The sequence below is a fragment of the Bradyrhizobium sp. INPA03-11B genome, from assembly GCF_040446015.1.
Taxonomy (GTDB): domain Bacteria; phylum Pseudomonadota; class Alphaproteobacteria; order Rhizobiales; family Xanthobacteraceae; genus Bradyrhizobium; species Bradyrhizobium macuxiense_A.
This window is the reverse complement of the sequence record NZ_JASGSR010000002.1, coordinates 1-57671: the sequence shown is the minus strand read 5'-3', so window position 1 is coordinate 57671 and position 57671 is coordinate 1. Positions and strand designations below refer to the sequence as shown.

Annotated in this window: 38 protein-coding genes and 1 tRNA gene (1 of these 39 running past the window's edge); 22 read left to right on the top strand and 17 right to left on the bottom strand. The window is 64.3% G+C overall.

Annotated features, from left to right (window positions below):
- A protein-coding gene (locus tag QMZ05_RS01285) for a DUF3775 domain-containing protein (protein WP_076865220.1) crosses the window boundary here: on the top strand, nt 1-34 show its end. The gene continues 380 nt to the left of window position 1, outside the view; 34 of the gene's 414 nt are visible here — the last part of the coding sequence; its start codon lies off the left edge, out of view; it ends in the stop codon at nt 32-34.
- A gap of 188 nt (nt 35-222) precedes the next feature.
- Here the strand turns inward: QMZ05_RS01285 and QMZ05_RS01280 are convergent, their stop codons facing one another.
- The 3 genes from QMZ05_RS01280 to QMZ05_RS01270 all read right to left on the bottom strand — a co-directional run bounded on the left by QMZ05_RS01280 (nt 223) and on the right by QMZ05_RS01270 (nt 2738).
- A complete protein-coding gene (locus tag QMZ05_RS01280) occupies nt 223-1170 on the bottom strand; it encodes an NADPH:quinone reductase (RefSeq protein WP_353699118.1) in 948 nt (315 codons plus the stop codon).
- Between the two features lie 38 nt (nt 1171-1208).
- Nucleotides 1209-1991 (bottom strand): SDR family oxidoreductase, encoded by a 783-nt coding sequence (locus QMZ05_RS01275; protein WP_353699117.1) that lies wholly within the window; start codon nt 1989-1991, stop codon nt 1209-1211.
- Nucleotides 1992-2222: 231 nt separating this feature from the next.
- Complete coding sequence (locus QMZ05_RS01270) at nt 2223-2738, bottom strand: CvpA family protein (protein WP_353699116.1); 516 nt, start codon at nt 2736-2738, stop codon at nt 2223-2225.
- A gap of 108 nt (nt 2739-2846) precedes the next feature.
- Between QMZ05_RS01270 and QMZ05_RS01265 the strand changes: the two genes are divergently transcribed.
- A complete protein-coding gene (locus tag QMZ05_RS01265; RefSeq protein ID WP_353699115.1) occupies nt 2847-3608 on the top strand; it encodes an SDR family NAD(P)-dependent oxidoreductase in 762 nt (253 codons plus the stop codon).
- A 111-nt stretch (nt 3609-3719) separates the two neighbouring features.
- Here the strand turns inward: QMZ05_RS01265 and QMZ05_RS01260 are convergent, their stop codons facing one another.
- A complete protein-coding gene (locus tag QMZ05_RS01260) occupies nt 3720-5327 on the bottom strand; it encodes a choline dehydrogenase (RefSeq protein WP_353699114.1) in 1608 nt (535 codons plus the stop codon).
- A gap of 123 nt (nt 5328-5450) precedes the next feature.
- Nucleotides 5451-6884: a coniferyl aldehyde dehydrogenase gene (locus tag QMZ05_RS01255; RefSeq protein ID WP_353699113.1), complete on the bottom strand. Its 1434-nt coding sequence runs from the start codon at nt 6882-6884 to the stop codon at nt 5451-5453.
- A gap of 316 nt (nt 6885-7200) precedes the next feature.
- Between QMZ05_RS01255 and QMZ05_RS01250 the strand changes: the two genes are divergently transcribed.
- Nucleotides 7201-7277, top strand: a tRNA-Met gene (locus QMZ05_RS01250).
- Nucleotides 7278-7347: 70 nt separating this feature from the next.
- Here QMZ05_RS01250 and QMZ05_RS01245 read toward each other — a convergent pair.
- Both QMZ05_RS01245 and QMZ05_RS01240 read right to left on the bottom strand, forming a co-directional pair.
- Nucleotides 7348-8241 (bottom strand): complex I NDUFA9 subunit family protein, encoded by an 894-nt coding sequence (locus tag QMZ05_RS01245; protein ID WP_353699112.1) that lies wholly within the window; start codon nt 8239-8241, stop codon nt 7348-7350.
- 157 nt (nt 8242-8398) lie between these two features.
- Nucleotides 8399-9295, bottom strand: a complete 897-nt coding sequence (locus QMZ05_RS01240) for a DUF2189 domain-containing protein (RefSeq protein WP_279709461.1) — start codon at nt 9293-9295, stop codon at nt 8399-8401.
- 553 nt (nt 9296-9848) lie between these two features.
- Between QMZ05_RS01240 and QMZ05_RS01235 the strand changes: the two genes are divergently transcribed.
- From QMZ05_RS01235 to QMZ05_RS01210, 6 genes are all read left to right on the top strand, one after another.
- On the top strand, nt 9849-10682 hold the full coding sequence (locus tag QMZ05_RS01235; protein WP_353699111.1) for a cytochrome c oxidase subunit II: 834 nt from the start codon (nt 9849-9851) through the stop codon (nt 10680-10682).
- Nucleotides 10683-10756: 74 nt separating this feature from the next.
- Nucleotides 10757-12532 carry a cytochrome c oxidase subunit I gene (gene ctaD, locus QMZ05_RS01230; RefSeq protein WP_353699110.1) on the top strand — a complete coding sequence of 592 codons (1776 nt, stop codon included), beginning with the start codon at nt 10757-10759 and terminating at the stop codon, nt 12530-12532.
- A complete protein-coding gene (locus QMZ05_RS01225; RefSeq protein ID WP_353699109.1) occupies nt 12529-13233 on the top strand; it encodes a cytochrome c oxidase subunit 3 in 705 nt (234 codons plus the stop codon). Before ctaD ends, QMZ05_RS01225 begins: the two co-directional genes overlap by 4 nt.
- Before the next feature lie 16 nt (nt 13234-13249).
- Entirely contained in the window at nt 13250-13972 is a 723-nt protein-coding gene (locus tag QMZ05_RS01220) for a heme-copper oxidase subunit III family protein (protein ID WP_050422715.1), read from the top strand.
- Between the two features lie 8 nt (nt 13973-13980).
- A complete protein-coding gene (locus tag QMZ05_RS01215; RefSeq protein ID WP_074130345.1) occupies nt 13981-14388 on the top strand; it encodes a cytochrome C oxidase subunit IV family protein in 408 nt (135 codons plus the stop codon).
- A 23-nt stretch (nt 14389-14411) separates the two neighbouring features.
- On the top strand, nt 14412-14606 hold the full coding sequence (locus tag QMZ05_RS01210; RefSeq protein ID WP_050422713.1) for a hypothetical protein: 195 nt from the start codon (nt 14412-14414) through the stop codon (nt 14604-14606).
- 320 nt (nt 14607-14926) lie between these two features.
- Here QMZ05_RS01210 and QMZ05_RS01205 read toward each other — a convergent pair whose 3' ends face one another.
- Nucleotides 14927-17899, bottom strand: coding sequence for a hypothetical protein (locus tag QMZ05_RS01205; protein WP_353699108.1), 2973 nt, complete (start codon nt 17897-17899; stop codon nt 14927-14929).
- 610 nt (nt 17900-18509) lie between these two features.
- Here QMZ05_RS01205 and QMZ05_RS01200 point away from each other — a divergent pair.
- Both QMZ05_RS01200 and QMZ05_RS01195 read left to right on the top strand, forming a co-directional pair.
- The gene (locus QMZ05_RS01200; protein WP_353699107.1) at nt 18510-20651 is read left to right on the top strand and encodes a type I secretion system permease/ATPase; all 2142 of its coding nucleotides are present in this window, start codon (nt 18510-18512) and stop codon (nt 20649-20651) included.
- On the top strand, nt 20635-22047 hold the full coding sequence (locus QMZ05_RS01195) for an HlyD family type I secretion periplasmic adaptor subunit (RefSeq protein ID WP_353699196.1): 1413 nt from the start codon (nt 20635-20637) through the stop codon (nt 22045-22047). The genes QMZ05_RS01200 and QMZ05_RS01195 overlap by 17 nt, the downstream gene beginning before the upstream one ends.
- Before the next feature lie 22 nt (nt 22048-22069).
- On the opposite strand, the gene QMZ05_RS01190 is transcribed toward QMZ05_RS01195, so the two are convergent.
- A complete protein-coding gene (locus tag QMZ05_RS01190) occupies nt 22070-22873 on the bottom strand; it encodes an FkbM family methyltransferase (RefSeq protein WP_353699106.1) in 804 nt (267 codons plus the stop codon).
- Between the two features lie 145 nt (nt 22874-23018).
- On the opposite strand from QMZ05_RS01190, the gene QMZ05_RS01185 reads away from it, so the two are divergent.
- Nucleotides 23019-24344, top strand: coding sequence for an autotransporter strand-loop-strand O-heptosyltransferase (locus tag QMZ05_RS01185; protein ID WP_353699105.1), 1326 nt, complete (start codon nt 23019-23021; stop codon nt 24342-24344).
- An 85-nt stretch (nt 24345-24429) separates the two neighbouring features.
- Nucleotides 24430-37233, top strand: a complete 12804-nt coding sequence (locus QMZ05_RS01180) for a hypothetical protein (protein WP_353699104.1) — start codon at nt 24430-24432, stop codon at nt 37231-37233.
- Nucleotides 37234-37385: 152 nt separating this feature from the next.
- Here QMZ05_RS01180 and QMZ05_RS01175 read toward each other — a convergent pair whose 3' ends face one another.
- The 5 genes from QMZ05_RS01175 to QMZ05_RS01155 all read right to left on the bottom strand — a co-directional run bounded on the left by QMZ05_RS01175 (nt 37386) and on the right by QMZ05_RS01155 (nt 43140).
- The gene (locus tag QMZ05_RS01175) at nt 37386-38897 is read right to left on the bottom strand and encodes an ATP-binding protein (protein WP_353699103.1); all 1512 of its coding nucleotides are present in this window, start codon (nt 38895-38897) and stop codon (nt 37386-37388) included.
- A gap of 165 nt (nt 38898-39062) precedes the next feature.
- The gene (locus tag QMZ05_RS01170) at nt 39063-39773 is read right to left on the bottom strand and encodes an alanyl-tRNA editing protein (RefSeq protein WP_353699102.1); all 711 of its coding nucleotides are present in this window, start codon (nt 39771-39773) and stop codon (nt 39063-39065) included.
- 42 nt (nt 39774-39815) lie between these two features.
- A complete protein-coding gene (gene opgC / locus QMZ05_RS01165) occupies nt 39816-40985 on the bottom strand; it encodes an OpgC domain-containing protein (RefSeq protein ID WP_353699101.1) in 1170 nt (389 codons plus the stop codon).
- A gap of 293 nt (nt 40986-41278) precedes the next feature.
- A complete protein-coding gene (locus QMZ05_RS01160; protein ID WP_353699100.1) occupies nt 41279-41890 on the bottom strand; it encodes a TetR/AcrR family transcriptional regulator in 612 nt (203 codons plus the stop codon).
- Between the two features lie 89 nt (nt 41891-41979).
- A complete protein-coding gene (locus tag QMZ05_RS01155) occupies nt 41980-43140 on the bottom strand; it encodes an acyl-CoA dehydrogenase family protein (RefSeq protein WP_353699099.1) in 1161 nt (386 codons plus the stop codon).
- A gap of 223 nt (nt 43141-43363) precedes the next feature.
- Here QMZ05_RS01155 and QMZ05_RS01150 point away from each other — a divergent pair, with 223 nt between their 5' ends.
- Nucleotides 43364-44464, top strand: coding sequence for an asparaginase (locus tag QMZ05_RS01150; RefSeq protein WP_353699098.1), 1101 nt, complete (start codon nt 43364-43366; stop codon nt 44462-44464).
- Nucleotides 44465-44681: 217 nt separating this feature from the next.
- Nucleotides 44682-46127, top strand: coding sequence for a xylulokinase (gene xylB, locus QMZ05_RS01145; RefSeq protein ID WP_353699097.1), 1446 nt, complete (start codon nt 44682-44684; stop codon nt 46125-46127).
- A 38-nt stretch (nt 46128-46165) separates the two neighbouring features.
- Here the strand turns inward: xylB and QMZ05_RS01140 are convergent, their stop codons facing one another.
- Entirely contained in the window at nt 46166-47086 is a 921-nt protein-coding gene (locus tag QMZ05_RS01140) for a glutathione binding-like protein (RefSeq protein WP_353699096.1), read from the bottom strand.
- Between QMZ05_RS01140 and QMZ05_RS01135 the strand changes: the two genes are divergently transcribed.
- From QMZ05_RS01135 to QMZ05_RS01125, 3 genes are all read left to right on the top strand, one after another.
- A complete protein-coding gene (locus tag QMZ05_RS01135; protein ID WP_353699095.1) occupies nt 47034-48569 on the top strand; it encodes a sugar ABC transporter ATP-binding protein in 1536 nt (511 codons plus the stop codon). The genes QMZ05_RS01140 and QMZ05_RS01135 overlap by 53 nt on opposite strands.
- Nucleotides 48562-49599: a ribose ABC transporter permease gene (locus QMZ05_RS01130; RefSeq protein WP_353699094.1), complete on the top strand. Its 1038-nt coding sequence runs from the start codon at nt 48562-48564 to the stop codon at nt 49597-49599. Before QMZ05_RS01135 ends, QMZ05_RS01130 begins: the two co-directional genes overlap by 8 nt.
- A 70-nt stretch (nt 49600-49669) precedes the next feature.
- On the top strand, nt 49670-50617 hold the full coding sequence (locus QMZ05_RS01125) for an ABC transporter substrate-binding protein (RefSeq protein ID WP_353699093.1): 948 nt from the start codon (nt 49670-49672) through the stop codon (nt 50615-50617).
- Between the two features lie 27 nt (nt 50618-50644).
- Here QMZ05_RS01125 and QMZ05_RS01120 read toward each other — a convergent pair whose 3' ends face one another.
- Nucleotides 50645-51322: a sigma factor-like helix-turn-helix DNA-binding protein gene (locus QMZ05_RS01120; protein ID WP_353699092.1), complete on the bottom strand. Its 678-nt coding sequence runs from the start codon at nt 51320-51322 to the stop codon at nt 50645-50647.
- 69 nt (nt 51323-51391) lie between these two features.
- Here QMZ05_RS01120 and QMZ05_RS01115 point away from each other — a divergent pair, with 69 nt between their 5' ends.
- The 3 genes from QMZ05_RS01115 to htpG all read left to right on the top strand — a co-directional run bounded on the left by QMZ05_RS01115 (nt 51392) and on the right by htpG (nt 55197).
- A complete protein-coding gene (locus QMZ05_RS01115) occupies nt 51392-52372 on the top strand; it encodes a helix-turn-helix domain-containing protein (RefSeq protein ID WP_353699091.1) in 981 nt (326 codons plus the stop codon).
- A gap of 60 nt (nt 52373-52432) precedes the next feature.
- Nucleotides 52433-53239 carry an MBL fold metallo-hydrolase gene (locus QMZ05_RS01110; protein WP_353699090.1) on the top strand — a complete coding sequence of 269 codons (807 nt, stop codon included), beginning with the start codon at nt 52433-52435 and terminating at the stop codon, nt 53237-53239.
- Nucleotides 53240-53325: 86 nt separating this feature from the next.
- Complete coding sequence (gene htpG / locus QMZ05_RS01105; RefSeq protein WP_353699089.1) at nt 53326-55197, top strand: molecular chaperone HtpG; 1872 nt, start codon at nt 53326-53328, stop codon at nt 55195-55197.
- A 231-nt stretch (nt 55198-55428) separates the two neighbouring features.
- Here the strand turns inward: htpG and QMZ05_RS01100 are convergent, their stop codons facing one another.
- Complete coding sequence (locus tag QMZ05_RS01100; RefSeq protein WP_353699088.1) at nt 55429-56094, bottom strand: DUF2278 family protein; 666 nt, start codon at nt 56092-56094, stop codon at nt 55429-55431.
- 259 nt (nt 56095-56353) lie between these two features.
- Here QMZ05_RS01100 and zigA point away from each other — a divergent pair, with 259 nt between their 5' ends.
- Nucleotides 56354-57559 (top strand): zinc metallochaperone GTPase ZigA, encoded by a 1206-nt coding sequence (gene zigA / locus QMZ05_RS01095; protein WP_353699087.1) that lies wholly within the window; start codon nt 56354-56356, stop codon nt 57557-57559.
- Nucleotides 57560-57671 lie beyond the last annotated feature (112 nt).

Here is a 57671-nt window from a genome sequence, read left to right as displayed (position 1 = left end):
GCCCGGCGACGAGCGCATCACGCCGATCCAGTAGGAGCAGAAGCGTGCTGTTCTCCTTAACCTCGCCCCGCTTGCGGGGAGAGGTCGGATCGCATCGACAGATGCGATCCGGGTGAGGGGGAGTTGCGGCATGCTCCGCTATCACCTTCTTCGCGGTGACGGCCCCTCACTCCAACCCTCTCCCCGTGAAGAACGGGGAGAGGGAGTAGGAAACTTCGCGCACTATCGCGCGCAGTCGACGATCACGGTGCCGATCTTGTCGCCCTTCTCGACGGCGAGATGGGCGTCGGCGGTCTCGGCGAGTGCGAATTGACCTGCGATGTTGTGCACGCGGGTGCCCGACGTCAGCCATTTGGTGATGTCGGCCTGCGCGGCCGCGAGCAGCGGCGGCGGCAGCGCGAACAGCACCAGCGAGCGCACCGTGATGCACTTCTCCATCAGTTCGCGCACCGGCAGCGACGGCGTGCGGTTGCCGTTGGTGGCGTAGACCGCGATCGTCGAGTTCATCGCCATAAGCTTCAGCGTGGTCGCGAGATTGCCGCCGAAATCGACATCGATCACGCGGTCGACGCCGCGGTTCTCGGTGAAGGCCATCACCTTGGAGACGACGTCCTCGGTCCGGTAGTTGACCACCATGTCGGCGCCGCCAAGCCGCGCCTCGACATCCTTGACTTGCGAGCTGACCGTCGCAATCACCTGCGCGCCGCCCCACTTTGCCAGTTGCACGGCATAGTGGCCGACTGCGCCGGCGCCGCCGGTGACCAGCACCGTCTGTCCGACGATCGGGCCGTCGGCAAACAATGCGCACCACGCCGTCATGCAGGGGATGCCGAGCGTTGCGCCAGCCGCGAACGAGACGTGCTGCGGCAGCGGCGTCACCAGGTAATCGGCGAGTGTGATGTATTCGGCCGCGGTGCCGAAGGCTCGGCCGTTGCGCTGGCCGTTGAACAACCAGACGCGGTCGCCGACTGCAAAGCGCGTGACGCCTTCACCGACCTGGTCGATGATCCCGGCGCCGTCGCTGTTCGGGATCACGCGCGGAAATTCCATCGCGCGATAGTTACCGCTGCGGCGGCCGACATCGGCCGGATTGACGCCGGAGGCCTCGAGGCGAACCCGGACTTCGCCGGGGCCGGCGTCGGGCGTCGGCATCTCGCCGACGGTAAGCACCGTCGGCGCCGCGCCGGTTCTTTCGTACCAAACAGCTCTCATAACGTGCCCGGGAAGGCGCCGCCATCGAGCAGGATGTTCTGCCCGGTGATGAAGCCGGCCTTGTCGCCGCACAGGAACGCGCAGGCGTAGCCGAATTCGTCGGGACGGCCGAAGCGGCCGGCGGGATTCAGCTTGGCGCGCTCGCTCAGGACCTGGTCGGCCGAGATGCCGCGCTTTTCAGCCTCGGGCTTGGCGGTGCCGCGCAGACGGTCGGTGTCGAACGGGCCCGGCAGCAGGCCGTTGATGGTGACGTTGTTGATCACGGTCTTGCGCGACAGGCCGGCGACGAAGCCGGTGAGGCCGGCGCGCGCGCCGTTGGACAGGCCGAGGATCTCGATCGGGGCTTTCACCGCGGCCGAGGTGATGTTGACGATGCGGCCGAACTTGCGCGCCATCATGCCGTCGACGGTCGCCTTGATCAGTTCGATCGGCGTCAGCATGTTGGCGTCGATCGCCTTGATCCAGTCGTCGCGGGTCCAGTTGCGGAAATCGCCGGGCGGCGGGCCGCCGGCATTGTTGATCAGGATGTCCGGCTCGGGGCACGCCTTGAGCACGGCTTCGCGTCCGGCCGCCGTCGTGATGTCGCCGACGATCTCGGTGACGGTGACGGACGGATGCGCCTTACGGATCTCGTCGGCGGTCTGCTTCAGTGCTTCGGCGCCGCGCGCCGTCAGCGTGACGTGCACACCCTCATTGGCGAGCGCGATCGCGCAGGCGCGGCCCAGTCCCTTGCTCGATGCGCAGACGATGGCGCGGCGGCCTTTGATTCCAAGATCCACGAGTTCACTCCCTGTGATGTCGGGTAGGTTTGTAAAGGTTTGATGGCGCCATTCTAGCCAAGCTCGGTCGCGCCGATAAGGGACGTGCAATGCATAAGTGCATGCCGGGCAGGAGCGGGCGGGTGAGCACGATCGGAGAGGCCTCTTTCGTTCCGATTGAATCCGAACGGTGCTCTGACTTTTGACGCGTTTTCTTCACGCGAACCGGTATCCACTTCGCTCGAAAACGCCTTATATGCGCTGCTCCCGCCGCAGCCGCTCGATCGCCATGGTGGCCTCGGGCGGCAGCGAGCGGAATCCGGCCTGTCCGGCCGCGGAGAACAGCGGCCGCAATTGCGATCCGTTGAGGAATTGCGGCTGCCTGGCCAGCGGCACCAGCTGATCGAACACCAGCACCAGCGTGGTCACGACGAGCCCGACCCTGATCGCGCCGAGCAGGGCGCCGCCGAGGCGGTCGCCGATCCCGATCTCCGAGCCGATGGTGTCGTCGAGCATCGTGCGTGCCATCTTTCCGAGAATGACGCCGATCAGGAGGAACAGGCCGAACAGCAGCACCCCATTGGGCGGAAACGGCGAGGATGGCAGCGTCGCGATGTGGGGCCCGATCATCGCCAGCGCGGCGACCGCGAGCGGCATCGCAACGAGATAGGCGAGGATGGTGACCGCGCTGCGCAGCAGGCCGGTCGTGAAGCCGGTCACGACCGCGAACAACAAGCCGAGGATCACGGCGGCATCGAAGAGGTTCATGGAGGAAATTCCTGCCCCAATCTCCTGCGGCGCCCTGGTTGATCAAACGTGCTTACATCAGGGACAATTGTCGCTATCAATCGTCCGCTTCAATCCGGGAACCTGTCGATGTCCGACCTATTCGATGTCAGTAAAGAAATCATCCTCATCACCGGCGCTTCGCAGGGCCTCGGGCGGCAATTCGCCCGCGTGCTGGCGGCGCACGGCGCTGCCGTGGTGCTGGCGGCGCGCCAGACCGCGAAGCTGAAAGACCTCGCTGAGGAGATCAAGGCCAAGGGCGGTCGTGCCGCCGCGGTGCAGATGGACGTCGCGGATATTGCCGGCATCGCGAAAGCGCTCGACGCGGCGGAAGCCACACTCGGTCCGATTACGGTCCTGATCAACAATGCCGGCATCGCGATCGAGAAGCTGTCGACCGAGCAGACCGAGGCCGATTGGGACGCGGTGATCAGCGCCAATCTGAAGGGCGCCTATTTCCTGTCGACCGAACTTTCGCGGCGCATGATCCTGCGCAAGCAGCCGGGCAACATCGTCAATGTCGCCTCGGTGCTCGGGCAGGGCGTGCTGAAAGCGGTGTCGCCCTATGCGATCTCCAAGGCCGGCATGATCCAGGGCACCAAGGCGATGGCGCTGGAGCTCGCCGGCAATAACATCCGCGTCAACGCGCTGGCGCCGGGCTATATCGACACCGAGATGAACCATGATTTCTGGTCGACGCCGGCAGGCGAGCGGTTGGCAAAACGGATTCCGCAGCGCCGGGTCGGCGCCGAGTCCGATCTCGACGGCGCGATCATGCTGCTCGCCTCCAACGCCTCGCGCTACATGACCGGCACCGTGGTGACGGTCGATGGCGGGTTCTTGCTGAATTGACGCGTTTGTAGCCCGGATGGAGCGCAGCGAAATCCGGGGAGTACGCGCGAAGGCCCCCGGATTACGCTTCGCTCCATCCGGGCTACGAGGCACTCGCGTTGTTCGCGACTCTCACCCCGCCCGCGCCTCCGCCCTGATCATGTCGGCGGCCTTCTCGCCGATCATGATGGTCGGCGCATTGGTGTTGCCGCCGATCAGCGTCGGCATGATCGAGGCGTCGACCACGCGCAAACCGTCGAGCCCGTGCACGCGTAGCTTCGGATCGACCACCGCGAGCGGATCATTGGTGCCCATCTTGCAGGTGCCGACCGGGTGATAGACGGTGTCGGAGCGCGCCCGCAGGATGCTGCGGATGTCGTCGTCGGTGCGGACATCTGCGGTGAACATGTCCTTCTGCTGCAGCGCGCGCAGCGCCGGCGTGTCGAGCAGCCGCTTGGTCATCTTGAAGCCCGCGACCATGGTCTCGACGTCGCTGTCCTCGCCGAAGAAATTCGGATCGATCGCGGGGGCTGCCAGGGGATCTGCGCTGTTCAGCCACACGCTGCCACGGCTTGCCGGGCGCAGCAGGCAGACATGGCAGGAGAAGCCGGTGCCCCAGCGCGGCTTGCGGCCGTGGTCTTCCACTATGGCCATGCAGAAATGCAGCTGGATGTCGGGGACGTCGAGCTCGGGTCGCGTCTTCAGGAAGCCGCCGCATTCGGCGACGTTCGAGGTCATCGGGCCGCGCCGCTCGCGCCGATACTGCCCGATGCCCTTGATGATCCGCCCGATGCCGCTCCACGACAGTCCCGAGAAATAAGGTGCGTCGGAGGCGAAGCCGAACACGAAATCCGGATGATCCTGCAGGTTCTGTCCGACACCCGGCAGATGATGCACGCTGGCGATCCCGTGCTTGCCGAGCGCCGCAGCGTCGCCGATGCCCGACAGCATCATCAATTGCGGCGACTGGAACGCGCCGGCCGAGAGGATGACCTCGCGCTTTGCGCGCAGCACCTTCTTCTCCTTGCCCTGCATGTATTCGACGCCGACGGCACGCTTGCCCTCGAAGATGATGCGGGTCGCCTGCGCCTGCGTCTCGACGCGCAGGTTGGAGCGGCGGCCCATGTGAGGATGGATATAGCCGCGCGCTGCGCTCCAGCGCTCGCCATTCCTCTGGGTCACCTGGTAGATGCCGAGGCCTTCCTGTTCGGCGCCGTTGAAATCGTCGCGGATCCGGAACTGCGCCTCGCGCGCGCCTTGCAGGAACATCTCCTTGACGGGATTGTCGGACTGCAGGCCGGTGACGTTGAGCGGCCCGCCCTTGCCGTGATATTCGCCGTCGAGCTCGGTGTTGTGCTCCGAACGCTTGAAGTAGGGCAGGACGTCGGCATAGCTCCAGCCGGTATTGCCGAGCGAAGCCCAGTGGTCGTAGTCGGCGCGATGGCCGCGGATATAGACCATGGCATTGATGGCTGAGGAGCCGCCGAGGCCCTTGCCGCGCGGCTGATAGCCGATGCGGCCGTTCAAGCCCTTCTGCGGCACCGTGTCGAACGCCCAGTTGTTGAGCTTGCTCGAGAGCATCAGAATGATGGCGCCGGGTGTGGTCACCACCCAATTATCGTTCTTGCCGCCGGCATCGAGCACCGCCACCGAGGTCGCCGGATCCTCCGACAACCGCCCCGCCACCGCGCAGCCGCCGGAGCCTGCGCCCACCACCACGAAATCGAATGTGTCAGTCACGTATGGTTCCCCCGTCTCTCATTGCCATCCGTCATTGCGAGCGAAGCGAAGCAATCCATCTATCCGTTATGCGGGGCTATGGATTGCTTCGTCGCTTCGCTCCTCGCAATGTCGGCTTCGATACTACGACAACAGCCGCATCAGCTTCTCCAGCCGCGCGACCTTCGCGCCATAGGGCGGATAGAGATCGGCCAGGCGGTTGAAGCGCGAGCGGTAGAACACTGGCTTCAGCTTGGTCAGCGTCTTGAACCCCCATACGCCGTGATAGGCGCCGGTGCCGGACGCGCCGACGCCGCCCATCGGCTGATAGGCCTGCGCGAAATGGAACAGGCAGTCGTTGACGGTGACGCCGCCGGACACCGTGCGGGCCAGCACCGTATCGCGGGCGGCATTGTCGGTGCCGAACCAGTACAGCGCCAGCGGGCGGTCGCGCTTGTTGATGATGGCGATCGCCTCCGTTGCGTCGCGCGTGGCCACGACCGGCAGTAGCGGCCCGAAGATCTCCTCCTGCATCACGGTCATCTCGGGCGTCGCGTCGACGATGACGGTCGGCGGGAATTTGCGCCGCTCCTTCCACTCGGGATCGTTCGGCGCCGCCGGCTGCATGATGGTCGCGCCCTTCGCGGCGGCGTCGGCGACGAGGCCCTCGAGCCGTGCGTAGTGCCGATCCGAGACGATCGAGGTGTAGTCGGGATTTTTCGGATCGGTGCCGAACATGTGCTGCATGTGGCCCTGCAGCCGCATCGCAAGCGGCTGCACCGAGGCTTGCGGCACCAGCACGTAATCGGGCGCGATGCAGGTCTGGCCGGCATTGAGCAGCTTGCCGTAGGCGATGCGCTGCGCGGCCTCATCGATGTCGGCCGAGCCGTCGACGATGACGGGCGATTTGCCGCCGAGCTCGAGCGTCACCGGCGTCAGATTGCGGCCGGCGGCCTCTGCGACCAGCCGACCGATGCGGGTCGAGCCGGTGAAGATCAGATGATCGAACGGCAGCGCGGCGAAGGCTTTCGCGATCTCGTCGTCGATGTCGGTGACCGCGAGCTCGGCGGTGTCGAACTTCTTCCCGATCGCCTCCATCAGCAATTCGGAGAACCGCGGCACCAGCTCGCTCGGCTTGATGATGGCGCTGTTGCCGGCCGCGATCGCCGCGACCGCGGGCGCCAGCGTCAGCTGCAGCGGATAATTCCACGGCGCGATGATCCCGACCACGCCGAGCGGCTGCGGGATCAGCCGGTTTCTGGCCGGCGCGAACTGGACCGTGGTCGGGATCCTCTCGGGCGCCATCCAGCCCTTGAGGTGCTTGGCGGCATGCTTGATCTCGCCGAGCACCAGCATGGTTTCGGCGATCGCGGTCTCGACGGTGGAGCGGTGGCCGAAATCGGCCGAGATCGCCACCTCGAATCGCGCCTCGTTCTCGGTCAGCGCGGCGCGCAAGCGCCGCAGCCGGTCCAGCCGCGCCTGCAAGGTCGGCGCCGGTTCGCTGCGCGACAGCTCGAATTGGCGGTGAAAGACCTCCTCAAGCGCGTACAGCCTCGGGCTCTTCAATGGCCGGTCCATTGGCGTTTCCCCTCGGATGACGTTTCCTTGACGGATTTTATTGGCGCCAAGCTCCGCTTTTACGCGCGGTCTGGCAAGGTCCGGTTCCCGACGGTAATTTTGTCAGGAAAACCGGTGATTTGGACGTCACAAAATCCTCAAAAACCCGCATCCGGGGCTTTCCAAACCGACCTCACGTTGATACATACGCCCCGCACCCGACGGCTTCGGCCCGGGTCGCCTTCTCAGGAAGCTCTCCGGACGGATCGCTCGGCGCCGTTACAAGCGTTGGCCGGCCGGTTCGGGCACCCTTTCTGCAAGGCACGCAACGGTTTAACGCGGGGTGGAGCAGCCCGGTAGCTCGTCAGGCTCATAACCTGAAGGTCATAGGTTCAAATCCTATCCCCGCAACCAAATTGGTACGAAGCCCCGGCAATCTTGATTGGTTGCCGGGGTTTTTTGCTGCCCGGTCGACCAGGCGGCATCACCGCGGACTCGACAACATTCTCTGGAAGATTTCCTCGATCGAATGTGGCGCAATGCCAAGCTCGGCGAATCCTGCCATCCGCGGCGATGACACGGTGTCGATCTGCATAAGCTCCACCTGACTGCGCGTAAGGGGGAGGCCAGGAAGGATTTCGGAGGCCCATGCCAGCGCGTCCCAAACGGCAAAAGGGACTGGGATCAGGAGAGGCGCGAGGCCCGCCTGATGCGCGATCGCTCTCAGCAATTGCTCGTAAGAGTAGATGGTTGGGCCACCGAGCTCAAAGACCGCTGGCTGGCGCTCTGCTCGCTCCATGATCCGGGCAACCGCTTCCGCAACGTCTTCCACATAGACCGGTTGCAATCTGGTCCGGCCGCGGCCGAACATTGGATAGATTGGAAGCTGACGCAGTAGCTTGAGGATGGTGCTGAGAAACGCGTCGTCCGGTCCGAACATCACGGCCGGACGGACGAGGCATGCACCGGCGAATTCCGCACGGACCGCCTGCTCGCCTTCGCCGCGCATTCGGATGTAGCTGGATGGCGAGGCGACATCGGCACCGATCCCCGACACCTGAACAAGCCGTTCGACTCCCGCCCGGTGGGCCTGGGCTGCCAACCGCCGAGCCGACTCGACGTGAACGGAGTAGAAAGTCTCCGCTCCGCGCTCGCGATAGAGGCTGACCGCATTGACGACTCCGTAGATGCCGACCAGCGCTTTCGCGACGGATCGCTCGTCGTGAATGTCGGCCTCTACCGATTGAAGTCGTGGATTCCCCAGGTCAGGCTGGCCCCGCCCCCCGTCCGGATGCCGGGACGCGATCCGGACGGAAAATTCGTGATCGAGCAGATGGCGGACGATCCGGCTGCCGAGAAAGCCGGTTCCACCGAACACGGTGATGCTGCGACCGTTCGTGGCTGCTCCTTTAAAGCGCGATGAGATTGGGTTGAATCATCATCGCGCTTTGGCCTGTTGTTTGAGCATGATCTCCGCGCAAACGCGAAGCGTTTGTCGCGAGGGAAAACCGCTTCGCACTTTTCCGGATCATGCTCTAGCGCTCGCGGCTCCACGGGAAGAGAGAGGCCGGGAAATCTGCCGCGTAGCGGTGACCGATCGGCGGGCGAGGCTCCTCCTGCGGAGGATTCCGGTCGGGCTCCACCACCTTCCGGTAAAGATGCCAGCTGGCATGACCGAGCACCGGCAGAACGACGCAGAGACCGATGAAGAACGGCAGTGAGCCCACTGCCAGCAAGACCGCAACGACCAATCCCCACACGGCCATCTCAACCGGATTCGTCTTCACCGCGCGTATCGAGGTGCGGATGGCATCGATCGCTGTCGCATGCTGGTCCAGCATCAGCGGGAACGAGACAACGCTGATGCACAAGGCTAACACCGCGAACAGGAAACCGACGCCGCATCCGACGATGATGAGGGTCCAGCCCTCGGACGTCGTCAGCACACGCTCCGCGAAATCGGGAATGCTCGCAGCCGGCGCATAGCCGAAGGTTGCGGTGTAGATCGCGTCCGCGGCGGCAATCCAGACTCCGAACAGAACGAACAGGAGGACGCCAAGTTCGAGCATCGCACCGAACGACGGCGCGCGCAGCACCTGCATTGCATCCCAGGCGCCTGGCTCCTCTCCGCGCTCGCGGCGGCGGCTCAATTCGTAGAGGCCGAGTGCGGCGAAGGGACCGATCAGGGTAAAGCCGGCCGCGAGCGGAAACAGCAGCGGCAGCACCGAGTAGCCAATGACAAGTCGGAACAGGAACAGTCCGAGGACGGGATACATCACGCACAGGACGATGGCGTGGGTCGGAATGGCCTTGAAGTCTTCCCAGCCCAGGCGCAGCGCGTTGCCCAAGTCGGAAAGGTTGATCTTGCGAACGACATAGACGGTGGAGACACCGAACAATTGCAGTTTGGGTCTTGCGAAGACGGTGGTCATGGCTCCGGTCTCCTTGCTCGTGGCCGCAGGTGAACGGAGCGCTTCAAAACACACGCATCCGCCTCATGCGCGAAAATCGCGACCGAGTCCGGCAAATCAGATTCGACGAGAAGGAGCTTGCCGGACGACATCCGTCGCAACCGGTACGGTCAAGTTAGTCCGATGCGCGGGAGAAGCAAGCGAACGATGCGGTCCGCGAAATCGTGCCTTCGCATCGCCCGGTTTTTGGCATCGCCCGGTTTTTGCGACGCACCATCGCCTGGCCGTGCCGAAAGGCGTCGCCGACGCGCGGACCCCTTCGCCCCAACACGCGCCGGACAAGGGATGCAATCCACTCCTCTATTGACGCCGGGCCCGACGGGGACCATTTTAAATCCGTGAACGCCCCCAGCTCCGATGCGATTGCGGTCGTGACGCTGAATCTTTGTCATGTCCGACCGGCAAAATGGGCGAGGCAAGAGGCGCGGTGATGGTGGACGTGACACCATCCCTTTGACGTGAGCTCCGCCCTTTCGTTCGTCTCCGTAGCCTTCAACGGCTGGGAGGATGAGGGATGGCTGTAGCGCTCATACTGCTTCTGGTTGCGATCGCCTCGGTGCTGTTCCATGTCTACAGCCCGTGGTGGTGGACGCCGATCGCCTCGAACTGGCGTTACATCGACGACACGATCAACCTGACGTTCTGGATCACCGGGGCGGTGTTCTGCGCGGTCATCGCGTTCATGGCTTACTGCGTCCTCCGCTTTCATCACAAGGAGGGACGGCGGGCGGCCTATAATCCCGAGAACAAGAAGCTCGAATGGTGGCTCAGCATCGGCACCGCGATCGGCGTCGTCGCCATGCTGGCGCCGGGCCTCGTCGTCTGGCACCAGTTCGTCACTGTTCCTGCCGATGCGACCGACGTCGAGGTCGTCGGACAGCAATGGATGTGGAGCTACCGGCTTCCCGGGAAGGACGGCCGGCTCGGCACCTCCGATGCGCGCCTCATCAGTTCCGAGAATCCTCTGGGATTGAATCCCAACGATCCAAACGGACAGGACGACGTCGTCGTTCAAAACGACGATCTGCATCTGCTGGTCGGCAAACCGGTGAAGGTGCTGCTGCGCTCGATCGACGTGCTGCATGATTTCTACGTTCCCGAGTTCCGGGCGAAGATGGACATGATACCGGGCTCGGTGACGTATTACTGGCTCACACCCACCCGCACGGGAACGTTCGACGTTCTCTGCGCTGAACTCTGCGGCGCGGCGCACGCGCAAATGCGCAGCAGGGTCATCGTCGAGGAAGAGAAGGAATATCACGCCTGGCTGGAGAAGCAGCGGACGTTCGCCGCGTTGTCGGGCCAGCGCGACGTCGCGAAGGCGGCGTACAAGACAGGAAGCGAATGAACAGGTTGACGAGGATGTGCCGGAGATTGTGAAGCGAACTCGTCGCCGAACAGAAGACCAAGGAGGGAATTCCGATGGTCGATATCCCGCTTGATCAGGTCGCAGGCATCCCGCCCGCCGAAGTCGGTGAGGTGGAGCTTTATCATCCGAGAAGCTGGTGGACGAGGTACGTCTTTTCGCAGGACGCCAAGGTGATCGCCGTCCAGTACTCGATCACTGCGATGTCGATCGGAATGGTGGCGCTGGTGCTGTCGTGGATGATGCGCCTGCAACTGGGATTCCCGGGAACATTCTCCTTCATCGATGCCAACCAGTATCTCCAGTTCATCACCATGCACGGCATGATCATGGTGATCTACCTGCTCACGGCATTGTTCCTTGGCGGCTTCGGCAACTATCTCATCCCGCTGATGGTCGGCGCCCGGGACATGGTCTTCCCCTATGTGAACATGCTGAGCTACTGGGTCTATCTGCTCGCCGTGCTGGTGCTGGCCGCAACATTCTTCGTGCCCGGCGGGCCAACCGGCGCCGGCTGGACGCTCTATCCGCCCCAGGCGATCCTCTCCGGCACCCCAGGGCAGGACTGGGGCATCGTTTTCATGCTGGCTTCGCTGATCCTGTTCATCATCGGCTTCACGATGGGCGGGCTCAATTACGTGGTGACGGTGCTGCAGGCCCGCACGCGCGGCATGACGTTGATGCGCTTGCCGTTGACGGTGTGGGGCATCTTCACGGCCACGGTGATGGCACTATTGGCCTTCCCGGCGCTGTTCGTCGCGTCGGTGATGCTGCTCCTCGACCGCCTGCTGGGAACCAGCTTCTTCATGCCGACGCTTGTCGAGATGGGGCAGCTGTCGAAGTATGGCGGCGGCAGCCCGATCCTGTTCCAGCATCTGTTCTGGTTCTTCGGCCACCCCGAAGTCTATATCGTCGCCTTGCCGGCCTTCGGCATCATCTCCGATCTGATCAGCACCCACGCGCGAAAGAACATCTTCGGCTACCGCATGATGGTCTGGGCCATCGTCGCGATCGGCGCTCTCAGCTTCGTGGTGTGGGCGCACCACATGTATGTCAGCGGCATGCATCCCTATTTCGGGTTCTTCTTCGCCACCACGACACTCATCATCGCCATTCCGACCGCCATCAAGGTCTACAACTGGGTGCTGACCCTGTGGCGCGGCGACATTCATCTCACGGTGCCGATGCTGTTCGCTCTCGGGTTCATCGTCACTTTTGTCAACGGCGGCCTGACCGGGCTGTTTCTCGGCAACGTGGTCGTGGACGTTCCGTTGTCCGACACGATGTTCGTTGTCGCCCACTTCCACATGGTCATGGGCATCGCGCCGATCATGGCCGTGTTCGGCGGGATCTATCACTGGTATCCGAAAGTAACTGGACGAATGCTCAATGATGTGCTCGGCAAGTTCCACTTCTGGGTGACGTTCATCGGGGCTTATGCGGTCTTCTTCCCCATGCACTATCTCGGCCTGCTCGGGATGCCCCGCCGCTATCACGACATTGGCGAGACGTCGTTCGTCCCGGCATCCGCCCACGAACTCAATGCGTTCATGAGCGTGGCGGCCCTGATTGTCGGCTTCGCCCAACTCGTCTTCCTGTTCAATCTCGTCTGGAGCTTGTTCAAGGGAAAGGAGGCCGGCGGCAATCCCTGGGGCGCCACCTCGCTGGAATGGCAGACGCCGGAGACCCCGCCGGGGCATGGCAACTGGGGCAAGGAACTGCCCATCGTCTATCGCTGGGCCTACGATTACAGCGTTCCCGGTGTCGCCAAGGATTTCGTGCCGCAAAATGAGCCACCGTCCGGAGTGGTGGCGCAGGGAGCCCATCCGTGAGTGCCATCATCCTGTTCATGGCGACCATTGCGGCCATCGCGGGATGGTGGCTCTCGCAGCAGCGGCTTGCGGCCAAACCCTGGCTGGAGGAGGGGGTGGCCGTCGATTTTCGCGGCGAGAGGGGTTCGTCCGTGCCGCCGGCGAAAATCGGGCTGGGCGTGTTTCTCGCGGTTGTCGGTTCGCTGTTCGCGCTCCTGATCAGCGCCTACTCGATGCGCAACACCATGGTGGACTGGCGCGAGCTGCCGTTGCCGAAGCTGTTGTGGATCAATACCGGCGTCCTGATCATCAGCAGCGCGGCGCTGCAATGGTCGCTGCTGGCCGCGCGCCGCAGCGACGATGAGGCCATGCTCGTCGGCTTGTTGGTGGGTGGAGCATCCGCCGTGACGTTCCTGGCCGGACAGCTGGTGGTATGGCAGCAACTGAACGTCGCCGGCTATGTCGTGGCGTCCAATCCGGCCAATTCCTTCTTCTACCTGATCACCGCGCTACACGGGCTACATCTGATCGGCGGTCTGGTGGCGCTCGGCAGGACGAGCGCCAAGGTGTGGCGCGGCGCGCCGATGGTGCAGGTGCGCCTGAGCGTCGAGCTCTGCGCCATCTATTGGCATTTCCTTTTACTGGTCTGGCTGGTTTTGCTCGGCTTGCTGACCGGCTGGACCGAAAATTTCGTGAACATCTGTCGCCAGTTGCTCACTTAAGCGAGGGCAAGGAACGATGGCAGAAACGACACTGATGCAGCCGAAGGCCGCGCCCGGGACGATCCCCGGATTGCGAGGCATCGCCGCCGACTGGGCCTCAGACCAGCGCGCATTCAAGAACGTGTCCTGGGGGAAGGCCATGATGTGGATCTTCCTGCTGAGCGACACCTTCATCTTCAGTTGCTTCCTGTTGTCGTACATGACGGCGCGCATGTCGACGACCGTGCCGTGGCCCAATCCGAGCGAAGTCTTCGCGCTCAACATCGGGAGCAAGCATATCCCGCTCATCCTGATCGCCATCATGACCTTCGTTCTGATCAGCAGCAGCGGAACGATGGCGATGGCCGTCAATTTCGGCTACCGCCACGACCGCGTCCGAACGGCGGCCCTGATGCTGGCCACCGCGGCATTCGGCGCGACCTTCGTCGGAATGCAGGCCTTCGAATGGACCAAGCTGATCATGGAGGGCGTGAGGCCCTGGGGTAACCCTTGGGGTGCGCCGCAGTTTGGCGCATGCTTTTTCATGATCACCGGTTTCCACGGCACCCACGTGACGATCGGCGTGATCTTCCTGATCGCGATTGCGCGCAAGGTATTGCGAGGGGATTTCGATCGCGAACGACGCGGCTTCTTCACAAGCCGGAAGGGATATTACGAGATCGTCGAGATCACCGGCCTGTACTGGCACTTCGTTGATCTGGTGTGGGTGTTCATCTTTGCTTTCTTCTATCTCTGGTGAGGTGGCGCATGACAAACGCAGCGGTACATGTGGAAGGGCAGGCAGCACAGCATGCGCTACACGCTTATGCGCACGAGGCAGTCGCATCGGGGGCGACGCACGCGGCAGGCCAGCAGCATCCGATCAAGCTTTACCTCGTGGTCTGGGGATGGTTGTTCGTGCTCAGCACCTGCTCCTATCTCGTCGACTACTTTGGCATCCATGGCCATCTCCGATGGTCGCTGATCCTGCTGTTCATGGTGCTCAAGGCCGGTCTGATCGTCGCTGTCTTCATGCATATGGCCTGGGAGCGGCTGGCCCTGGCCTACGCGATCCTGCTTCCGCCGGTGCTGGTGTTGGTATTTGTGGCGATCATGGTGTTCGAATCCGGCTACACCCATCTGCTCCGGAGCATATTCTTCGCCGCAACGGCGTAGTGGCAAGGCGTGGAGGTTTTTGGATGCAGTTTACCGTCGGATTCAAACTGAACGGAAAGGCCGACCACGTGGTCCTGGACGGACAAGACGCGCTCGCCGCTGCGCTGAAGGTGAAGGCAGAGCTTCCGGAAGCCCTCATTATGTACGTGCGCCCACAAAACCGGCGTGGCGATACCCGTCATCCGACACATGCGCTCGCCGACGACGCGGGCCGATGAGAGGCCGGTGAATCCGGGATAGCGGCATAAGGATCGGCGAAATGAATGTTGAGCCGGAAGTCGCCATCGGCCGACAGTGGATCGGACCAAGATCGGAGCCTCTTTGCCCGGTTAGCCGCGCCTAATCTCGCTAAATTGGAACCGTCCGCGAATGTCGGTATCCGTGGTTGCGCCCCCCGCAACCAAGTTCGGACCTACCGGTTCCCATAAAATGCCCCGCATTGCGCGGGCCATTTTTGTTTTGGGAGAAGGCTTGCGCCTCAGGCCGTCGGTGCCGGGGGACGGACGGATCACCGCCACCCAGCGAACCTTTCCGCTCGTTAGACGATGAAATGAAATTCCTGCCAGGCGCTCCACATCATGCCGTCGCTGGCGCGGACCCAGAGGTCGTCAGTGACGGTGCCGCCCTGGAAGGTGGTGCTGGCGAGCTGGCCTGCGCTGACGTTGATGGCGGTGTTGGCGGGCTGCGCATTGCCGCCAATGCTCCAGTGGCCGCTGCCGGCCGACGATGTCGAATCCCAGACTTGATATTGGGCGATGCTGTCCCCGTCGGGATCGGAGACCGAGAACAGGTTCGTTGCGGCCACGCTCTGGTTGGCGGTGGCGTGGAAGTCGGACGCGGAGACGATCGGAGCGTGGTCAATCGGTGCGGTGACGTGAAATTCCTTCCACGGCCCCCAGGCAATGCCGTCGTAAGCCCGCGCCCACAGATCGTCCGAACCGGAGCCGCTCTGAAAGCTTGTGCTCGAGAGCTGGGCAGCAGTGACATCGATCGCGACGTTGCTGCCCTGAGCTGCTCCGCCGACCACCCAGTGTCCGCTGCTGGGATCGGACGTCGAATCCCACAGCTGATAATTCGTGATGGTGTCTCCATCCGCATCGGTGGCGGAGAACAGCGCGGAGGCCGCGATATCCTGGCCGTGGCTCGCCGCAGCGTCGGCGGCCATCACGATCGGAAGATTGTCGATCGGCGCGTTGACGTGGAATTCCTTCCAGTTGCTCCAGACCATGCCATCGAAGGCTCGCACCCAGAGATCGTCGGAGCCTGAGCCGCTCTGGAACGATGTATTGGCGAGCTGTGCCGCGCTCACATCGATGGCCTGGCCCGCCGGCTGTACGGCTCCGGCCACGACAAAATGCCCGCTGGCGGGATCGGTCGTCGAGTCCCAGAACTGATAGTTGGTGATCGTATCGTTGTCGGGATCGCTGGCCGTGAACAGGTTTGACGCGGCGATGTCCTGACCATGCGTGGCGGTCATGTCCGACGCGCTGACCACCGGAGCATGGTCGACCGGCGCGTTCACGTGGAATTCTTTCCAGGCTCCCCATGTGATGCCGTCATTGGCTCGCGCCCACAGGTCATCCGAACCGGAGCCCGACTGGAACGAGGTGTTCGTCAACTGAGAGGGTGAAACATCGATCGCGATGTTGGCCGCCTGCGCCACTCCGCCGAGCACCCAGTGACCGCTGGCGGGATCGCTCGTTGAATCCCAAACCTGATAGGCGGTGATCGTGTCGCCGTCGCTGTCGGTCGCGCTGAAGAGGCTGGATGCGGCGATATCCTGGCCGTGGGTCGCGGAAAAGTCGGTCGCGCTGACCACCGGCGCATGATCCGGACCCGGTGTGACCGTGAACGGGACCCATGCGCCCCACAGCGTTCCATCGTAAGCCCTGGCCCAAAGCTGGTCCGAAGCCGAGCCAAACCGGTAGCTGGTCTGGGCAAGCTGCGCCGCAGTGATGTCGATTTCCGCATTGGTGGCCTGAACGGCGCCGTTCACCACCCATGCGCCGTTGCCGTTGCTGTCCCAGAGTGCGTACTGGGTGATCGGATCGCTATCCGGGTCGGAGGCGCTGAACAGGCTCGAAGCCGCAATCGAAGTCTGCCCGTGTGCTGCCGTGAAGCTGGAAGCCGAAACAACGGGAGGATGATCCACGCTTGGCGTCGCCGTGAACGGGACCCAGGCTCCCCAGAGGTATCCATCATAGGCCCGGACCCAGAGCGTGTCCGGGGCTGTTCCGAACACATAGCTCACTTGCGAGAGGTTGGCGGCCGGGACGTCAATCTCGGCGTTGGTGGCTTGCGCGACACCGCCGATCGCCCAGTGGCCGTGGCCCTCCGTGTCCCAGAATGCGTATTGAGTGATCGTGTCGCCGTCCGCGTCGCTGGCCGTGAACAGGGCCGATTCACTTGCCGACAGCTGCGCATGCCCGGCGGTCACGTTTGCTGCCGTGACCACGGGTGCGTGATCGGACGGCGAGACCACGAAGGATTTCCAGTCGCTCCACAAATAGCCGTCGAAGGCTCTCACCCACAATGTATCCGAGCCGGGTCCGGCCTGGTAACTCGCCTGAGCCAGCTGCGACGCGGTGATGTCGATCTCGGTGTTGGTGCCCTGGGCTACGCCTCCCACCGTCCAGAAACCGTGGCCGTTGGTGTCCCAGAAGGAATATTCGGTGATGGAATCGCCGGTGGCCATGTTCACCGAGAACAGCGACGAGGCCGCGAAAACCTGATTTCGGCCCGCGGTCTGATCGCTGACAGTGACGACGGGCGTGGTCCGGATGCTGTATCCGAGATCCTTCAGAACTCCGATGTCCAGGTTGGAGATCGCGTACTGGTAATTGGGGTAGAAAACGATCCCGTTCATCAAGTCCAGCGTGAGCGGGTCCTTGACGGTCGACGGGGTGGCGTAGAGGTCGGATTGCTGGTTCCCGAAATGATAGTAGTTCTGGGTGGTGCTGTTTGTGGTCAGCGGCACCGGGCCGCCATAGGCGGCCTCGGCATTCGCGCCGACAAAGTACGCGCCCATGGCGGTCTTTTGAATCAGGTTGTCGAACGTCGATTCGTAGGCGCCGGCAAGCTGGCCGCTCTGGTTGTACCAGCCCGTCATGCCGAAGCCGTGCACGAGCTCATGCAGGAAAACGTCGATCGGATTGATCACGTTTCCAGGCACCTGACTGGCGTAGGTCAGGCCATAATCCATGTCGATGTACTGGAAGTAGCCGGGATCGACGTTGATGGTGATGTCGCTTGTCGTGCCGGCGACATGCTGCCCGGTGGTCAGCTCGTACTGGCTTGACGGCTCGTACACCGCGAGCCCGCCGTTTGATCCGACATAGTAGCTCGAGGTCGGCCCGCCATCGGCACGGCCGACGCTGGTGGGCAGGATGTTGAGTTGCACCACCAGGGTGCCAATGCCCAGGACATAGCGCTGCCAGACATTGAGGGCCTGCTCGACATCGTAAACAAGAGAGGCGTCGGCAGACGCGCCGGCGTTCGATGAATCATTCAATGTTACGGAATAATTCCAAGGCATCTTGGTCGGGCTTTCAATCTATGGTAGCGTACCAATAATAAGCGCTATTCATGCTGACCAGTCACGGGCTAGTCAACCGAGCCCAAGGCGCCGGCCCCGGACAAGGCGCTACGTGAGACTGTTCATTGATGTCCAGCGCCTCCGGTGGGATTGGCTTGGGGCATGGGATGGAGCCCGGCGCCGGACTCGCATGCTGCAAGATCAGAATGGCATTTATGTGCCGTGAGGCCGATGCGATCGCCCTTGTGAGCTCGCTGGCAGCCATGCCAAGGCCACACCAAGCGCGCCGCGGTCCGTAAGACTACGGAGCTTAGGTCGGCTGCGAGCGGTTCCGACGAGGGACTCCGGGATCGGCATGATGTTGTTCGTGAATTCGGCTCGTTCGCTTACAAGGCCAATTGCATCCCGCAGGAGAGACATAGTACTCTGGGCGTCATATTCATCTGCTGCTCTATCGGTTCGTTGCGAATAGTCGGTTTGCGCTGACGACGAGGTCGAAGGAGCGGGGACGGGGGCGCGCTCACGACAGTGTCGGTTCGCGTTCGACGGCAGTCATTTTTAGCTACTGAGCAGATTAAATCGCGAGATGATTGAAACGCGGAGCGGTACGGCAGCAGATAGCGGGATAGTTGCGCTCGCGATGCTGCTGCGTTTTCACGGCATCCCGGCCGATGTCGACCAGATTCGTCACCAGTTCGGCCATGGACCCTTCGGAACGTCGGAGATGCTGCGCTACGCGCGCTCGACCGGCGTCAAGGCCCGGGAGGTGACGACCAACTGGTTAAGGCTCGAGAAGGCCCCGCTTCCTGCCATCGCGCTGTTGCGCGACGGGGGTCATTTGATCCTTGCCAAGGTGGGCGCCGACAAGATCCTCGTTCAATCGCCGCTGTCAGAGCGCCCGGAGTTGATCACGCGCGCCGATCTGGAAGCGATGTGGTCAGGCCGGATGATCCTGGTCAGTCGCCGGGCGGGACTGGTCAATCTTGCACGCCGCTTCGACCTGTCATGGTTTCTGGGCGCGATCCACAAGTATCGCTACCATTTCGTGGAGGTGTTGATCGCCTCCTTTTTCCTGCAGCTGTTCGCGCTGGTGTCGCCGCTGTTCTTTCAGGTGGTGATCGACAAGGTCCTGGTCAATCACACGCTCAGCACGCTCGATGTGCTCGTCGTCGGATTGATCGGCATCGCGGTGTTCGAGACGGCCCTTGCGATATTGAGGACCTATCTGTTCTCCCACGTGACGAACAGGATCGATGTCGAACTGGGAGCCCGGTTGTTTCGGCACCTCATCGGGCTGCCCATTGCCTACTTCCAGGCTCGCCGGGTCGGCGACTCGGTTGCGCGGGTCCGAGAGCTCGAGAACATCCGCAACTTCCTGACCGGCTCCGCCCTGACGGTCGTGATCGACCTGTTTTTTACGGTCGTTTTCATCGCGGTGATGTTCGTCTACTCGCCGATCCTGACCTGGATCGTGCTCGGATCCTTCCCGCTCTATGTCGGCATCTCGGCTGGCGCGACGCCGATGTTCCGTCAGCGGCTCGACACCAAATTCGAGCGCGGGGCCGAGAACCAGGCGTTTCTCGTCGAGAGCGTGACCGGGGTCGAGACCATCAAGGCGATGGCGCTCGAACCGCAGATGCAGCGCCGCTGGGAGGAGCAGCTTGCCGAATACGTTGCGGCCAGCTTCCGCGTGCTCAGCCTCGCCAATGTTGCGAGTCAATCGGTCCAGTTCGTGAGCAAGCTCGTCACCGCGGTGATCCTTTACGCCGGCGCCAAGCTGGTGATCGACGGCAGCCTCACGGTCGGCGAGCTGATCGCCTTCAACATGTTCTCGTCACGCGTCAGCGCGCCGGTGCTGAGGCTGGCCCAGCTCTGGCAGGACTTCCATCAGGCCAGGCTCTCGGTCGCGCGGCTCGGCGACATCCTGAATACGCCGGCGGAACAGACCTTCAACCCCGGCCGCGCCGTGCCGCCGCCCATCAAGGGGCAGGTCACGCTTGAACACGTGTCCTTCCGATACCGGGTCGATGGACCCGAAGTGCTGCACGAGATCAACATCAACATTCCCGCCGGCCAGGTCGTCGGCATCGTCGGCCCGTCGGGGTCGGGCAAGAGCACCTTCACGAAGCTGGTTCAGCGCCTTTACGTCCCGGAGAAGGGCAGGGTCCTTGTCGACGGCGTCGACCTTGCAATGGTCGATCCGGCGTGGCTGCGCCGCCAGGTCGGCGTCGTGCTGCAGGAAAACGTGCTGTTCAATCGCAGCGTACGCGAAAACATCGCGCTCGCCGATCCGGCCGCTCCGATGCAGCAGGTGATCGCCGCGGCTCAGCTTGCGGGAGCCCATGAATTCATTCTCGAGCTGCCGGAAGGTTACGACACCGTCGTGGGCGAGCGCGGCTCAAGTCTGTCGGGAGGCCAGCGGCAGCGCATCGCGATCGCGCGGGCCCTGATCACCGATCCGCGCATCCTGATCTTCGATGAAGCGACCAGTTCGCTGGACTATGAAAGCGAAAGGGTCATTCAGGACAATATGAGCCGGATCGTGAAGGGACGAACGGTCTTTGTCATTGCGCATCGGCTATCCGCCGTCCGGCGTACCGATCGAATCATCACCATCGATCGCGGCCGGCTGGTTGAGCAGGGGTCCCACGAGGAGCTGCTCAGCTCGGGCGGAAGATACGCGTCGTTGTACCGGTTGCAGGCGGGGATCCATGAAGTCGGCTCGTGAAGCGCTTGCGACCGGGCGCAAAACGCGGGACGAACTGGCCTTCCTGCCGGCCGCCCTCGAAATCGTCGAGACGCCGCCATCTCCGACCGCCAGGCTGACGGCCGTCTTGCTTGCCGCCCTGTTCTGTTGCGCCGTGGCCTGGGCCGGCCTCGGCAAGATCGATATCGTTGCCTCCGCCCCCGGAAAGATCGTGCCGGGTGACCGCGTGAAGCTGGTCCAGCCGCTCGAGATCGGGGTGGTGCGGGCCATTCACGTCCGCGACGGCCAGACCGTCAAGGCCGGCGAGATTCTGATCGAGCTGGATCCGACCAGCAATCAGGCGGAGCTTCTGCACCTGAAGAACGATTTGCTCGCGTCATTGCTGGACATTGCCCGCACGCGCTCTGCGCTCGACGGCAACACCAGCGCGCTCGACGGTGCGCCGGAGGACACGCCACCTGCCTTGGTTCAGATGCATCTGGAGTATCTGCGCAGTCAGGATTCCGAGCAGCGCGCCAAATTGTCCGAGCTGGATCGGCAGCGGGTGCAGAAGGTGGCGGAGACCAAGACGATCGACGCCAGCATCGCCAAGATTGAAGCCTTGCTGCCGGTGCTGCAGGAGCGCGTCAACGTTCGCAAGTACCTGGCGGACCGGGAGTACGGTTCAAAGCTGCAATATTTGCAGGAGCTTCAGGAGCTCGTCGGGATGCAGCAGGACATCCTGGTGCAGCGGAGCAAGCTCGAGGAGGCCAATGCGGCCGTCGCCGCACTCGGTGAGACGCGCGCCAAGCTGATCTCGGAATACCGGCACCGCCTGTATGACGATCTGGCCAAGGCGACCCAGAAGGCCGGCAGCCTCAAGGACGAGGTGTCCAAAGCCGAGCACAAGACCAACCTCCAAAAACTTGCGGCACCGATCGACGGCGTGGTGCAGCAATTGGCCGTGCACACCGTCGGCGGTGTCGTCACGCCCGCCCAGACGCTCGCGGTCGTCGTACCTAGCGACAGCCTGTTTGAAATCGAAGCGATGGTTTCCAATCGCGATATCGGCTTCGTGCACCCGGGGCAGGATGCCGAAATCAAGGTCGATACCTTCAACTTCACGCGCTACGGCCTGCTGCACGGCAAGATCGTCAGCGTCTCGCCCGACTCAGTCTCGCGCGACAAGACGCGGGATTCCGCGCGCGAGCCCAATGGCGGCGCGCCGGAGGAGAGCAGCGAGCCGAAGGGGCAGGGGCCGGTGTATATCGCGCACGTCTCGATCGACCGGACCAAGATGGTCGTCGACGACAAGGAGATCAGTCTTTCGCCGGGAATGACCGTCACCGTCGAAATCAGGACGGGCGCCCGCAGCATCATGAGCTATTTGCTGTCGCCGATCGTGCGCTACCGGCAGGATGCTCTCCGCGAGCGGTGACGAAGCCCGACGGTTCAGGCCGTCACGACGTGGTCCGGGATTCCACGTGGCTCAGGCTTGGATCGGATTCATGGATCGCAAGGCAGTTTTGCCCGGCGTCGTATGTCCGGTATCCATGATCGTTCAGCTTGCGAACCAGCGCGGCCTTGTCGGTCTTGATGAATTCCGCATGGATGATCGGGTGATGCTGCCGGATCGTGGCGCTGGCGCCCTCCAGCACCTTCAACTCCATCCCCTCGACGTCGATCTTGATCAGGTCGCAGCGGCCCAGATTCAGCGAGTCCAGCGTGACCATTGTCGTTTCGGAGCCGTTGGCCTCTGAATAGTCGATCTTCTGGCCGATCTGCTCGGTGGCCGAGCGTTGCGTCACCTCCAGGCTGCCGAAGCTGGCGGGCTCCTGATGACTGAGGGTCGGCACCCAGGTTTTCCCGGTTTCCGACGAAATGACCGCGTGCATCGCCCTCGCGTTGAAGCAGTTGTTGATGGCGATGTTGCCGGCAAGCGCGTAGTAGACCCGTTCCTGCGCCTCGATCGCAATGACGGAACCCCAGCCGTCCATGTGCTTGGACCATTCGATGGTGTGAACGCCGATGTTCGCCCCGCAGTCAATCGCGACCACGCCATCGCCGCGGTAGGTCCTTCGCAGCACAAGAAGCCCCTTCGTCAGCTCGATTTCAGTGGCGTCGAACGTGCCGTGCTCGAGAATCTGAATCCCGACTCCAAAAATGTGGCCGCCCGCCGTGTGGTAGTCCAGCCGGTTGACGATCAGCGGACCATGCGTCGACGCTGCGATCACAAACGGGATCTTGCTGGGATTACGGCTCATCGTTGTATGTTTCTTTGTGTCTGCCGTTCGGGAACGGCTGCGTGGGGTGCTCGCTAAGGTTTTCGTCCATTGACGCGGTTGTCAATCTCGCTTACCTTCCGTGCACTTTTTAAGAGGCTGTTTATTTCAGGGCAGGGGATATTTCGTGAATGCCATTGCCGTTGTTGCGCCGGCGATCGGGCTGAAGCGTTCGATTGACGATGTCACCGATCAACCCAAGATAATCGTTGATCGTTCCGATGTCACACCACCAGTCAAGTCGGAGGTTGTAGCGTCGAATGCCGACGCTCCGAAGCCGGCATATCCTGCGGCCGCCGAACTGCCGACAGAACTGGGTCCGAAGGGACTGCGATTCGACTTCAACGACGGTGCGCGAATTGTTTGCCCGCATGGCGAGCAAACCTGGAAGGTAAGGATTCGCGATCTCGACACCGGCAACGTGCTGTTCGAAACGGAATTCGCCGGCGGCTATGTCAACAGCAGCAAGCGCTATTATGTTCGTTTCGGAATCGAGGTTTCCCAGCAGGGCGAAACCATCCTCGACCATGAATACTCGGCGAAAGATCGCGAGGTACTGATCCAGTTTCCGGTCGGGACGCTCGGCGATACGATGGGATGGTTTCCCTATGCCGTGAAGTTCAAGGACAAGCACGGCTGCAAGCTGAGCTGCGCCATGGGGGCGCCGCTGATCGAGCTGTTCCGCGACGCGTATCCGGACATCGAGTTCATCACCCACGAAGAGGTGAAGCCCAACCGATATTACGCGACCTACAGAATTGGCCTGTTTTTCGACGACAAGGATTGCGTCTATCAGCCGACCGATTTCCGTCATGTCGGGCTGCATCGGACCGCGGGCTATATTCTGGGTGTCGATCCGGCCGAGCAGCCCCCGCGCATCGTCATCAAGGACGATCAAAGGCCGATTGCCGAACCTTATGTCTGCATCGCGGTTCAGAGCACCACGCAAAGCAAATATTGGAACAACCCGCATGGCTGGCGCGAGATCGTCAATTTCCTGAAGGCGGCCGGCTACCGGGTGGTCTGCATCGATCAGAAGGCCACTCACGGCACCCAGTTGATCTGGAATCACATTCCGAATGGTGCCGAAGATCAGACCGGCGATAAGCCGCTCGCCGAGCGATTTCGTTACCTGAAACACGCGGACTTTTTCATCGGTCTGTCGAGCGGCCTGTCGTGGCTTGCGTGGGCCTCGGGGACGCCGGTCGTCATGATCAGCGGGTTCACCCATCCGACCAACGAGTTCGAAACGCCATACCGCATCGTCAATTTTCACGCGTGCAACAGTTGCTGGAACGATCCGCGGGTGCGTTTCGACCACAAGGATTTTCTGTGGTGCCCGCGGCATGCCAATTCGCCCCGGCAATTCGAATGCACGCGGCTGATCACGGCCGATCACGTCAAGCAGATTATTCAGCGCATACCGGGATTTCCGGTCGGCGCCAAGGTGTAGCGCGTAGACGACGTCGATGCCCGACTACGCGGCATCGACGACCGAACCCGACAAATGAATTTTATTCTGGCCCAGGGGCAGAGCCATGCAGACGATTTCCGGCGGCGTGACCGTTACCGTATCTTCTGGCACCGAAACCGGCGACACCGTCCTGAATGGCGGCACGCTGATCGTCGATCCCGGCGCCAGCGCCGTTGGCACGCAATTGAGCGGCGGCTTCTTATTCGACTCCGGGACCACGACCGGCACGACGGTCTACACTGGTGGCCAGGAGCAGGTGGACTCCGGCGGCGTTGCTTCCGGCACGACGATTTCCGCAGGCGGTGCCGAGACCGTCCTGAGCGGTGGTACGCTCGTCAGCGGCGTGGTCGACGCCGGCGGCTTCCTGGCGCTGGGAATTAACCCCGGCAACGGCTCGGCCAGTCTCGCCGGCGGGACCGCAAGCGGCACGATCGTGTCGGGTGGCGGTGTCAGCATCCAGTCGGGGGGGCTGGCGGTCTCGACGACCGTCACCGGCGGCGCAGGCTCCTTCGGCAACGTCTCGATTTCCGCGGGTGGCTCGGCGACGAACACGACGATCGGGATTTCCGGCGGCCTGAACATTTCGAGTGGCGGCAGCGCCACCGGAACGACGTTGTCCGGCGGCTACGAGGTGATTTCGAACGGTGGTGTCGACAGCGGCGCCACGATTCTGTCCGGCGGCAGCCAGAACATCTCGAGCGGCGGTCTCAGCGTTTCAGCCACAATCTCTGGCGCCAACAGTTCCGGGTTCTTGGCCGCCCAATTCGTGTCGAACGGCGGCATCGCGAGCGGCACGACCGTCGGCAGCAATGGCTTGCTGGACATCGCGGGCGGCGGCACGGTGATCGGCGAGACCGTGCTGAGCGGCGGTCGCGTCACGCTCGAAAGCGGCGCGTTGTTCACTGTTTCAGCGGGCCAGACGCTGCACGATGTCTTCGTCAAGTCGGGTGCTCTCGAAACCATCGCCTCCGGCGGTATCGAGACCGCGCTCGGTAGCAGCAGCAACAACGTCGACAACGGGCAAGTCAACGTGCTGTCGGGCGGCACGCTCGACCATATGGCCGTCAACAACGGCGCCATCCTCGGCGTCGCCGGCACCGTCACGAGCAATCTCTTCGTTGCCAGTGGTGGCGTGGTCAACGTCTTGTCGGGGGGCCTTATCACCGGCAGCGGCGGCGGCAGCGGCGGCCTTTTCACCGGCGACAGCGGCACCATCAACGTGATGTCCGGCGGCCAGGCCGACCATGTCGTCGTCAAGTCCGGCGGAGTGCTGAACGTCTACGGCACGACGCTGAGCAATGTCGGCATTTCGGCCGGTGCGGTCGAGACCGTCTACTCGGGCGGCCTGATCAGCGGCACGTCCGGTTCCGGCACGGGCGTATCGGCCGGCGCCACCTTGAACATCCTTGCCGGCGGCTCGGCCGCCTTCTTCGCCGTTTCGAGCGGCGGCACCGCGAATATCGCCGGCACCGTGCTCCGCAATCAGGCGGTCTATACCGGCGGCGTCGAGAATGTCTTTTCGGGTGGCGTCGTCACCGGCTCCAGCGGCAGCGGCACCAACATTGCTGGCGGCACCATCAACGTGGCGTCGGGCGCAGAGCTCGATCACGCTGCGCTGGTCTCCGGTGGCGTACTCAACATCAATTCCGGAGCGACGGCACACAATCTGACGTTCTCCGGATTGGGCACGCTCAATGTGGCGGGCACCATCACGTCCAGCGCCACCGTCGTTTCGGGCGGCATCGAGAATGTGCTGTCAGGCGGCATCGACATCGGCACCACGGTATCCAGCGGCGGCCAGCAGAACGTCTACGCCCATGGCATGACGTCGAACACGCAGATCCTGTCCGGCGGCGTCGTCACGATTTCCGGCGCGGGCACGGTCGACTTGAGCGGTGGAGCGACCGAGTCGGGGTCGGTGATTTTTGCCGGCGCAGGGGGCAAGCTCGAAATCGACGGCACGGCCATGCCCGGCACCGTCATCTCCGGATTCGGCATCGGGGATACGATCAATCTCACCGGTGAGAGTGCCGCAAACATCACCGGCATCACCCTGAGTGCCGGCAATGTTCTGGCGGTCGCGACCAGCGACCATGGAACGCTCAACCTGCAGCTTTCGCCCGGCGACACGTTCAGCGGCACGTTCAGCAGCGCCACCGACGGCGCGGGGACGGACATCACCTTCATCGATAGCTCGGCCATCAAGGTCAGCGCCGGCCAGACCTCCAGCGGCCTCGTGATCAGTGCGGGGCAGACGCTCGACGTTCTCTCGGGCGGCGCGGCGATCGGCACCGTGCTGAGCGGCGGCACGGAGAACGTGTTCGGTACCGAGCAGGGCACGACCGTCAGCAGTGGCGGCCAGCTCAACATCGACATCGGCGGCGTCGCGCATGACTTGACCGTGTCGAGCGGCGGCACGCTCAACGTTGCGGGATCGATCACCAGCAACACGTTCCTGTTCTCCGGCGCCACCGAGAACGTCCTTGCCGGCGGCAACGCCAACGGCGTCACCGGTTCGGGCACCAGGGTTTCCGGCGGCACGCTCAACGTTCTGGTCGGCGCTACGCTCGGGCATTCCACGGTCTACGCGGGCGGCACGCTCAACGTGTCCTCGGGCGGTGCGGCGTCCTTCCTCGCCGTGTCTTCGGGCGGCACAATGAACGTCGCCGGAACGGTGACAAGCCAGGTTGCGGTCTATTCGAGCGGTCTCGTCGTGATCTCTTCGGGCGGCGTCGAGACGGGCGCACCCGGCAGCGGGACGGGTATCTCGGGCGGTACAGTCAGCGTGACCGCGGGCGGCCAGTTCTCCTTCTTTACGATCAACAGTGGCGGTCTCGTCGCGGTCGACAATGGCGCGACGATCCACGACCTCAGCGTCAGCAGCGGCGGCATCCTCAACCTCGCAGGTTCTCAGACCAGCAACGCGTCGATCTACTCTGGGGGCACGGAGAACATATCCTCAGGCGGCAACGCGCAGAGCTTCGCTGTGTCGGGAGGCACGCTGAACGTGCTTTCTGGCGGCAATGCGCAGTCCTTTACGCTGTCGGGAGGGACGCTCAACGTTTCCTCCGGAGGCCTGTCCGAGTTCTTTGCCTTGTCGTCCGGAGCCTCGGCCGCGATCGCAGCCGGCGCCACGGTTCACGATGTGACCGTATCGAGCGGCGCAACGCTCGGCCTTCTCGGTACGGCCACGAGCAACGTGTTCGTTACGGGCGGCGGCGCGCTGAACGTCTCTGCCGGCGGCGCCATCAGCGGATCGATCAATCCGTCCGGTTTCTTCACGGTCAACGTCAACGGCACCGTGAATGCCTCCTCAGGCGCCGCTGTCGGCGATGTTACCGTCAATAGCGGTGGCAACCTGAACCTGCAGGCCGGCGCATCGGCGCATGACGTTAACGTGAACAACGGTGGCCGGCTCAATCTCGCGGGAAGCACGACCAGTAACATCAACGTCTTCTACAGCGGCCTGGAAACCGTTTCGTCCGGAGGCGTGGCGAGCGGCACCAATGTCAACGGCGGTGAGCTCGACGTTCTCTCCGGTGGTGTGGCAAACGCCACGACCGTCAATGGCGGTCTGCTGAAATTGTACTCAGGCGGGTCGCTAAGTGGCGTCTCGGTCAACAATTTCGGCGCCGTTGAACTCGTCAGCGGAGCGTCCGTTTCGCAGCTTACCAACACGACGTTCGGTGGCGGCACCAACCTCGAGGTGGGCCCTGGCGCTGTCGTGAGCGGCTATCCGGTGAGTACTGGCCTGATCCTCGACGTGCTGTCGGGCGGCCTGACCTCCGCCATCACCCTTACGGCCAATGGGATGGAGAGCGTGCTGTCGGGCGGCACGGCCTTGGGCACCGTTGTTGGCAATGCCGGCTTCATGCAACTCGGCGTTCCGCCGTACCAGGGGCAGGGTGGTGCGGCCGGCGGAACGGCGAGCAACACGACGGTGTCGGGCGGTCAGCTCAGCGTGAACTCCGGTGGCCTCGCGGTGTCCACCACGATTGCCGGCGGCGGCGCGCAAGTTACCTCGGGCGGTGTAGCGTCCGCAACGACGATCTCCAACTCCGGTGGCATGACCGTGCTGAGCGGCGGCACGGCGGCCAACACGACGGTGCTGAGCGGCGGCTTCTTCCAGATCGGCCAGGGACCGTTCAACGGCATTCTCGGATCGGCCGGTGGCAGCGCGACGGGCACGATCTTGTCCGGCGGATTCGAGGCTGTCTCCAGAGGTGGCGTCGATTCCGGCGCCACGATTCTGTCTGGCGGCAACCAGAATGTCTCGGCGGGCGGCCTCAGTATTGGAGCCAAGGTCTCCAGCGGCGGTTTCCTGACAGCCGCGAATCTCGGCGCGACGTCGAACACGCAAATATCGTCGGGCGGCGTGGTCACGATCTCGGCCGGTGGCATCGTCGATCTGAACGGCGGATCGACCGAAAGCGGGACGGTGATCTTCTCCGGCGCCGGCGGCAAGCTCGAGATCGACGGGATATCGATGCCGACCACGGTCGTCAACGGCCTTGCCATCGGAGACACCATCGATCTGACCGGCGTCAGCATGTCGGAGATCACCAGTGTCGGCCTCGGCGCCGGCAACGTGCTGACGATCGCGACCAACGATCACGGCACGCTCAGCATTCAACTCGATCCGGGCCAGAGCTTTGCCAACCAGTTTGGCAGCAGCGCGGACGGCAGCGGCACCGACATCTACCTTGTCAGCAACGGTGCCGGCAATATCACCGTGAGCAACGGCCAGACCAGCTCGGGTCTGGTGATCAGCAACGGTCAGACGCTGATGGTGCAGACCGGCGGCACGGTGAACAACACCGTCATTCACGGCGGCCTCGAGATCGACAGTGGCACGGCGATCAGCACCATCGTCTCGGCCGGCTCCGAGGTGGTCTATTCCGGCGGCGTGACGTCGAACGCGACCGTGGAGACGGGCGGCGGCATACATATTTCCGGCGGCAGTGCCGTCAGCGTAACCGTCGCCGCCGCCGGCTACATGGAAATGGACGGCGGAAGTGCAACCGGCACCACGATTCTGTCCGGCGGCTATGAAGCCGTAAAGAGCGGCGGCGTCGAATCCGGCGCCGTGATCCTGGCTGGCAACGAATCCATTTCAGCGGGCGGCGTCAGCATTTCCGCGCAGATCGCGGGATCCAACAACAGCAGCTATGGCGTATTGACGGTTTCCTCCGGCGGAGCGGCTTCGCAAACTCAGGTTGGCAGCTTCGGCGGCCTTACCGTGCTCAGCGGCGGCACGGCAACGGGTACCGTCGTGTCCAGCCAGGGATTCCTCGACCTCGGTCTGACGCCCTTTGGCAGCAATGCCGGCTCGGCCGGTGGCAGCGCCACGGGAACGATTCTGTCCGGCGGCTACGAGTCCATCATAAGCGGCGGCGTGGACACCGGCGCCCAGATTCTAGCCGGCGCCAACCAGAACGTCCTTGCCGGAGGCGAAAGCATCTCAGCGACTGTGTCCGGCATGAACGCTCCCGGACTGTTGGCGATATTGACGGTCTCGGGCGGCGTTGCCCTCGATCCGACGATCGGAAGCGGCGGCCAATTGGCGATTTTCGCCGGTGGTACCGTTTCGGGCGAAAACATTCTCAGCGGCGGGGCCATCTTCGTCGGCAGCGGCGGCACCTACACCGTGTCCTCCAGCGCCCTTCCGGGGCACGACATATCTGTTTCAAGCGGCGGTTTGCTGATCGTGGACGGCACGACGCTCAGCCATGTCTTCATCGGTTCCGGCGGGACCGAGACCGTTTCCTCTGGCGGCTATGCAACAGGCAACGCCAGCAATTTCACCGGCGATACCGGCACGATCAATATTCTGTCCGGTGGCAAGGCCGACCATATCCTGGTCAGCGGCGGCGGTGTCCTGAACGTCATGTCGGGCGCGCTGATCAGCGGCGGCACCGGTAACGGGACAGGTGTGTCCGCCGGCGGCGTGGTGAATATCTCGGCCGGCGGCTCGGCTGCCAATATCGGCGTGTCGAGCGGAGCGATCGTCAACATTGCCGGCACGATGCTCCACAATATGGGCGTCTATGGCGGCGGTACCGCGAACGTCTTGTCCGGCGGCGTCGTCACCGGCTTCACTGGCAGCGGTACGGGCATTTCGGGCGGCACGGTCAACGTCAGTTCGGGTGGCGAGTTCGACCATGCCGCGCTGCTTTCCGGTGGCGTGCTCAACATTTCTGCCGGGGCTTCGGCACACAACCTGACCTTCTCCGGATCCGGTACGCTCAATGTGGCTGGTACGACCACATCCAACGTCACGGTTGTATCTGGCGGCATTGAGAATGTGCTGTCCGGCGGTGTTGACATCGGTACGACCGTCTCCAGCGGCGGCACCGAGATCGTGTTTTCCCACGGCACCACGTCGAACACGCAAATCATGGCGGGTGGTGTACTCACGATTTCCGGCGGCACGGCCGATCTCGGCGGCGGCGCCGCGGAGGCCGGATCGGTGGTGTTTGTCGGCTCCAACGGCAAGCTCCAAATCGATGGCACGGCGATGCCGACCACGGTCATCTCCGGATTTGCCGTCACGGATACGATCGACCTGACGGGCGTGAGTATGTCGGAGATCACGAGCGTCGGTCTCGGCGCCGGCAATGTCCTGGATATCGTGACCAACGACCACGGCACGCTGACCATCCAGCTCAATCCAAGCCAGACCTTCAGCACGCAATTCGGCAGCGCCGCTGACGGCGTCGGCACCGATATCTACCTGGTCGCCAGCAGTGGCGGGACCAGCGGCAACATCGTTGTCAGCAATGGCCAGGTCAGCGCCGGTCTGGTGATCAGCGGTGGCCAGACCTTGACCGTGCAGTCGGGCGGCACCGCTCTGAACACTGTGCTTCAAGGCGGTATCGAGCTCGACAGCGGAGTGACGGTCAGCACGGTCGTGTCGAGTGGTGGTCAGTTGCAGGTCTCGTCCGGCGGCGATGCGACCAGCACGACGGTGTCGAATGGCGGCACAGCGACAGTGCTTTCGGGCGGCCTGGCCGACAACATGTTCATCTCCAGCGGCGGCACGCTCAATGTGCTTGGCACTGTCCAAAGCCAGACGACGGTGTTCGCTGGCGGCACCGAAAACGTCTCGTCAGGTGGTCTGATCTCCGGCGCAACGGGCTCCGGGACCGGCGTTTCCGCAGGCGGCGTGCTGAACGTTCTCGCTGGTGGTTCGGCCGCCCATGTCGGCGTGTCGAGCGGCGGCACGTTCAACGTTTTCGGCAACGTACTGAGCAACACCGCCATCTACGGCGGCGGCGTCGAAAACGTCCTGTCGGGCGGGTCGATCTCCGGAGCGAGCGGATCCGGTACCGGCGTTTCGGGCGGCACGCTGAACCTGTCGGCTGGCGGCTCGGCGTCCTATGTCGGCGTATCGAGCGGCGGTGTCTTCAACGTCGCCGGTACGGTGCTCAGCTCTGTCGCCGTGTACAGCGGCGGCGTCGAGAACGTGTTGTCGGGCGGCGTGGTCCAGGGGGTGTCCGGAGGCTTCGGCACCGCGATCTCCGGCGGCACGGTCAACGTGCGATCGGGCGCTACGGCGACTGCAATGTTCGTCTATGCCAGCGGTGCTCTGAACGACAGCGGCATCGTGACCAACCAGTTCGTGCTTAGCGGCGGCGTTGAAACTGTTTCGTCCGGTGGTGTCGCGTCGCAAGTGGCGGTTTCGGCCGGCGGTCTGCTCGACATTCTCGCCGGGGGCTCGGCGACTGGTATCGGCGATGCCGGGAGGGTCGTCGTCGAAGCCGGCGGCACCGCCGACCACATCATCGTTTCGTCCGGCGGCGTGCTCAGCGTCGGCGGCACCATCACCAGCAATACCGGCGTGTTGGCCGGCGGCATCGAGACTGTGCTGTCCGGCGGGCTCATCTCTGGTGCGGCCGGATCCGGAACGGGAATTTCGGGCGGCACGATCAACCTGCAGGCCGGCGGATCGGCCTTCTACGTCGGCGTTTCGAGCGGCGGCACGTTCAACGTATCCGGTTATGTGGGCGCCGGGTCGGTGTACAGCGGAGGCGTGGAGACCGTTTATTCGGGTGGACTGATCTCGGGTGGCGCTGGAATCGGAACGGGGGTCTCGGGCGGCGGCACACTGACGGTACTCGCGGGCGGCTCGGCCGCATGGGTGGGCGTTTCGAGTGGCGGCGTTTTCAACGTGTCCGGCACCTTCCTCAACAATGGGGGCGTCTATGCCGGCGGCGTGGAGAATGTTTTCTCGGGTGGTGTTGTCACCGGCGTGACAAGCTCGGGGACGGGCATATCCGGCGGCACGGTCAACGTATTTGGCGGCGGTGCGCTGGATCACGCGACGGTTTCCAGCGGTGGCTTTCTGAACATCTCCGCTGGCGGTACGGCGCATCACCTTACGGTGTCGAGCGGCGGCACCATGAACGTTGCAGGCACGACCACCAGCAACGTGGTGGTCACGGACAGCGGTGTCGAGACCGTGCTGTCCGGTGGGCTGATCTCCGGAACCTCCGGCTCGGGGACCGTCATTTCCTCCGGCGGCATCGTGAACCTTCAGGCCGGTGGCGCAGCGGCTTATCTGACCGTTTCGAGCGGCGGCACGTTCAATGTGTCGGGTACCGTGCTCCGAAACGTGGGCGTCTATGCCGGCGGTGTCGAGAATGTTTTCTCGGGTGGCGTCGTCACCGGCGCGCCTGGCTCCGGGACGGCCATATCGGGTGGTACCGTCAACGTATTTTCGGGCGGCGCGCTGGATCACTCGACGGTTTCGAGCGGCGGCGTGTTGAACATTTCTGCGGGCGCAACGGCGAACAGCATCGCGGTGTCGAGCGGCGGCATGTTCAACGTGGCCGGCGCGGTGACGAGCAATGTCGCGGTATTTGCCGGAGGTACTGAGGTTGTATCTTCCGGCGGCTCCACGGGGCCTGTCACGATCTCCGGCGGTACGGTCGAACTGCAGGCCGGTAGCGTCGCGAGCGGCGGCATCACCTTCAGCGGCTCCGGCGGCCAGCTCAAGATCGATGGCACCTCGTTGGCCGGCACGACCATCAGCAGCCTGGTGCTGGGCGACAGCATCGATCTGGCTGGCCTCAATTTCGTATCCGGCGGATCGGCGACCTTGCTGGCTGGCAACGTCCTGCATGTCACCGAGGGGGCTTCCTCCTTCGATCTGCAGCTTGATGCGACACCTGGCGTCCGGTTCGGCGTCAGCGCGGATTCCGGCACCGGCACGCTGGTCACGACGCGCGCCGATAACCCGCCGGTCACGACGGCGGCCAACGTGACCGCAGTCCTCGGTGAGAGCTCGGTGCTGGCCTCCGCTCTCTTCAACTTTACGGACGCCGATGGCGATGCCATCACCCAATTTGCGTTCTGGGACACGCAGGGCAACGGACACTGGGCTATCAACGGCGTCGCCCAGCCCACCAACGCGGAGATCGATGTTACCGCGGCGAACCTGTCGCAGGTGAGCTACGTGTTCGGTCCAAGCGGTTCGACCGATACGCTGTTCGTACGGGCCAATGACGGCACGGCCTGGGGCGGCTGGACTCAATTCACCGCAAAGGCGTTTGTCGATACGGCGCCGACCGTGATCGCCAGCAACGTCACTGCGTTGCATGGCCAAACGTCGATTGCGGCAACAGGCCTGTTCTCGGTGTCCGATCCGGATGTTGGGCAATCGATGACCCAGTTCGCGTTCTGGGACACCGGCGGCAACGGCCACTGGGTGGTGAATGGCATTACCCAGCTCCCCAACACCGAGATCGATGTGTCGGCGGCGAACCTGTCGCAGGTGAGCTATGTGTTCGGCCCGACAGGGTCGACGCCCGATACGCTTTACGTCAGAGCGAACGACGGAATGCTGTGGGGCGCCTGGACGCCGTTCACCGCAACACCGGGGCCTGACCAGGCTCCGGTCGTGACGGCGCAGAACGTGACGGCAACCCATGGAGAGGCATCGGCGCTCGCAACGACCCTGTTCTCGGTGACGGACGCCGACCACGACACCATGACCCAGTACGCGTTCTGGGACACCGGCGGCAACGGGCACTGGGTCGTCAACGGCGTGCCGCAGCAGGCCGGCGTCGAGATCGACGTGGCGGCGGCCAACCTGTCGCAGGTCAGCTACGTGTTCGGACCAACGGGGTCGACACCCGATACGCTGTATGTCAGGGCCAACGACGGCTACGTGTGGGGCGCCTGGACGGCGTTCACGGCCACACCGGGACCTGACCAGGCTCCGGTGGTGACGGCGCAGAACGTGACAGCAACCCATGGAGAGACGTCAGCGCTCGCAACGACCCTGTTCTCGGTGACGGACGGCGACCACGACACCATGACCCAGTATGCGTTCTGGGACACCGGCGGCAACGGGCACTGGGTCGTCAACGGCGTGCCGCAGCAGGCCGGCGTCGAGATCGATGTGGCGGCGGCGAACCTGTCCCAGGTGAGCTATGTGTTCGGACCAACGGGGTCGGCACCCGATACGCTGTATGTCAGGGCCAACGACGGCTACGTGTGGGGCGCCTGGACGGCGTTCACGGCCACACCGGGGCCTGACCGCGCGCCGATTGTCACGGCGCCGAACGTGACAGTCGTCGCAGGAGAGACGTCAGCGCCCGCCACGACCCTGTTCTCGGCCACGGACCCCGATGGCGACGCCATCACCCAGTACGCGTTCTGGGACACCGGTGGCAGCGGCCACTGGGTGGTGAATGGTGTCGCGCAGGCGGCCAACACCGAGATCGACGTGTCGGCGGCGAACCTGTCGCAGGTGAGCTACGTGTTCGGGCCGCCCGGCTCGGCGCCCGATACGCTGTACATCAGGGCCAACGATGGCTTCCTGTGGGGCGGCTGGACGGCGTTCACGGCCCCGCCGGGAACCGACCAAGCGCCGGTTGTGACGGCGCAGAACGTGACCGCGACCCATGGCGAGACGTCGGCGCTCGCCTCGAGCCTGTTCTCGGCCACGGATGCCGACAACAACCCCATCACCCAGTACGCGTTCTGGGACACCGGCGGCAGCGGCCACTGGGTGGTCAACGGCGTGGTGCAGCAGGCCGGCGTCGAGATCGATGTGTCGGCGGCGAACCTGTCGCAGGTGAGCTACGTGTTCGGGCCCGGCGGTACGCCGGCGGATACGCTGTACGTGCGAGCCAATGACGGCATGTTGTGGGGCGCCTGGACGGCGTTCACGGCAACACCGGGGCCTGACCACGCGCCGGTTGTGATCGCGCCGAACGTGACAGTCACCCCAGGAGAGACGACAACACTCGCCTCGAGCCTGTTCACGACCTCGGACGCCGACAACGACAGCATGACCCAGTTCGCGTTCTGGGACACCGGCGGCAGCGGCCACTGGGTGGTGAATGGTGTCGCGCAGGCGGCCAGCACCGAGATCGACGTCTCGGCGGCGAACCTGTCGCAGGTGAGCTACGTGTTCGGGCCGAGCGGGGCGCCGTCCGATACGCTGTACATCAGGGCCAACGATGGCTTCATGTGGGGCGGCTGGACGGCGTTCACGGCTCCATCGGGGTCCGACCATACGCCGGTTGTGACCGCGCAGAACGTCGCAGCGACCCATGGCGAGACATCGGCGCTCGCCTCGAGCCTGTTCTCGGCCACGGATGCCGACGGCAATGCCATCACCCAGTACGCGTTCTGGGACACCGGCGGCAACGGACACTGGGTCGTCAACGGCGTGGTGCAGCAGGCCGGCGTCGAGATCGATGTGTCGGCGGCGAACCTGTCGCAGGTCAGCTACGTGTTCGGGCCCACCGGCACCCCGCCCGACACGCTCTACGTCAGGGCCAACGATGGCCTGTTGTGGGGCAGCTGGACGGCGTTCACGGCAACGCCGGGGCCTGACCACGCTCCGGTCGTGACGGCGGCGAGCGCGAGCGGGATTCACGACCATTCGGTCGCGGCCTCGAGCCTGTTCACGGCGGCGGACGCCGACAACGACGCGATCACCCAGTATGCGTTCTGGGACACCGGCGGCAACGGCCACTTTGTTGTCAATGGTGTCACCCAGCAGGCCGGCGTCGAGATCGACGTGTCGGCGGCGAACCTGTCGCAGGTGAGCTACGTGTTCGGCCCCGGCGGTTCGCCGGCGGATCTGCTCTACGTGCGGGCCAATGACGGCATGATGTGGGGGAGTTGGACGGCGTTCTCGGCGACCGCAACCAACCAGGCGCCGACGGTGTCGGCCGCGAACGTGGTGACGGTCTCCGGGCAGACCTTCGCCGCATCGAGCCTGTTCAGCGCGACGGACGCGGATGGCGATACCATAACGAAATATGCGTTGTGGGATTCCAACACGAACGGGGCCTGGATCGTCAACAACGCAACGCAGAAGGCAAATACCGAGATCGACGTCACCGCGGCACAGCTTGCCACGACGACCTATCAGGCCGGCTCGGGCACCGATCAGCTCTGGATCCGGGCGTTTGACGGCACTGCGTGGGGGGCCTGGCAGTCCTTCAACGCGACTGGCGAGAGCTCCAGCAATGCCACCATCGCAGCGGGCGCTACCCTGGAATTGCCGGGGGCTTCGGGCGCCGCCGTGTCGTTCCAGGGCTCGACGGGAACGCTGAAGCTCGACAATTCCGCGAGCTTTAGCGGCACCGTCGCCGGCATGACGGGGTCGGATGCGATCGATTTCGCGAACATCAGCTTCACGAACGTTCACACCCCGACCTTCAGCGGAACCAGCACGAGCGGAACGCTCACGGTGACGGACGGCACCGTCACGGCGAGTATTGCGCTGCTGGGCAACTACATGGCCTCGACTTTCACGACCTCGAGCGATGGCCATGGCGGTACCCTGGTTGTCGATCCGCCGGCGACGCAGGTCAGCCAGCTGGCGCAACCGCAGCACGCGTGAGGACGCGAAGGATAGGCATGCGGGGCCGCCACTAGGTAGGTGGCTCCGCGTGTCGGCAGAGCCGAAAAGGCCCGCCTTCGGCGGGCCTTTTCCGTGTCATACCGTGCTTCCGGAGTTCGCACCGTGCCCCGCGGTTGCGGCACACTGTTCGATCATAGCGGCGAGCTGGCCGCCTCCGTCGCCACGTCGTCGGCATTCGGGTCGGCTGCGGCTGTCGCCCAGGCGAGCTCGACCAGGGTCACGATGCGCCGGCCGGCGCCGTCGAGCTGGCAGACGATCAGGCCCTGCTCCTCGATATAGGTCAGAAGATGCCGCGCGCGGCGCAGCGAGTGCGTGCCATAGGCGCGGGCGATCGCGGCATCGCTCGGGCAGGGCCAGCCTTCCTTCGCGGCGCGGGCGATCATCATGAAGACGCCTTGCATATCCTCGGGCAGGATCGCAGCGCGCAGCTGCACATCCTGCCAGGCATCGTCTTCCGCGATCTCGGTGCCGAGCCCGGCGCGGGCGCGCGTCAGCATGCGGCGGAAGTCGGTCAGCTCCGGTACCACGGCGCCGAGTCCCTCGATCCGGCAGCGCACCACGAACTCCTGATAGAGCACGCCGATGGCGCGGAAGCCGGCGTCGGGCTCGGCGAGAATGGCGCGCAGGATGCGATCCAGCCGCTCACGCCGCTCGGCCAGTTGCTCGGCGCTCGGCGGCGGTTCCGCAGTCTCGGGATCGATCTCAGGTGCCGTCGGCTTGGCGGCCATCAGCTGGCTGAGCAAGTCGGGTGCCGGCGCCCGGCGCGGCGGCCTGGCCGCCGTCTCGGGCGGCGGGGCTGCGAGGATGATGGCGCGTGCGTCTTCGAGTGCAGCTTCCGGCAGCGGCATCAAGCGCGGCGCCGCGTTGCGCGGCTGCGTGTCGGTTGGACCGATGCGCAGGCCCAGCGGACGGCGCGAGAGCGCAGGGCCCAGCGCCATGAACTGTCCGCGTTCGAGGTCGCGGAAGGCCTCCGCCTGCCGCCGCTCCATGCCGAGCAGGTCGGCGGCGCGCGCCATGTCGATATCGAGGAAGGTGCGGCCCATCAGGAAGTTGGACGCCTCGGCGGCCACGTTCTTGGCGAGCTTCGCCAGCCGCTGGGTCGCGATGATCCCGGCGAGCCCGCGCTTGCGGCCGCGACACATCAAATTGGTCATCGCGCCGAGCGACAGCTTGCGCGCCTCGTCGGACACTTCGCCTGCGACCGCCGGTGCAAATAGTTGCGCCTCGTCCACCACCACCAGCATCGGATACCAGTGGTCGCGGGGGACCTCGAACATTCCGCCGAGGAAGGCCGCAGCGCGCCGCATCTGGTTCTCGGCGTCGAGCCCCTCGAGATTGAGCACGGTGGAGACGCGATGAATGCGCACGCGTTCGCCGGCGACCTGCAAACTGCGCTCGGTGTGGTCCTCGGCGTCGATGACGAGGTGGCCGAACCGCTCGGCCAGGGTCACGAAGTCACCTTCGGGGTCGATGATGGTCTGCTGCACCCAGGGCGCGCTCTGCTCCAAAAGGCGCCGCAGCAGATGCGATTTGCCGGAACCCGAATTGCCCTGCACCAGCAGGCGCGTGGCCAATAGCTCCTCGAGGTCGATGGCCGCCGAAGCGCCGGCCGTCGTTTGTCCCATCTCGATCGCTACGGTCATGTCCCCGACTCAAATCGTCCTTGCGGAGACGCGGCTTAACAAGCCGATCGCGCCCCGTCGAGCGAGCCGCTTAACATCATCCCCAGGCACGGCCGGGACGTGGATGGCGTAAAGATTGCTCGGCGCAATGCACCGTGATTTCTGTGGTCGGCTTGCCGGAGCCGTTCAGACCGCGACCTTGATTCTGCGGTTCTGGCGGCCCTTGTTGTCGATCTTGACGATACGCGCGGGGCGGGACTGCCCGGTCGAGGCCAGATGGGTGCCGCCGCAGGCCTGCCGGTCGAGGCCGAGGATCTCGATGATCCGGACCAGGCCGTCGTCCCCGACCGGCGGCGCGACGGCCTTGCTGCGGAACAATCCGGGGATGGCTTGCGCCTCGGTATGCGCCATGAAGGCGGCGCTCACCGGAAGATCCTGCCGGATGATGTCGTTCAGCGGCGCCTCGAGCGCCCGCAGCGCTTCGTTGTCGGCGCCGGGCAGATCGAAGTCGACGCGGAAGCTGCCGTCGGCATTGAGTTGCGCCCCGGTCAGAAGCGCGCCGCCGAACCGCGTATAGACCAGTGCGTTGACGACATGGGCGAGCGTGTGCAGCTCGCACATCAACGCGCGAAAGGCCGGCTCGACCTCGAGCATGACCTTGCCGGAGATCAGGCTGTCGCCCGGGACCAAATGCCAGAGGCCGCGCTCATCGCGCGCGAGCCCGGTCACCGGCAGCTCGCCGCCGGACCATCTCAGAATCCCGCGGTCGGCGAGCTGTCCGCCGCCGCCTGGAAAGAACGGCGTGTGGTCGACCAGGATGGCGCCGGGCCGCGCGTCGCGCACGTCGGCTTCGAGTTGCAGGATGTCGGGATGGTCATGAGTAAAGGCGCGGGACATCGCGTCACCCTAGAGCGTTTTCGAAAGAAGTGGAGACCGGTTCTATTCGGCCGGCTTCGCGGCCATTGGCGCCTGCGCAGCCATCGGCGGCTTGGGCGCCTTGTCGACCTTCTTCGACCAGGAGCGGTAATAGGCGAGCAGCGTCATCAGCACGATGCCGACAAAGCTCACCACGATCTGCATCCAGAGGCTGCCGGAGACCTCGACCAGCACCACGTGCGCGATGACCGCGAGGAAGACGCCGGTGCAGAACACCTCGAGCGACTGCTGGCCGCATTTGATGATCGGCTGGAACACCGGCCATTCATATCCGGGCCATTCGCGCGGCAGGAAGCGCGTGACGAAGAAGGCGAGCACGACGAAGTGCAGCACGCGATACGGCGCGAGGTTGGTCTTGTCGTTCGGATTGAACGCGTCATAGAGCCAGGCCGGCATCGCCTGGCCCAGCTCCGGGAAGCGGCCTGCCAGTGTCATGACCAGCGCGAACAGCAGATAGGCGCCGCCGAGCCACAGGAAGGCGCGCGAGCGGATGAAATTGATCGATTCGCTGGCGCCGCCGAGCGCGAACCAGCCGCCGAATACGAACAGGAACTGCCAGCAGAACGGATTGAAATACCATGAGCCGCCCGGATAGGCCGGCAGGTTCCAGCCGAACTGGCGTGCGGCGAGATAGAGCAGGAACGAGGCCAGCAGCGTCAGATTGAGCTTCCGCAGCATCGCCCACAGCACCAGCGGATAGACCAGCATCAGCGCGATGTAGAGCGGCAGCACGTCCATGTTGACCGGCTTGAACGCCAGGATCAGGCCCTGATAGAGCGTCTCCGCCGGGTTGTGCATGAAGCCGGCGACGTTGAATTCGTTCTGCAGGTTAGGATCGTGATAGCGCTGGGAGAGATAGCCGATCTCGGCGATATAGATCACGAACAGCAGGACGTGCGCGACATAGATCTGCCAGGCTCGCTTGATCAGGCGGGTGGCGCCGATCACGGTGCCGCGCTCGAGCATCATCCGCGCATAGACAAAGGACGCCGTGTAGCCGGAGATGAAGACGAACAGATCGGCGGCGTCGCTGAAGCCGAAATTCTTCTGCGTGATCCAGTTCACCGCATTGTTCGGGATGTGATCGAGATAGATCGCCCAGTTGGCGAAGCCGCGCAGCAGATCGAGCCGATAGTCGCGGCCACGCGGCGGCAGAACAGCCTTGACGTCCATCGGTTCGCTCCCGTCCCAAGTGCCCGCGCGTCCGGTCGCGGGTCGCCCACCGCGTGATACTAGAACATGATTTCGACGGCTGTGTATTGGTTTTCCGGAAGGGAATGCCTCGACAGAAGGCCAACGCGATACATTTGGATCAAATCGTTCCGGCCGCCGAAGTTAAGACGTGGATGTCCCCGGGCGCAGGGCGGACGTTACGAGCCGGTGCGTAGGATGGGTGGAGCGCAGCGATACCCATCATTTCGCCCCGTCAACTCGATGGGTATCGCTTCGCTCCACCCATCCTACAGCTAATGCTGCACGAACCCGTTGTGCAGCGTGGTGAACAACGTCCTGCCTTTCTTCACCAGATCGTATTTGCGGCCGTAGAGCAGCCAGACCGCGGTGAGGTGGCACATTCCGCCCATCATCAGCGACATCGCGGTGTAGGGATCGAGATTGCGGCGATAGGTGCCGGCGCGGATCGCCTGCTTGATCAGCTGCACGTAGCGCAGCGCGTATTTGTCGACCGCCTTCTTGACCCGCGGTTCGGCGGCCAGCACGCTCGGCCATATCTCCAGGAAGAACACGCGGCCCCAGCTAGGGTTGTCCTTGATGTACTGGAAGTTGGTCAGGAAGATGATGCGAAGCTGCTCGACCGGGTCGCCGCCCTTCACCAGCAGCGGCTCGGTCTTCTGATACAGCGCTTCGAAATTGCCCGCGGGCACGTCGAGCACCAGCGCGCGCTTGTCCTCGAAATAGTCGTAGATGCTGGAGAGCGGTATTTTCGCCACCGCAGCGACGTCGGTGAGCGAGGTGCCGTCGATGCCCCGCTGGCCGAACAGCTTGGTCGCTGCCGAGAGGATCTGCTCGCGCCGGTCGCGGCTGCGTTGTTGCTTGAGCTTGAGCGTCCCCGAAGCCACGGTCGTCTCCTCGCGTATCGCAAAAACAGTAAGGCAGCGGGATCGGAACACAAGCGCTATTGCGACGGGATACAGCGTAAGATTGCCGCTCAGATCGGCGTGTTCCGCCGTTCATGGCTGCGGAACGCGTTGCGGGCGATGATCTGTCGCATGATCTCCGATGTGCCATCGAGAATGCGAACCACGCGGGTTTCCCGCCAGATGCGCTCGATCGGCAGGTCCCTGGAATAACCGGCACCACCGAACAACTGCATGGTCATGTCGGCCACGCGCTGCACCATGTCGGCGCCGGTATATTTGGAGAGCGCGGCCGCCGCAGTGCGCGCGGCGGCGTCGCCCTGATCGTAGCGCCAGGCCGCCTCATAGGCGACATGCAGCGCGCTCGCCATGTCGGCGATCTGCCATTCGATACCCTGATGGTCGCGCAGCCTGCGTCCGAACGTCTCGCGCACCGAGACGTGATCCAGCGCGTAGTCCAAAAGCTGGCTCGCCGCACCGACGCAATACGCGCCCCAATGCGTGCGTCCGGCATCCAGGCACCGCATCGCGATCGCGAATCCGTCGCCTTCCTGGCCGAGCAGGTTCTCGCGCGGAACGCGGCAGCCCTCGAACATCACCTCGGCATGTTCGGAACCGCGCCCGGCAGCCATCTCGACCACGCGGCCGATCGAGAGGCCCGGCGTTGTCGCATCGACGACAAAGGCCGCAATGCCCTTCGCGCCCTTGGACGGGTCGAGCGTGGCGAACGCCGTGAAGACGCCGGCGACCGGTGCGTTGGTGATGTAGGTCTTGCGGCCGTCGAGCACGTAATGATCGCCATCCCGCCGTGCCCGGGTCTGGATGCGGGCGGCATCCGATCCCGCGTCCGGCTCGGTCAGCGCGAAGGCGGCGATCACACGTCCGCTGGCGAGCTCCGGCAGCCATCGGTCGCGCACCGCCGATTGCGCGAAGAACTCGATCGCCTTCGATCCGATATGAACGTTCACCCCGCTCAGATAATAGAAGGCGGTATGCGCCTTCGCGAGCTCCTCGGTCGCGATGCAGCTGCCGAGCATCGAGAGGCCGAGCCCGCCGAACTGTGTCGGCGTGTTGGTGCCGAACAATCCCATCCGGCGCAGGCCAGCCATCGCGCTGTCCGGCACGATGCCGGTCGCCTCGATCGCGGCATCGTGGGGCTGCAGCTCGCTGCGCACGAATTCGCGCATCCGGCCTTGCAGAACGCGGAGATCGTCGGGAAGCTCGAAGTGCATGGGTGCACCAGAATTCGAAGAATATTCGAAAAATGTGCGCCGCCATTCCGGCGATGTCAAGAATTTGGGCACGCGCCGAAGGACAAGGCGGCGGGTCGGATGACGCGACGCACGCGAGACCGGCAGGGAGACCTTGCCAGCGGCGTTTCCGCCGCAAGTTTGTCCATTTCTTGCGCGACAAAACCACCAGTTGTGAGTAGATGGTTTGTCACTGGGGGAAGAAATGACGCTGCACTCGTTTCGATCGACCCGTTCAGCACGCCTGATCCTCGGGCTCGCCGCAGCCCTTATGATCGGGCTCGCCTCGCCGGTATCAGCCCAACAGGCATCCGGCACCACGCTGGCCAAGGTGCTGGTGCTCGGCACCGGCGGCACGATCGCAGGGCAAGCCAATGCACGCGCCGGCAATGCCTATGATTCCGGCAAGGTCAGTGCCGCAAATCTGATCGCGGCCATTCCGGGCATCGACAAGCTCGCCGAGATCTCGGCCGAGCAGATTTCGTCGATCGGCTCGCAGGACATGAACGACAAGGTCTGGTTCGACCTCGTCAAGCGCATCCGCGCCGCCATCGACAACAAGGAGGTCGACGGCGTCGTCATCACCCATGGCACCGACACGATGGAGGAGACCGCGTTCTTCCTGCAAAGCGTGCTGGATACCGATGTGCCAATCGTGCTGGTCGGATCGATGCGGCCGTCGACCGCGATCGGCGCCGACGGCCCGGCCAATCTCTACGAGGCGATGCGGGTCGCCTCGGCGCCTGAATCCCGCGGCCGCGGTGTGCTGGTTGTGCTCAACGACACCATCCATGGCGCGCGTTGGGTGCAGAAGACCAATACCACCAGCGTCCAGACATTCCGCTCGCCCGATGCCGGGCCGGTCGGCTATGTCGACACCGGCTCGCTGCGCTTCGTGCAACCGGCCGTCGCGATCAAGACGGCGAAACTGAAGCTGCCGGATGCGCCGCCCCTGCCGCGGGTCGACATCATCTATTCGCACGCCAACATGGATGCCGCTGAAGTCGAGGATGCGGTCAAGCGCGGCGCGAAGGGCATCGTGCTGGCCGGCGTCGGCGACGGCAACTCATCGAAAGGCGCGATCGATGCGCTGGCGGCGGCGGCGAAGCAGGGTGTCGTGGTGGTGCGCTCGAGCCGGGTCGGCTCGGGCTATGTCAACCGGAACGTCGAGGTCGAGGACGACAAGCTCGGCTTTGCGGTCGCGCTCGACCTCAATCCGCAGAAGGCGCGCGTCCTGCTTGAACTCCTGATCGCCAATGGCATCACCGACCCCAGCGCGGTGCAGCAGGCGTTTGCGCGGCCTTGATCGGCGATGTGAAGTGAGCACATTTATTGGGCTCCCTCTCCCGCAACCGGGGGAGGGTTGGGGTGGGGGCTCTCTCCGCGAGTCACAACGTGGAGAGAGCCCCCACCCGGATTGCATCTGCGATGCAATCCGACCTCTCCCGCAAGCGGGAGAGGTGCAGCGAGTTCGCTGCGGGATCGCTTCAATCTGACCTCATATCGCATAGACGCGAGGCATCATGTATCTCGGGATCGATCTCGGCACCTCGGCGGTCAAGACCGTTCTCGTCGACGAAGCCCAGCGCGTGGTGGCGAGTCGCAGCCAGCCGCTGACGGTGGCCTCGCCACGTCCGGGCCATAGCGAGCAGGACCCGGCGCAATGGATCGACGCCACCTTCGCGACGTTGGACGCGCTGAAGGCGGATCATCCGGCCGAATTGGCTGCTGTCGAGGGCATCGGCCTGTCCGGCCAGATGCACGGCGCAACGCTGCTCGATGCCGATTGGAAGCCGCTGCGGCCTTGCATTCTCTGGAACGACGGGCGCTCGTCTGTGGAATGCGGCGAGCTGGAGCAGCGCTGGCCGGCCTTGCGGGCGACGACGGGCAACAAGGCGATGCCGGGCTTCACGGCGCCCAAGCTGCTGTGGGTCGCCAGGCACGAGCCAGAGATTTTCGCGGCCACCAGGCTTGTCTTGTTGCCGAAAGCCTATCTGCGCCTGGTGCTGACGGGCGAAGCGATCGAGGACATCTCGGACGCCTCGGGAACGTTGTGGCTTGATGCGGCGCGGCGGGACTGGTCCGACGCCGCGCTCGACGCGACCGGCCTGTCGCGCCGCCAGATGCCGCGACTCGTCGAGGGCTGCGCACCTGCGGCGCTGCTATCGAGCGCACTCGCGCAGCGCTGGGGCATGCGCAAGCGGCCGATGATCGCAGGCGGCGCCGGCGACAATCCGGCGGGCGCGGTCGGCATCGGCGCGATCGGGAGCGACGCTGCCTTCGTCTCGCTCGGAACTTCCGGCGCGTTGCTGGTGCCGACCCGTGCGATCGCCGCCAACCCGGCGCGCGCCGTGCACACCTTCTGTCATGCCGTTCCGGGGATGTGGATCCAGGCCGGCGCGATCCTCTCGGCGGCGTCCTGCCTTGCCTGGCTCGCGCGGCTGTTGCGGACTCCCGAGGCCGAATTGCTGGCGCCGCTCGGGATGCACCCGAAGGCGCCGTCGCCTGTCAGCTTTCTGCCCTATCTGTCCGGTGAACGGACGCCGCACGACGATCCCGATGTGCGCGGCATACTCGATGGTCTCAGCCACGGCACCGATCGCGACGCGATCGTGCAGGCCGTGCTCGAAGGCGTCGCGTTCGCGCTGGCGGATTGCCGCGACGTGCTCGCCGATAGCGGAATGGCGATCGCCGCGGTGGATGCGATCGGCGGCGGCTCGCGTTCGCGGTTCTGGCTTTCAGTGCTGGCCAATGTGCTCGACATCCCGGTGCATCGCTTTGCCGATGGCGAAACCGGGGCCGCGTTCGGCGCCGCGCGGCTCGGGCGCCTCGCGGTGAGCGGCGAGCCGGTCGAGGCCGTCTGCACGGCGCCGCAGAGGGTCGAGACGTTCGAACCCGACCGCGGGCTCGCGGAAGCCTATGCCGAGCGGCTGCCGAAATGGCGCAGCTTGTACCGGCCACGGCGCTGACGAAGGTCAGCGCGTCCTTGAAATCCACCGCCCGGAGGCTATGCCGGAACAGGTCCCTCGATCCGGTGACCTTCACGCACGGCGTCGCGATTGGCGATCCGGGCGTAATGCGCCGCGAGGTTCGGGTAGGCGCCGATATCGAAGCCGACGCGTGGCGTCCAGCCCGTCATCGCATAGAGGCCGACGTCGGCAATGGAGTAGCTCTCGCCCAACAGATAGGCGCGCGTAGCGAGGTGCTGGTCGAGAAAGGCGAAGCGCGCCCTCAGCCGCTGGCGGAAAACGTCCTTCGCCCGTTCGTCCAGCGCGGTGTAAAACAACGGGCCGAGACCTCCCTTGTGCAACTCACTGGAGAGGAAGTTCAGCCAGGCCTGCAACCTCGCCCGCTCGACGGTTCCGTGCGATGGCGCGAGCCTTCCGGTTGGGTCGCGGTCCGCGATATATTGGACGATCGCGGCTGCCTCGAGCAGGACGCTGCCATCATCGAGCGCCAAAGCCGGTATGTATCCCAGCGGGTTTATGGTTCGATAATCTCCGCCATCCGCCATCACCTTGCTTGCTTCATCGACTTTGACGCCGACAAAGAACAGACCGCTCTCGAGCAGAGCGACATGGGCCATCAGCGAGATCGTGCCCGGCGCGTAGTACAGCTTCATGCCACCATCTCTCCTGCCTCCGGCGCCGGCGCGTCGGGGGAGCTGCGCGCCGGCAAGGAGAATGGGCGAACGTTCGGCCGGGACGCAATCACGAAAATTCGCTTTGCCTTGCCGCTCCGGTTCCCGGAACGCATATCGCCTGAACCTATTGCCCTGCGCTGCGGCCTTTTGTTTAATGCACCGACGCGCGCGAGGAACCGAAAGCAACTTGCGGGTGCGACGCAACGCGGTCGGCGCGGTGGGGGGAGGCAAGATGATCGACCCGATCCTCGAGATGCGCCGGGTCTCCAAGTCCTTCTTCAGCATCAAGGCATTGCGCGGCGTCGACCTCACGGTCTATCCCGGCGAAATCCACGCGCTGATGGGCGAGAACGGCGCTGGCAAATCGACGCTGATGAAGATCCTGTCCGGCGCCTACCGGCCGGATCCGGGCGGCGAGATCCGCATCGAAGGCAAGCCCGTGCATTTCAACGGCCCGCACGCCGGCCGCGCGGCGGGTATCTCGATCATCTATCAGGAGCTGTCGCTCGCCCCCAATCTCAGCGTCGCACAGAACATCTATCTCGGCCGCGAAGTCTCGCGCTTCGGGATGCTGGCGAGGGAGGCGATGGAGGCCGGTGTCGGCCCGATCCTCGAACGGCTCGGCGCCGACTTCACGCCGTCGACGTTGGTCGCAAGTCTGTCGATGGGCCAGCGCCAGCTGGTCGAGATCGCCCGTGCGCTGCACGCCCGCTCGAAGATCCTGATCATGGACGAGCCGACCACCGCGCTGTCGGCGGGCGAGAGCGAGCGGCTGTTCGGCCTGATCCGCCGGCTCCGCGCCGAAGGCCTTGCCATCATCTACATCTCGCATCGCATGGACGAGGTCTACGCGCTCGGCGACCGCGTCACGGTGCTGCGTGACGGCACGCTGGTCGGCTCGCTCGACAAGCCCGAGATCCGCGCCGACACCATCGTCCGTCTGATGGTGGGACGCGACGTCTCGTCCTTCTACAAGAAGGAGCACGATCCCAGCAATGATGCCGACGCGCTGCGTGGTGCGCCCAGGCTCGCAGCCGTCGACATCGCCGACGGACGGCGCGTCAAGGGTTGCTCGCTGGCCGTGCATGCCGGCGAGGTCGTCGGCCTCGCCGGGCTGGTCGGCGCCGGCCGCACCGAGCTGGCGCATCTGATCATCGGTGCTGCGGCAAAAACCGCCGGCCATGTCGAGATCGAAGGACACTCCGTCGACATAAGCACGCCGGGTGAAGCGCTGGAGGCGGGCATCGCTTACCTCACCGAGGACAGGAAGGCGCTCGGCCTGTTCCTCGACATGTCCTGCCTCGACAACATCAATCTCGCGGTGCTGGGCCGCGACGCGCGGCCTGGCGGCATCCTCGACCGCGACAAGGCGCGCGACCGGGCACGGAAGGCATTCGCGGCATTGGGCATCCGTGCCGCCGACATTCGCGTTGCGGCAGGTAGCCTCTCCGGCGGCAACCAGCAAAAGGTGCTGCTGTCGCGCCTGCTTGCGACCACGCCCAAGGTGCTGATCCTCGACGAGCCGACGCGCGGCGTCGATGTCGGCGCCAAGTCCGAGATCTATTCGATCATCGACAATCTCGCGAAGGCGGGCACGGCGGTGCTGGTGATCTCGTCCGACCTGCCCGAGATCATCGGCATCTGCGACCGCGTCATCGTGATGCGCGCCGGATCGATCGTCGGCGAGATCAAGCGAACGGCGGCGGCGCCGCTCGACCAGGAGCAGATCATGGCGCTCGCAACCGGAATGGAGCAGCTCGATGCCTGATGACGGTGCTTCCGCCAAGGTCGCCGCCGCGCCCGGCCTCGTCGCCGCACAAGAGACGAGGCGCCAGCGCACGCGGCTCTTGATCCGCTCGGCCGGCATGCTGCCGGTGCTGCTGCTGCTGTGCATCGGCTTTCATCTGCTGTCGGACGGCCGCTTCTTCACTGCGCAGAATCTCGGCATCGTGGTGCAGCAGGCCGCCGTCAACACCGTGCTGGCGGCGGGCATGACCTTCGTCATCCTCACCGGCGGCATCGATCTTTCGGTCGGCTCCATCCTGGCGGCCTCGGCGATGGCGGGGCTGATCATCTCCAAATTTCCCGACCTCGGCGCGTTGTGGTTGCCGGCCGCGGTGCTCACGGGTGCCGGCTTCGGCATCCTCAATGGCGGCTTCATTGCATTGCTGCGTCTGCCGCCCTTCATCGTGACGCTGGGGTCGCTCACCGCCGTGCGCGGCGTGGCGCGGCTGCTGGGTGCCGACACCACGGTGTTCAATTCGGAGATTCCCTATGCCTTCATCGGCAACGGGTCACTGACGCTCATTCCCGGGGTGCTGTCGATCCCCTGGCTCTGGGTGATCGCGCTGCTCGTGATCGTTGCCGCCTGGCTGGTGCTGCGGCGGACCGTGCTCGGCGTGCATATCTACGCGGTCGGCGGCAATGAGAGCGCGGCGCGGCTCGCCGGCATCAAGGTCTGGGCCGTGCTGATCTTCGTCTATGCCGTGTCGGGCTTACTCGCCGGTCTCGGCGGCGCGATGCAGGCGGCGCGGCTCTACGCGGCCAATGGCCTTCAGCTCGGCCAGTCCTACGAGCTCGATGCGATCACCGCCGTGATCCTCGGTGGCACCTCCTTTGTCGGCGGCATCGGCTCGATCTGGGGTACGCTGGTCGGCGCCCTGATCATCGCCGTGCTGTCGAACGGCCTGATCCTCACCGGCGTGTCGGACGTCTGGCAATATGTGATCAAGGGCCTCGTGATCATCGGGGCGGTGGCGCTCGACCGCTACCGGCTGCAGGGCTCGGCGCGCACCTGAGCCACAACGACAGTCCGTCGCGATCACTGGTCGACGTGGCGGAGCTTCAAGCAGACCAGGGAGGAAGCCAATGTTGAAGTCGATCTCGCTTGCCGGTGCCGCTATCGCGCTCGTTCTGAGTTCCGCCCCGTCCTCGGCCAAGGAACTGAAGGCGATCGGCATCTCGCTGGGCTCACTCGGCAACCCGTTCTTCGTTGCCCTGTCGAAGGGAGCCGAGTTCGAGGCGAAGAAATCCAACCCCAACGTCAAGATCACGACTGTCGGCTTTGAATACGACCTCGGCAAGCAGGTCACCCAGATTGACAATTTCATCGCCGCCGGCGTCGATCTGATCCTGCTCAACCCGGGCGATCCCAAGGCCGTCGGGCCGGCGATCAAGAAGGCGCAGGCCGCCGGCATCATCGTCGTCGCCGTCGATACGGCGGCCGAAGGCGCCGATGCCACGGTGACCACCAACAACGTCCAGGCCGGTGAGATTTCCTGCCAATACATCGTCGACAAGCTCGGCGGCAAAGGCGACGTGATCATCGAGAACGGACCGCAGGTCTCCGCGGTGATCGACCGCGTGACCGGCTGCAAGAACGTGCTCGGCAAGAATCCAGGGATCAAGGTGCTGTCCAGCGACCAGGACGGCAAGGGTTCGCGCGAAGGCGGCCTCACCGTGGCGCAGGGCTATCTGACCCGCTTCGCCAAGATCGATGCCATCTTCGCCATCAACGACCCGCAGGCGATCGGCACCGATCTCGCTGCGCGCCAGCAGAACCGCAGCGGCATTGTCATCACCGCGGTCGACGGCGCGCCCGATATCGAGGCCGCACTCAAGGATCCCGGTTCGCCGCAAATCCAGGCGTCATCCTCGCAGGACCCATTCTTCATGGCGCGTCGCGCGGTGCAGATCGGGGTCGGCCTGCTCAACGGCCAGAAGCCTGCCTCGACCGTCGAGCTGTTGCCGTCAAAACTCGTGACGCGCGACAACATCGCCGACTACAAGGGCTGGACGTCGAACCGTTCGCAATAGCGCACACGGCGCGGGCGCAGCGGCGGCTCAACAGGCATTGGCGCGATATATCGTCAGTTTTGACGCACCGCCCGCGGGCCTCGCCGCCGCTGGTTCAGGGGACGCTTGCGCTGCTCGCCGCGCCGCGAGCAGCAGGCCGCGGGCCTCCGCGATCCGTGACATCACGGTGGTGACGGGAACGCCGGTGACCTCCGCGATCTCCTTGTAGGTGAGATCGATCACTTCGCGCAGGGCGATGACCTCGCCGAGCGGCGCGGGCAGGTTATCGACGAGTTGCCGCATTGTCGGCATGGCACGCCGGCCGAACTTCTCCTTGTTGCCGGAATTGTCCGCCGGTGAGCCGCGCCGGCCGAGCGCTTCGCCAAGTCTTTCGTGGCAGACGGTTTTGAGGATCGCGAGCAGCCACGGCCTGACGGCCGGACCGCGAAGGCCGTCGAACAGGCGCAGTGCGCGCTGGTAGCACTCCTGCACGGCCTGTTCGGCATCCGCCTCGGTCCGCATCAGGACTTGGGCGAACGCATAGGCATCGTCGAGCCAGGGCAGGGCGGCGTCACGAAACTGCTGCGCCGTTTTATTCCCGGCTTTCGCGCTTCGCATCATAGGGTTGCATCTCGTGAATAGCTTTACCGTCAATCGGCGGAGTGGTATCAGGCTCCCTGCCGGAGTCGTGGACCGTCGCGCCAAGCGTAGGGACAGGAACGACATGCCAACGCCGGGCAGCAAGCGATCGATCGCGTCTGCGTCGTGATCGATCGGGCGTTCGGAGCACGGATCATGTCCGAGACACAGGTGCCCAACCGGTTCTCGATCTTCCATCACGGGCTGGCGAAGGGGCCGGCCTATGAGGCGTGGCGCGAGGGCATTTGCCGCGGCTTCTGCCGGCTCGACGTCGGTCCGACCGACGACAACCGCATCGATTGCCACAACGAGTTCACGCTGCTGCATACGGTTGCCATCGCGACGCCGCGCGGCGGCTCGGCCCGCTTTGCGCGGACCCGCGCGCTTCTGGACGATGGCTGCGACGACCTGGTGCTGATCTTCGCGACCCGCGGCACGGTGCAGGTCACACAAGCAAGCAAGGCGATCGAGATCGCGCGCGGCCAGATGTGCCTCACCGAGATGAACATCGTCGGCACTGCCGACCTCACCCAGTCCGGCAGTTTTACAACGACGCGGTTTCCGCGGCGCCTGCTGCTCCAGGTCGCGCCATCAGCGGAAACGCAATTGGCGCGCCCGCTCGGGCGCGATCCTGCCATGAGTGCGATGATCGAGCGCTATTCCGCGCTGTGCACCGAGCTCGCCGGCGATCTCGACATGTCGGGCCGGCAGGCGGCGGCGCATCATCTCGCAGATCTCGTCGGTCTCGTGCTCGGCAGCAGCGCCGAGCAGAAGGAACTGGCGGCACGCGATGGCGTGGCAAAGGCGCGGTTCGATCTGATGAAGGCCGATGTCCTGAAGAATCTCGACAATGGCAAGCTCACGATCGAGGCCGTAGCGAAGGCGAACGCGCTCAGCACGCGGCAGGCGCAACGGCTGTTCGCGTCGGAAGGGACCACCTTCTCGGAATTCGTGCTCGAGCAGCGCCTGCTGCTGGCGCGCCGGCTCTTGCTGCACGAACAGGGCGCCGGCCGCAAGGTCAGCGACATCGCCTACACGGTCGGCTTCAACGACCTGTCCTATTTCCACCGCTCATTCCGCAGAAAGTTCGGCGTGGCTCCGGCGGAGATGCAGATGGAACTGGGGCGCCGGCATTGAACGTCTTCCGCTGCTGACGTAGAGCAGAGACCTGGCTTCACCCCAACGCGTGCGATCCAAATGGCTCTCTGGTCCTGTGAACAATGCGGCGCTCAATTTCCCGACACCGCGGCGCCGCCGCCGTGCTGCCCGATCTGCGAGGACGAGCGGCAATACGTGAACTGGAACGGGCAGGCGTGGCTGACCCGCGAGGAGCTCGCGCAGCGGCACAAGCTGGTCTGGCGCGACGACCTCGGCCTCGTCGGATTGGCGCTCGAGCCGTCGTTTGCGATCGGGCAGCGCGCGCTGCTGGTGCCGGATCGCGGCGGCTGCGTGATGTGGGACTGCGTGCCGCTGGCGACCGCCGAGGCGATCGCGCATGTCAGATCGCTCGGCGGACTGAAGGCGATCGCGATCTCGCATCCGCATTACTATGGCGCGGTTGCCGACTGGAGCGCGGCATTCGACGACGCACCGGTCTATCTGCACGGCGATGACGCGCAATGGGTGACGCGGCCCTATCGGTCGATCGTGCCGTGGCAGGGCGACAGCCATCGCATCTCCGACGACATCCTGCTGGTGCGCGGCGGCGGACATTTCGCCGGCGCCACCATGCTGCACTGGGGCAAGGGCGCTGACGGGCGCGGTGCGCTCCTGACCGGCGACATCGCGATGGTCGCGATGGATCGCCGCTCGGTCAGCTTCATGTACTCCTATCCGAACTATATCCCGCTCAATGCCACAGCGGTCCGCCGCGTCGCGCGCGCGGTCGCGCCGCTGGCGTATGATCGGATCTACGGCGCCTGGTGGGGCAAGAACATCGCCTCCGACGCCAAGGCGGCGTTCGACCGTTCGGTCGAGCGTTATATCGCCGCGATCTCGGACTGACGGTTCCCCACGCTTGGCTTGCCAGCCGGCGCGATCGCGCTATATCAGGGCTTTCCCGCCACTTCAGGTTTGTCCGAGTTTTCCGCATGACCACAACTGCTGCCGCCGCCGAATCCCAGCCGTTCCAGGCCGAGGTTGCCGAATTGCTGCACCTGATGGTGCATTCGGTCTATTCCGAGACCGATATTTTCCTGCGCGAATTGATCTCGAACGCGTCGGATGCCTGCGACAAGCTGCGCTACGAGGCAATCGCCAATCCCGCCCTGATCACCGACGGCACGCCGCCTGAAATCAGGATCGTGCCGAACAAGGCGGCCGACACGCTGTCCGTGATCGATACCGGCATCGGCATGGAGCGGCAGGAACTGATCGACAATCTCGGCACCATCGCGCGCTCCGGCACCAAATCGTTCCTGTCGAAGCTGACCGAGGCCAAGGACGGCGCCAATCTGATCGGCCAGTTCGGCGTCGGCTTCTACGCCGCCTTCATGGTCGCCGACAAAATCATCGTCACCAGCCGCCGCGCCGGCAGTGACGAGGTATGGGTCTGGACGTCGGAGGGCGGCAGCGGCTTCGAGATCGCACCGGCGAGCGAGGAGGCGGCTCAGCGCGTCGCGCGCGGCACCGAGATCGTGCTGCATCTGAAAAAGGACGCCGCCAAATATCTCGAGGCTTACGAGATCGAGCGCATCGTCCGCGAATATTCCGACAACATCCAGTTTCCGATCCTGCTGGTGCCGGAGGAGGGCGAGCCGCGCCAGATCAACTCGGCGAGCGCGCTGTGGCAGCGCTCGAAATCCGAGCTCAAGCCGGAAGACTATGCGCAGGCCTACAAGCAGATCGCGGGCGCCTTCGACGAACCGGCGATGACGCTGCATTACCGCGCCGAGGGCCGGCAGTCCTATGCCGTGCTGCTGTTCGCGCCGTCGCAAAAGCCGTTCGACCTGTTCCAGGTCGAGCGCAAGGGCAAGGTCAAGCTCTATGTCCGCCGCGTCTTCATCGCCGACGATGCCGAGCTGTTGCCGGCGTATCTGCGCTTCATCCGCGGCGTGATCGACAGCGAGGACCTGCCGCTCAACATCTCGCGCGAGATGCTGCAGAACAATCCGCAGCTCGCGCAGATCCGTAAAGCCGTCACCAGCCGCGTCGTGAGCGAGCTCGAGACGCTGGGCGAGAAGGAGCCGGAGACCTTCGCGAAGATCTGGGACGCGTTCGGCCCTGTCATCAAGGAAGGCCTGTGGGAGGATTTCGAGCGCCGCGAGAAGCTGCTGGCGCTGGCGCGTTTCACCACGACGTCGGGCGAGAACCGCTCGCTGAAGCAGGTTGTCGACGACTTCAAGCCGAACCAGACCGAGATCTATTACCTGGTCGGCGACAGCGTCGAGCGGCTGAAGTCGAACCCGAAGCTGGAATCGGCGCGCGCCCGCGGCATCGAGGTGCTGCTGCTCACCGATCCCGTCGATGCATTCTGGACCTCGGCGCCGATCGACTTCGGCGGCAAGCCGCTGAAGTCGCTGAGCCAGGGCGATGTCGATTTCGGCCTGATCCCGCTGGCCGACGACAAGGCCGACGACAAGAAGGACGAGCCCGCCGCCGATGCCGCGACCACGATCGCGATGATCAAGGATGCGCTGGGCGAGCGTGTCTCCGACGTCCGTGCCTCGCAGCGGCTGACCTCGAGCGCGTCATGCCTGGTCGCCGGCGGCGATGCGCGCGATCGCGCGCTGGAGCGGCTGCTCGCCCAGCAGAACCGTGGCGAGATCACCAAACCGATCCTCGAGATCAATCTCCGCCACCCGCTGGTCGCAGCGCTCGCGACCGACGGGGCGCAGGCCAGGGATCTTTCGCTCCTGCTGTTCGAGCAGGCGCAGATCCTCGACGGCGAGATGCCCGCCGACCCCGCCGCCTTCGCCAGCCGCATGAACCAGCTCGTGCTGCGCGGCTTGGGGAAGGCCTAGCGTGTAGCTCTCTCAACCCGTCATACTGAGGAGCGCCAACGGGTCCGCGCGAAGCGCGGCCCGATGACAGGCTCCGCGCGTCTCGAAGGATGTACGGCCGCGCTGTTGCAGCGGGGCCGTCCTGCTTCGAGACGGCCGCTACGCGGCCTCCTCAGCATGACGGGACTAAGAGCATTGCCAGTTGCCAGCAGATGCCCCGGATTTCGCTTCGCTCCATCCGCGCGCGGCGGCTCAGCCGATCGTGGTCGCGTCCGGCTGCGGATTGCCGAGATCGTCGGTCGGCACCAGCTGCTGGGTGAAGGCCGAGACATAGGCCGCCCATTCCGGCTCGCCGAGATCGACCATGACCGCGCCGTCCTGCCAGATGTCGTTGTGGTCGTTGGAATCATCGCCCGGGCGATGGATGAAGCCCTTGCTCGAGCCCTGGTTGAGATGGACGTCGTGCAGGCCGTCGCCCTGCGCGTAGAAGCGGCCGAAGATGTAGACGTCGCGGCTCTCCTGAAGCGCGCGCGACAGCAGCCGCTTCAGCGTCGCCGCCGGCTCGGTGTCGTCGGAGCCGTCCATCACGTCGCTGTCGCGCCATTTGCCGGTATTGTCGAGCAGGTTGCTGCGCAGGAAATCGAGCGCCGGCAATTTCTTCTGCCCGGTCAGATCCTGCGAGCCGGCGCTTGCGGCCGCAAGTGTCTGGATGATCGGATGGCGGAAGTCGAACACCAGCTTGTATTTCAGCAAATCGTCTGCGTCATTGGTGCCGACATTGATGGCAACGTCCCATTGCTCGCCGTCGACGTCGAGATTGCAGTGCAGATGATATTGCGTCTCGTGCCCGTGGTGCGACGGCTTCAGCTTGGGCTCGGAGGTCACCTTGGTCTTGACGAATCCGTAGGCGAGGGGCACGGCGCGATCCTTTCCGGTTCAAGCGGGCATTTTTCCCAACCTACAACCTGAGATGAGACGCGCGCGTGAAGCGGCCCACAATTGTGCGGCGCCTTTTCGTGACGGTAGCGGCGCGCGCGTGCGGGAAGCCGCCATCTCGGGTGAAAGCAGCTCCCATCTTGACAAAGCTCTCGGCTACTGATGTTATGTTATAACATTACATTCTAGCGAATGCTCATGTCCCGCCGCCGCCCATCCCTCCAGCAACTGTTTGATCTCGATGCAGAAACTCCCCGTCACCATCTTGTCCGGCTTCCTCGGGGCTGGAAAGACCACTTTGCTGAACTACGTCCTGAACAACCGCCACGGCCTGAAGGTTGCGGTGATTGTGAACGACATGAGCGAGGTGAACATCGACGCCGACCTCGTTCGCGGTGGCGGTGCGAACCTGTCCCGGACTGACGAAAAACTGGTCGAGATGAGTAATGGCTGCATCTGCTGCACCCTGCGCGACGATCTGTTGAAAGAGGTGCGCGCGCTCGCCGAGAGCGGACGGTTCGATTATCTGCTGATCGAATCGACAGGGATTTCCGAGCCGCTGCCGGTCGCCGCGACCTTCGAGTTTCGCGATCAAGATGGCGCGAGCCTGTCCGACGTCGCGCGGCTCGACACCATGGTCACGGTGGTCGATGCCGCCAATCTGTTGAAGGACTATGCCTCGACCGATTTCCTCAGCGCGCGCGGCGAGGCGCTCGACGGCGACAAGCGCACGCTGGTCGACCTCCTGGTCGAGCAGATCGAGTTCGCCGACGTCGTCGTGCTGAACAAGATCGGTGCTGCAACCCCCGCGCAGCGCGAGGCGGCCCGCACCATCGTGCGCGCGCTCAATCCGGATGCCGACATCATCGATGCCGATTTCGCAAGGGTGCCCTTCGACCGCGTGCTCGACACCGGCCGCTTCGACCATGAGCGCGCGCAGCAGCATCCGCTGTGGCACAAGGAGCTCTACGGTTTTGCCGAGCATGTGCCGGAGACCGAGGAGTACGGCATCACGAGCTTCGTCTTTCGCGCACGGCGCCCGTTCGATCCAATGCGGTTTCATGGCTTCCTGCGCGAGAGTTGGCAGGGGGTGATCCGCGCCAAGGGCCATTTCTGGATCGCGACGCGGCCGGACTGGTGCGGCGAGCTGAGCCAGGCCGGCGCGATCGTCCGCACCGAAGGCCTCGGCTCATGGTGGGCCGCGATCCCGCGCGAGCGCTGGCCGGATCATCCCGATTGGCAGCTGATGATGCAGCGAAGCTGGAATGACCTCTATGGCGATCGCCGCCAGGAGTTGGTGTTCATCGGCTCCGGCATGAACGAGGACGACATTCGCCGCCGGCTCGATGCCTGCCTGGTCACCGGCAAGCCCGGCATGGACCCGAAGGCGTGGGCAGCGCTGCGCGATCCGTTTCCGCCGTGGCGACGGGCGGGCGAGGCGGCGTGAGGCAGCAGGGCGGTAGCCCGGATTTCGCTTCGCTGCATCCGGGCTTCTGTAACGGGCCTTGGTTAGTCAATCCCTTTTCGCGTCATCCACTCGCCGGGCACTTGCTTCTGTA

Bases quoted from the DNA above. Each gene is read 5' to 3' on its own strand.
- QMZ05_RS01270 (WP_353699116.1), bottom strand. From the start codon at position 2,738: ATGAACCTCTTCGATGCCGCCGTGATCCTCGGCTTGTTGTTCGCGGTC.
- QMZ05_RS01135 (WP_353699095.1), top strand. From the start codon at position 47,034: ATGATCGACCCGATCCTCGAGATGCGCCGGGTCTCCAAGTCCTTCTTC.
- QMZ05_RS01210 (WP_050422713.1), top strand. From the start codon at position 14,412: ATGCAGTTTACCGTCGGATTCAAACTGAACGGAAAGGCCGACCACGTG.
- QMZ05_RS01220 (WP_050422715.1), top strand. From the start codon at position 13,250: ATGGCAGAAACGACACTGATGCAGCCGAAGGCCGCGCCCGGGACGATC.
- opgC (WP_353699101.1), bottom strand. From the start codon at position 40,985: ATGGACGTCAAGGCTGTTCTGCCGCCGCGTGGCCGCGACTATCGGCTC.
- QMZ05_RS01120 (WP_353699092.1), bottom strand. From the start codon at position 51,322: ATGTCGTTCCTGTCCCTACGCTTGGCGCGACGGTCCACGACTCCGGCA.
- QMZ05_RS01200 (WP_353699107.1), top strand. From the start codon at position 18,510: ATGATTGAAACGCGGAGCGGTACGGCAGCAGATAGCGGGATAGTTGCG.
- zigA (WP_353699087.1), top strand. From the start codon at position 56,354: ATGCAGAAACTCCCCGTCACCATCTTGTCCGGCTTCCTCGGGGCTGGA.
- QMZ05_RS01115 (WP_353699091.1), top strand. From the start codon at position 51,392: ATGTCCGAGACACAGGTGCCCAACCGGTTCTCGATCTTCCATCACGGG.
- QMZ05_RS01190 (WP_353699106.1), bottom strand. From the start codon at position 22,873: ATGAGCCGTAATCCCAGCAAGATCCCGTTTGTGATCGCAGCGTCGACG.
- QMZ05_RS01215 (WP_074130345.1), top strand. From the start codon at position 13,981: ATGACAAACGCAGCGGTACATGTGGAAGGGCAGGCAGCACAGCATGCG.
- QMZ05_RS01195 (WP_353699196.1), top strand. From the start codon at position 20,635: ATGAAGTCGGCTCGTGAAGCGCTTGCGACCGGGCGCAAAACGCGGGAC.
- QMZ05_RS01140 (WP_353699096.1), bottom strand. From the start codon at position 47,086: ATGCTGAAGAAGGACTTGGAGACCCGGCGCATCTCGAGGATCGGGTCG.
- QMZ05_RS01240 (WP_279709461.1), bottom strand. From the start codon at position 9,295: ATGACCACCGTCTTCGCAAGACCCAAACTGCAATTGTTCGGTGTCTCC.
- QMZ05_RS01265 (WP_353699115.1), top strand. From the start codon at position 2,847: ATGTCCGACCTATTCGATGTCAGTAAAGAAATCATCCTCATCACCGGC.
- QMZ05_RS01130 (WP_353699094.1), top strand. From the start codon at position 48,562: ATGCCTGATGACGGTGCTTCCGCCAAGGTCGCCGCCGCGCCCGGCCTC.
- QMZ05_RS01170 (WP_353699102.1), bottom strand. From the start codon at position 39,773: ATGTCCCGCGCCTTTACTCATGACCATCCCGACATCCTGCAACTCGAA.
- xylB (WP_353699097.1), top strand. From the start codon at position 44,682: ATGTATCTCGGGATCGATCTCGGCACCTCGGCGGTCAAGACCGTTCTC.
- QMZ05_RS01180 (WP_353699104.1), top strand. From the start codon at position 24,430: ATGCAGACGATTTCCGGCGGCGTGACCGTTACCGTATCTTCTGGCACC.
- QMZ05_RS01150 (WP_353699098.1), top strand. From the start codon at position 43,364: ATGACGCTGCACTCGTTTCGATCGACCCGTTCAGCACGCCTGATCCTC.
- ctaD (WP_353699110.1), top strand. From the start codon at position 10,757: ATGGTCGATATCCCGCTTGATCAGGTCGCAGGCATCCCGCCCGCCGAA.
- QMZ05_RS01125 (WP_353699093.1), top strand. From the start codon at position 49,670: ATGTTGAAGTCGATCTCGCTTGCCGGTGCCGCTATCGCGCTCGTTCTG.
- QMZ05_RS01235 (WP_353699111.1), top strand. From the start codon at position 9,849: ATGGCTGTAGCGCTCATACTGCTTCTGGTTGCGATCGCCTCGGTGCTG.
- QMZ05_RS01255 (WP_353699113.1), bottom strand. From the start codon at position 6,884: ATGGACCGGCCATTGAAGAGCCCGAGGCTGTACGCGCTTGAGGAGGTC.
- htpG (WP_353699089.1), top strand. From the start codon at position 53,326: ATGACCACAACTGCTGCCGCCGCCGAATCCCAGCCGTTCCAGGCCGAG.
- QMZ05_RS01175 (WP_353699103.1), bottom strand. From the start codon at position 38,897: ATGACCGTAGCGATCGAGATGGGACAAACGACGGCCGGCGCTTCGGCG.
- QMZ05_RS01155 (WP_353699099.1), bottom strand. From the start codon at position 43,140: ATGCACTTCGAGCTTCCCGACGATCTCCGCGTTCTGCAAGGCCGGATG.
- QMZ05_RS01110 (WP_353699090.1), top strand. From the start codon at position 52,433: ATGGCTCTCTGGTCCTGTGAACAATGCGGCGCTCAATTTCCCGACACC.